Source organism: Halomonas sp. V046 (assembly GCF_052645355.1).
Genome location: NZ_JBQXYF010000004.1, coordinates 1 through 57,406, shown reverse-complemented (window position 1 = coordinate 57,406; position 57,406 = coordinate 1). Strand labels below are relative to the sequence as shown.

At 64.8% G+C, this 57,406-nt stretch carries 53 protein-coding genes (1 of these 53 cut by a window edge); 19 read left to right on the top strand and 34 right to left on the bottom strand.

Annotated features, from left to right (window positions below; all coding sequences use genetic code 11):
• The 5 genes in view from ACUN9Y_RS06305 to ACUN9Y_RS06285 are tightly spaced (at most 29 nt apart) and all read right to left on the bottom strand, a layout consistent with a single transcriptional unit that may run on beyond the window.
• Positions 1-88, bottom strand: partial view of an STAS domain-containing protein gene (locus ACUN9Y_RS06305; protein WP_445459838.1) — the beginning only. Its footprint begins 245 nt before the window's first position; the window shows 88 of its 333 coding nt (coding positions 1-88); the start codon lies at positions 86-88; its stop codon lies beyond the left edge, outside the window.
• Positions 85-741, bottom strand: a complete 657-nt coding sequence (locus ACUN9Y_RS06300; RefSeq protein ID WP_445459837.1) for an MlaC/ttg2D family ABC transporter substrate-binding protein — start codon at positions 739-741, stop codon at positions 85-87. Before ACUN9Y_RS06300 ends, ACUN9Y_RS06305 begins: the two co-directional genes overlap by 4 nt.
• Before the next feature lie 29 nt (positions 742-770).
• Entirely contained in the window at positions 771-1,235 is a 465-nt protein-coding gene (gene mlaD / locus ACUN9Y_RS06295; protein WP_445459836.1) for an outer membrane lipid asymmetry maintenance protein MlaD, read from the bottom strand.
• Between the two features lie 17 nt (positions 1,236-1,252).
• Complete coding sequence (gene mlaE / locus ACUN9Y_RS06290; protein WP_445459835.1) at positions 1,253-2,035, bottom strand: lipid asymmetry maintenance ABC transporter permease subunit MlaE; 783 nt, start codon at positions 2,033-2,035, stop codon at positions 1,253-1,255.
• Positions 2,032-2,844, bottom strand: a complete 813-nt coding sequence (locus ACUN9Y_RS06285; protein WP_445459834.1) for an ATP-binding cassette domain-containing protein — start codon at positions 2,842-2,844, stop codon at positions 2,032-2,034. Before ACUN9Y_RS06285 ends, mlaE begins: the two co-directional genes overlap by 4 nt.
• Positions 2,845-3,007: 163 nt before the next feature.
• Here ACUN9Y_RS06285 and ACUN9Y_RS06280 point away from each other — a divergent pair, with 163 nt between their 5' ends.
• The 13 genes from ACUN9Y_RS06280 to bioA all read left to right on the top strand — a co-directional run bounded on the left by ACUN9Y_RS06280 (position 3,008) and on the right by bioA (position 13,465).
• The gene (locus ACUN9Y_RS06280; protein ID WP_445459833.1) at positions 3,008-3,949 is read left to right on the top strand and encodes a calcium/sodium antiporter; all 942 of its coding nucleotides are present in this window, start codon (positions 3,008-3,010) and stop codon (positions 3,947-3,949) included.
• Positions 3,950-3,988: 39 nt separating this feature from the next.
• Positions 3,989-4,984, top strand: a complete 996-nt coding sequence (locus ACUN9Y_RS06275) for a KpsF/GutQ family sugar-phosphate isomerase (protein WP_445460079.1) — start codon at positions 3,989-3,991, stop codon at positions 4,982-4,984.
• Between the two features lie 69 nt (positions 4,985-5,053).
• The gene (locus ACUN9Y_RS06270) at positions 5,054-5,614 is read left to right on the top strand and encodes a KdsC family phosphatase (protein ID WP_445459832.1); all 561 of its coding nucleotides are present in this window, start codon (positions 5,054-5,056) and stop codon (positions 5,612-5,614) included.
• 15 nt (positions 5,615-5,629) lie between these two features.
• Positions 5,630-6,208, top strand: coding sequence for an LPS export ABC transporter periplasmic protein LptC (gene lptC / locus ACUN9Y_RS06265; RefSeq protein ID WP_445459831.1), 579 nt, complete (start codon positions 5,630-5,632; stop codon positions 6,206-6,208).
• A complete protein-coding gene (gene lptA, locus ACUN9Y_RS06260) occupies positions 6,208-6,744 on the top strand; it encodes a lipopolysaccharide transport periplasmic protein LptA (RefSeq protein WP_445460078.1) in 537 nt (178 codons plus the stop codon). The genes lptC and lptA overlap by 1 nt, the downstream gene beginning before the upstream one ends.
• Positions 6,741-7,466, top strand: a complete 726-nt coding sequence (lptB, locus tag ACUN9Y_RS06255; RefSeq protein ID WP_445459830.1) for an LPS export ABC transporter ATP-binding protein — start codon at positions 6,741-6,743, stop codon at positions 7,464-7,466. Before lptA ends, lptB begins: the two co-directional genes overlap by 4 nt.
• A 277-nt stretch (positions 7,467-7,743) precedes the next feature.
• Positions 7,744-9,162: an RNA polymerase factor sigma-54 gene (locus ACUN9Y_RS06250; protein WP_445459829.1), complete on the top strand. Its 1,419-nt coding sequence runs from the start codon at positions 7,744-7,746 to the stop codon at positions 9,160-9,162.
• 270 nt (positions 9,163-9,432) lie between these two features.
• Positions 9,433-9,741 carry a ribosome hibernation-promoting factor, HPF/YfiA family gene (gene hpf / locus ACUN9Y_RS06245; protein ID WP_445459828.1) on the top strand — a complete coding sequence of 103 codons (309 nt, stop codon included), beginning with the start codon at positions 9,433-9,435 and terminating at the stop codon, positions 9,739-9,741.
• Between the two features lie 6 nt (positions 9,742-9,747).
• Positions 9,748-10,233, top strand: coding sequence for a PTS IIA-like nitrogen regulatory protein PtsN (ptsN, locus tag ACUN9Y_RS06240; protein WP_445459827.1), 486 nt, complete (start codon positions 9,748-9,750; stop codon positions 10,231-10,233).
• Positions 10,234-10,287: 54 nt separating this feature from the next.
• Entirely contained in the window at positions 10,288-11,181 is an 894-nt protein-coding gene (rapZ, locus tag ACUN9Y_RS06235; protein ID WP_445459826.1) for an RNase adapter RapZ, read from the top strand.
• A 2-nt stretch (positions 11,182-11,183) separates the two neighbouring features.
• Positions 11,184-11,453: an HPr family phosphocarrier protein gene (locus tag ACUN9Y_RS06230; protein ID WP_445459825.1), complete on the top strand. Its 270-nt coding sequence runs from the start codon at positions 11,184-11,186 to the stop codon at positions 11,451-11,453.
• Between the two features lie 123 nt (positions 11,454-11,576).
• The gene (locus tag ACUN9Y_RS06225) at positions 11,577-12,098 is read left to right on the top strand and encodes a hypothetical protein (protein WP_445459824.1); all 522 of its coding nucleotides are present in this window, start codon (positions 11,577-11,579) and stop codon (positions 12,096-12,098) included.
• Positions 12,099-12,193: 95 nt separating this feature from the next.
• Positions 12,194-13,465, top strand: a complete 1,272-nt coding sequence (bioA, locus tag ACUN9Y_RS06220) for an adenosylmethionine--8-amino-7-oxononanoate transaminase (protein WP_445459823.1) — start codon at positions 12,194-12,196, stop codon at positions 13,463-13,465.
• A 42-nt stretch (positions 13,466-13,507) separates the two neighbouring features.
• On the opposite strand, the gene ACUN9Y_RS06215 is transcribed toward bioA, so the two are convergent.
• From ACUN9Y_RS06215 to ACUN9Y_RS06200, 4 genes are all read right to left on the bottom strand, one after another.
• Positions 13,508-14,902, bottom strand: coding sequence for a 4Fe-4S binding protein (locus tag ACUN9Y_RS06215; RefSeq protein ID WP_445459822.1), 1,395 nt, complete (start codon positions 14,900-14,902; stop codon positions 13,508-13,510).
• Positions 14,899-15,750: an FTR1 family iron permease gene (locus tag ACUN9Y_RS06210; RefSeq protein WP_445459821.1), complete on the bottom strand. Its 852-nt coding sequence runs from the start codon at positions 15,748-15,750 to the stop codon at positions 14,899-14,901. Before ACUN9Y_RS06210 ends, ACUN9Y_RS06215 begins: the two co-directional genes overlap by 4 nt.
• Entirely contained in the window at positions 15,743-16,216 is a 474-nt protein-coding gene (locus ACUN9Y_RS06205; RefSeq protein WP_445459820.1) for a cupredoxin domain-containing protein, read from the bottom strand. Before ACUN9Y_RS06205 ends, ACUN9Y_RS06210 begins: the two co-directional genes overlap by 8 nt.
• 88 nt (positions 16,217-16,304) lie before the next feature.
• Complete coding sequence (locus ACUN9Y_RS06200; protein WP_445459819.1) at positions 16,305-16,820, bottom strand: iron transporter; 516 nt, start codon at positions 16,818-16,820, stop codon at positions 16,305-16,307.
• Between the two features lie 333 nt (positions 16,821-17,153).
• Here ACUN9Y_RS06200 and ACUN9Y_RS06195 point away from each other — a divergent pair, with 333 nt between their 5' ends.
• On the top strand, positions 17,154-17,489 hold the full coding sequence (locus ACUN9Y_RS06195) for a winged helix-turn-helix domain-containing protein (protein WP_445459818.1): 336 nt from the start codon (positions 17,154-17,156) through the stop codon (positions 17,487-17,489).
• Between the two features lie 133 nt (positions 17,490-17,622).
• Here ACUN9Y_RS06195 and ACUN9Y_RS06190 read toward each other — a convergent pair whose 3' ends face one another.
• Complete coding sequence (locus ACUN9Y_RS06190; protein ID WP_445459817.1) at positions 17,623-17,967, bottom strand: hypothetical protein; 345 nt, start codon at positions 17,965-17,967, stop codon at positions 17,623-17,625.
• Positions 17,968-18,237: 270 nt separating this feature from the next.
• On the opposite strand from ACUN9Y_RS06190, the gene ACUN9Y_RS06185 reads away from it, so the two are divergent.
• On the top strand, positions 18,238-19,143 hold the full coding sequence (locus ACUN9Y_RS06185) for a cation diffusion facilitator family transporter (RefSeq protein ID WP_445459816.1): 906 nt from the start codon (positions 18,238-18,240) through the stop codon (positions 19,141-19,143).
• 36 nt (positions 19,144-19,179) lie between these two features.
• On the opposite strand, the gene ACUN9Y_RS06180 is transcribed toward ACUN9Y_RS06185, so the two are convergent.
• From ACUN9Y_RS06180 to ACUN9Y_RS06140, 9 genes are all read right to left on the bottom strand, one after another.
• Positions 19,180-19,722 carry a GNAT family N-acetyltransferase gene (locus ACUN9Y_RS06180; RefSeq protein ID WP_445459815.1) on the bottom strand — a complete coding sequence of 181 codons (543 nt, stop codon included), beginning with the start codon at positions 19,720-19,722 and terminating at the stop codon, positions 19,180-19,182.
• A 250-nt stretch (positions 19,723-19,972) separates the two neighbouring features.
• Positions 19,973-20,761: a diguanylate cyclase gene (locus ACUN9Y_RS06175; RefSeq protein WP_445459814.1), complete on the bottom strand. Its 789-nt coding sequence runs from the start codon at positions 20,759-20,761 to the stop codon at positions 19,973-19,975.
• The gene (gene siaC / locus ACUN9Y_RS06170) at positions 20,758-21,150 is read right to left on the bottom strand and encodes a biofilm regulation phosphoprotein SiaC (RefSeq protein WP_445459813.1); all 393 of its coding nucleotides are present in this window, start codon (positions 21,148-21,150) and stop codon (positions 20,758-20,760) included. The genes ACUN9Y_RS06175 and siaC overlap by 4 nt, the downstream gene beginning before the upstream one ends.
• A 16-nt stretch (positions 21,151-21,166) precedes the next feature.
• Positions 21,167-21,697, bottom strand: coding sequence for a biofilm regulation protein kinase SiaB (gene siaB, locus ACUN9Y_RS06165; protein ID WP_445459812.1), 531 nt, complete (start codon positions 21,695-21,697; stop codon positions 21,167-21,169).
• Positions 21,685-23,757 (bottom strand): biofilm regulation protein phosphatase SiaA, encoded by a 2,073-nt coding sequence (gene siaA, locus ACUN9Y_RS06160; protein ID WP_445459811.1) that lies wholly within the window; start codon positions 23,755-23,757, stop codon positions 21,685-21,687. Before siaA ends, siaB begins: the two co-directional genes overlap by 13 nt.
• Positions 23,758-24,067: 310 nt before the next feature.
• Positions 24,068-25,879: an acyl-CoA dehydrogenase C-terminal domain-containing protein gene (locus ACUN9Y_RS06155; protein WP_445459810.1), complete on the bottom strand. Its 1,812-nt coding sequence runs from the start codon at positions 25,877-25,879 to the stop codon at positions 24,068-24,070.
• Between the two features lie 479 nt (positions 25,880-26,358).
• Complete coding sequence (locus ACUN9Y_RS06150) at positions 26,359-27,126, bottom strand: SDR family NAD(P)-dependent oxidoreductase (RefSeq protein ID WP_445459809.1); 768 nt, start codon at positions 27,124-27,126, stop codon at positions 26,359-26,361.
• Positions 27,127-27,204: 78 nt separating this feature from the next.
• Positions 27,205-28,860, bottom strand: a complete 1,656-nt coding sequence (locus ACUN9Y_RS06145; RefSeq protein WP_445459808.1) for an AMP-binding protein — start codon at positions 28,858-28,860, stop codon at positions 27,205-27,207.
• A 402-nt stretch (positions 28,861-29,262) separates the two neighbouring features.
• A complete protein-coding gene (locus ACUN9Y_RS06140; protein WP_445459807.1) occupies positions 29,263-29,832 on the bottom strand; it encodes a TetR/AcrR family transcriptional regulator in 570 nt (189 codons plus the stop codon).
• Positions 29,833-30,325: 493 nt separating this feature from the next.
• Here ACUN9Y_RS06140 and ACUN9Y_RS06135 point away from each other — a divergent pair, with 493 nt between their 5' ends.
• Both ACUN9Y_RS06135 and ACUN9Y_RS06130 read left to right on the top strand, forming a co-directional pair.
• Positions 30,326-31,513: an acetyl-CoA C-acyltransferase gene (locus tag ACUN9Y_RS06135; RefSeq protein WP_445459806.1), complete on the top strand. Its 1,188-nt coding sequence runs from the start codon at positions 30,326-30,328 to the stop codon at positions 31,511-31,513.
• 188 nt (positions 31,514-31,701) lie between these two features.
• Positions 31,702-32,922: an MFS transporter gene (locus ACUN9Y_RS06130; RefSeq protein ID WP_445459805.1), complete on the top strand. Its 1,221-nt coding sequence runs from the start codon at positions 31,702-31,704 to the stop codon at positions 32,920-32,922.
• A gap of 154 nt (positions 32,923-33,076) precedes the next feature.
• Here ACUN9Y_RS06130 and pstB read toward each other — a convergent pair whose 3' ends face one another.
• The 15 genes from pstB to ACUN9Y_RS06055 all read right to left on the bottom strand — a co-directional run bounded on the left by pstB (position 33,077) and on the right by ACUN9Y_RS06055 (position 53,643).
• Positions 33,077-33,886, bottom strand: coding sequence for a phosphate ABC transporter ATP-binding protein PstB (pstB, locus tag ACUN9Y_RS06125; RefSeq protein ID WP_445460077.1), 810 nt, complete (start codon positions 33,884-33,886; stop codon positions 33,077-33,079).
• 63 nt (positions 33,887-33,949) lie between these two features.
• Entirely contained in the window at positions 33,950-35,116 is a 1,167-nt protein-coding gene (pstA, locus tag ACUN9Y_RS06120; RefSeq protein WP_445459804.1) for a phosphate ABC transporter permease PstA, read from the bottom strand.
• A 15-nt stretch (positions 35,117-35,131) separates the two neighbouring features.
• Positions 35,132-36,388 (bottom strand): phosphate ABC transporter permease subunit PstC, encoded by a 1,257-nt coding sequence (gene pstC, locus ACUN9Y_RS06115; protein ID WP_445459803.1) that lies wholly within the window; start codon positions 36,386-36,388, stop codon positions 35,132-35,134.
• 129 nt (positions 36,389-36,517) lie between these two features.
• Positions 36,518-37,531 (bottom strand): PstS family phosphate ABC transporter substrate-binding protein, encoded by a 1,014-nt coding sequence (locus tag ACUN9Y_RS06110; protein WP_445459802.1) that lies wholly within the window; start codon positions 37,529-37,531, stop codon positions 36,518-36,520.
• A 276-nt stretch (positions 37,532-37,807) separates the two neighbouring features.
• Positions 37,808-38,566, bottom strand: coding sequence for a sulfite exporter TauE/SafE family protein (locus tag ACUN9Y_RS06105; protein ID WP_445459801.1), 759 nt, complete (start codon positions 38,564-38,566; stop codon positions 37,808-37,810).
• Positions 38,559-39,776, bottom strand: coding sequence for a Bcr/CflA family multidrug efflux MFS transporter (locus tag ACUN9Y_RS06100; RefSeq protein WP_445459800.1), 1,218 nt, complete (start codon positions 39,774-39,776; stop codon positions 38,559-38,561). The genes ACUN9Y_RS06105 and ACUN9Y_RS06100 overlap by 8 nt, the downstream gene beginning before the upstream one ends.
• A gap of 658 nt (positions 39,777-40,434) precedes the next feature.
• A complete protein-coding gene (locus ACUN9Y_RS06095) occupies positions 40,435-40,950 on the bottom strand; it encodes an STAS domain-containing protein (RefSeq protein WP_445459799.1) in 516 nt (171 codons plus the stop codon).
• Positions 40,937-42,130, bottom strand: a complete 1,194-nt coding sequence (locus ACUN9Y_RS06090; protein WP_445459798.1) for a PP2C family protein-serine/threonine phosphatase — start codon at positions 42,128-42,130, stop codon at positions 40,937-40,939. The genes ACUN9Y_RS06095 and ACUN9Y_RS06090 overlap by 14 nt, the downstream gene beginning before the upstream one ends.
• 17 nt (positions 42,131-42,147) lie before the next feature.
• Entirely contained in the window at positions 42,148-42,918 is a 771-nt protein-coding gene (locus ACUN9Y_RS06085; RefSeq protein ID WP_445459797.1) for an MlaA family lipoprotein, read from the bottom strand.
• Positions 42,919-42,983: 65 nt separating this feature from the next.
• Entirely contained in the window at positions 42,984-44,102 is a 1,119-nt protein-coding gene (locus tag ACUN9Y_RS06080; protein WP_445459796.1) for a beta-ketoacyl-ACP synthase III, read from the bottom strand.
• Between the two features lie 205 nt (positions 44,103-44,307).
• Entirely contained in the window at positions 44,308-48,306 is a 3,999-nt protein-coding gene (gene hrpA / locus ACUN9Y_RS06075) for an ATP-dependent RNA helicase HrpA (RefSeq protein ID WP_445460076.1), read from the bottom strand.
• 334 nt (positions 48,307-48,640) lie between these two features.
• Positions 48,641-50,329 carry an AMP-binding protein gene (locus tag ACUN9Y_RS06070; protein ID WP_445459795.1) on the bottom strand — a complete coding sequence of 563 codons (1,689 nt, stop codon included), beginning with the start codon at positions 50,327-50,329 and terminating at the stop codon, positions 48,641-48,643.
• A gap of 160 nt (positions 50,330-50,489) precedes the next feature.
• Entirely contained in the window at positions 50,490-51,278 is a 789-nt protein-coding gene (locus tag ACUN9Y_RS06065) for a class II glutamine amidotransferase (protein ID WP_445459794.1), read from the bottom strand.
• The gene (locus ACUN9Y_RS06060) at positions 51,271-53,109 is read right to left on the bottom strand and encodes a VWA domain-containing protein (RefSeq protein ID WP_445459793.1); all 1,839 of its coding nucleotides are present in this window, start codon (positions 53,107-53,109) and stop codon (positions 51,271-51,273) included. The genes ACUN9Y_RS06065 and ACUN9Y_RS06060 overlap by 8 nt, the downstream gene beginning before the upstream one ends.
• 84 nt (positions 53,110-53,193) lie before the next feature.
• Positions 53,194-53,643: a hypothetical protein gene (locus tag ACUN9Y_RS06055; RefSeq protein WP_445459792.1), complete on the bottom strand. Its 450-nt coding sequence runs from the start codon at positions 53,641-53,643 to the stop codon at positions 53,194-53,196.
• 73 nt (positions 53,644-53,716) lie between these two features.
• On the opposite strand from ACUN9Y_RS06055, the gene ACUN9Y_RS06050 reads away from it, so the two are divergent.
• Positions 53,717-55,852 carry a S9 family peptidase gene (locus ACUN9Y_RS06050; RefSeq protein WP_445459791.1) on the top strand — a complete coding sequence of 712 codons (2,136 nt, stop codon included), beginning with the start codon at positions 53,717-53,719 and terminating at the stop codon, positions 55,850-55,852.
• Between the two features lie 347 nt (positions 55,853-56,199).
• On the top strand, positions 56,200-57,150 hold the full coding sequence (locus ACUN9Y_RS06045) for a hypothetical protein (protein ID WP_445459790.1): 951 nt from the start codon (positions 56,200-56,202) through the stop codon (positions 57,148-57,150).
• Positions 57,151-57,406: the final 256 nt, after the last annotated feature.

Genomic DNA, 57,406 nt, shown 5'->3' with positions numbered 1-57,406 from the left:
CGCCGTCGAAGTTGACCCTTCCACAGACCCGCAGAGACGTCTCACTGGCTTCCAGACGGGCATCGTCCATGCTCATCAGCACCTTCATGCGCCGCCACGCTCCAGCTCATCGACGGCGAGTTCAGGCGCCCAGCTATTGATCACGGCATCGTAGTCGCGATTGTACTGACGCATGGCCTGGTCAAACTGGTTACGGAACGTCAGGCCGAGGTTGATGCCGTTAACGATCACGTTGACGACCTTCCACTGGCCGTTGGACTGGCGCAGGGTATAGCTGACCGGATAGACCGCGCCGTCGGTACCGACAATCTCCATGTCGACGCTATCCTGGTCCTCATAGCGAGCCGCCGATTGCTGGTCGAGCACACGAATCTCGCTGTACTCGAAGGTGATCAGGCCCTTGGCGTAGGTATCGAGCAGGGTCTGCTTGAACACATCGACGAAGCGCGAGCGCTGCGCCGGGGTGGCGTTGTTGAAGTAACGCCCCATGACGCTGGCGCCGATATAGCGGAAGTCGGCGACGCCACGCAGGCTCTCATCGACCATCTGCTTAAGCTCATCCGGATGCGACATGAAGTACGACTCACGGCCGTCGATCATGCCCATCAGGTCATCGATACTCGAGCGAATCAGTTGATCGGGGGATTGCTGGGCCAAGGCGGGAACGCTCGCCAGCACCAGCAACAGTGCCATCAACATCTTGTGAAAACGGGCCATCAGAGGCTTCACGGTCGTCATCATGACTCTCCTTGGTGCCGGTGGCTGCCGGCTCAGTCTTTGACCAGATTGGACACGAACTGCTGAATGAGTTCCTCGAGTACCAGCGCCGACTGGGTATCGCGAATGGCCTCACCCTGGGCCAGCATTTCCGGGGAGCCGCCGACTGACAGACCGATGTACTGCTCGCCGAGCAGCCCCGAGGTCAGGATCGCCGCGGTGCTGTCATCCGGCAACATGCCGTCGAGCTCGCTGTCCAGCGACATGACCACCTCGGCGTCATACCATTCGGTGTTGAGGTCGATACTCTCGACCCTCCCCACCGTCACGCCGGCCATGGTGACCTTGGCGCGTGGCTTGAGACCACCGATGTTGGCAAAGTTGGCCTTCAACTCAAAGGTGTCATCGGCACGCTCAAGATCGAGGCCACTCACCTTCAACCCCAGGAACACCAGCCCGAGGATGCCTGCCAGCATGAACAGGCCTACACCAAACTCCATCGTCTTGCTGCGCTTCATCGACAGTCTCCGCAGAATCAGGAAAGCCCACCGAACATCATGGCGGTGAGCACAAAATCCAAGCCCAGCACGGCAAGGGATGAGTAGACCACAGTCCGGGTGGTTGCCCGGGAGATACCCTCCGAAGTGGGAATCAGGTCATAGCCTTGGAACACGGCAATCCAGGTGACAACCAGCGCAAACACCAGGCTCTTGACCACACCGTTGCCGATGTCCGCGACGAAAGCGACGCTGGCCTGCATGTTGCCCCAATAGGACCCCTCGAAGACGCCCAGCCACTCGACGCCCACCAGATAGCCCCCCCAGATCCCGACGACACTGAACCCGATCGTCAGCAGCGGCAGCGATAGAAACCCCGCCCACAGCCGCGGCGCCACGATCCGCCGGAGCGGATCGACGCCGATCATCTCCATGCTGGTGAGCTGCTCGGTGGCCTTCATCAGGCCGATTTCCGCGGTCAGCGCGGAGCCCGCCCGACCGGCAAACAGCAGCGCCGCCACGACCGGGGCGAGTTCACGCAACAGCGACAGCGCCACCATCTGACCCAGCGCCTGCTCCGCACCGAACCCGACCAGAATGGTATAGCCTTGCAGCGCCAGCACCATGCCGATGAACAACCCAGAGACCAGCACGATGGCCAGCGACATGACGCCGATCATGTGCATCTGGACCATCCACAGGCGCAGCCCTTCGCCCGAAGGCCGCCCGAACAGCGATTGACCGAGGAACAGGCCAGCACGGCCCACCGCCTCCAGCAGGTCGCAGCCCTTGCGCCCCAGCCGGGTGATTCGATCGATCATCGCCTGCCTCCCTGACCCAGGATGTCATCATGAAAATCGTTGGCCGGATAATGAAACGGCACCGGTCCGTCAGGCTCACCATGGACGAACTGACTGACCCGGGCATCCTGCTCGACATCCAATGATTCCGGTGTCCCATGGGCCATGACTCGGCCATCGGCAATCACGTAGACGTAATCGGCGATGGACAACGTTTCCTTGATGTCATGCGAGACGACGACCGCGGTCAAGCCCAAGGCCTGATTCAGCCGCTTTATCAACTGAACCAGCACACCCATCGAGATCGGATCCTGCCCCACGAAGGGCTCGTCGTAGAGGATCAACTCGGGGTCCAGCGCCACGGCACGCGCCAGCGCAACCCGCCGGGTCATGCCCCCCGACAGCTCGGCAGGCATCAGCGAACGGGCACCACGCAGGCCAACGGCCTCGAGCTTCATCAGGACCACGTCTCGAATCATGCTTTCCGGCAGGTCGGTATGCACACGCAACGGAAAAGCCACGTTCTCGAACACGCTAAGGTCCGAGAACAGGGCCCCGCTCTGAAACAACATGCCCATCCGTCGGCGCATGCGAAACAGCGCCTTGCGCGACAAACCATGCACATCCTGACCGGCGATCATCACCCGCCCGGAATCCGGAGTGATCTGACCGCCCATCAGCTTGAGCAGGGTCGTCTTGCCCGTGCCGCTGGGCCCCATGATAGCGGTGATCTTGCCATGGGGGATGGAGAGATCGACGCCGCGAAAAATGTCACGGTCGCCGCGGGAGAAATGCAGGTTCTCCACCTCCACCAATGAGGAAGCCATCATCGCGATCCCTTTAGGTCAAAATTGAGTAGCGAGCGAAGCCAATTATCGAACATCGTATCTTAACGCTCCTTGCCCACGCCAGCGCCACCCGTTGCGCGCTTGCGCGCAGAACGGCCAGAAGGTTCAATGGGCGCCCTTTCCGCCACCTCGACTGACGCTGTCCATGCTGGTACCCATACTCGTTGTCCTACTTGGTTTTTTCGGCCTTCTCTGGAGCGCCGATCGCTTCGTCGGCGCCGCCGCCGCCACGGCCTATCGCGCCGGAATGAGCATCATGCTGGTGGGGATGACCATCGTCTCGATCGGCACATCTGCCCCCGAGATCGTGGTCTCGATCATGGCATCGCTGGACGGGGCGCCGAACCTCGCCACCGGCAATGCGCTCGGCTCCAACATCGCCAACATCGCGCTGGTACTGGGTATCACCGCCATGGTGGTACCGGTCCCGGTACGCTTCACCATCGTGCGTCGCGAGCTGCCGCTGCTGCTCGGTGCCACCGGGCTCGCCGGCTATGCGCTGGCCGATGGGCAGCTGGGTCGCCTCGACGGACTGCTGCTGCTGGCCCTTCTGGTGCTCAGCCTGTGGTGGTTGTTTCGCGCCGACACCGCGGACACCGACCACGGCGCCGAGATACCGGGGATGGCGCTCGGCAAGGCACTGATATGGTTGGCCTTGACCCTTGTCATCATGATCGCAAGCTCGCGTGCGCTGGTGTGGGGAGCCACGCAACTAGCACGCGATCTGGGCGTCAGTGAACTGATGATAGGCCTCACGGTGGTCGCCATCGGCACTAGCCTGCCAGAACTGGCCGCTTGCATCGCCAGCGCCCTGAAACGTCACCATGACCTGGCGATCGGCAACGTCATCGGTTCCAACCTGTTCAACATGCTCGCCGTCCTGCCCATACCGGGACTGCTGGCACCGGGCGCCACCGATCCGGCCGCCGCGAGTCGCGACTATCCGGTCATGCTGATACTGACCCTTGCCCTGGCCGCGGTGCTGCTCTGGCAGCGTCGCGGACGAGTGGGACGCCTGATCGGCGCCGTCTTCACCCTGTCCTATATCGCCTACCTCGGCTGGCTCGGCACCTCGGGTGCGGCCTGACTCTTGTGGGAATCACCGCAAACGGCAACAATCATGACCATGACTGAGCATTCCTCACCGCAAACGCCAGCGCTCTCCTTGCGAGACAGCGCGCGCCGGACCCTGGAGCTCGAACAGGAAGCCATCGGCGCCCTGATCGAGCGACTCGATGACGCCTTCGATCGCGCCTGCGCGCTGATCCTGGCCTGCCGTGGACGCGTCGTGGTCACCGGCATGGGTAAATCTGGCCATATCGGCGGCAAGATCGCCGCCACCCTCGCCAGTACCGGCACGCCGGCGTTCTTCGTCCACCCGGGCGAAGCCAGCCACGGCGACCTCGGCATGATCACCCCGGGCGACCTGGTACTGGCGCTATCGAACTCCGGCGAAACCGCCGAAGTCACGGCGCTGCTCCCGCTGCTGAAGCGCATGGGCATCCCTCTGGTCAGCATGACCGGACGCCCTCAATCCACATTGGGTCGCCATTCGGAGGCGCACTTGAATGCCGCAGTCGAGCGCGAGGCCTGCCCACTGGATCTGGCACCGACGTCATCGACGACGGCGGCCCTTGCGCTCGGTGACGCCCTGGCGGTGGCCCTGCTCGAAGCGCGGGGCTTTACCGCCGAAGACTTCGCTCGCTCGCACCCCGGTGGCAGCCTAGGCAAGCGCCTGCTGCTGACCGTAGGCGATCTCATGCACCACGGCGATCGCCTGCCGACGGTGCCGGCAGGCAGCCCGCTGCGCGACGCCCTGCTCGAGATTACTCGGCAAGGACTCGGTTTCACCTGCGTGGTGGCCAGCGATGGTACCCTGTCCGGCGTCTACACCGATGGCGACCTGCGGCGCACCCTCGATCAGTATCAGGACTTCAGCGGCCTCAAGGTCGATGACGTGATGACCAGCCCCGGCCGTCGAGTCAGCCCGCAAACGCTGGCCGCGGAGGCGGTGCGCCTGATGGAGGACAACCGGATCACGGCACTGGCGGTGGTGGACGACCAGGGGTATCCGGTCGGCGCCCTGCACATGCATGATCTGCTCGCCAGCGGTGTGATCTGACCCCGCTTCGCCGCGGGGTGCACACGCACGCGCCGACGTCACTCGTTTCCCAAGCTCAAGGATAGTGCGATGCCCAACCTAGCCGCCCCTTCCCTCCCCCAGGACCTCGTCGACCCCCTGCGCCGAGTGCGACTGCTGGCACTGGACGTCGACGGCGTCATGACCGACGGCCGCCTGTATTTTCAGGCCGACGGCATCGAGACCAAGGCGTTCAACACCCTGGATGGGCACGGCCTGAAGCTGGCCAAACGCGCGGGCATCGAGGTCGCCCTGATCACCGGCCGCGAATCGCCCATGGTTACCCAGCGGGCGAAAGCGCTCGGCATCGTGCATGTCTATCAGGGCGTCGAGAAGAAGCTGCCTCAGCTCAAGGCATTGTGCGAGCGGCTTGGCATCGACCTCACTCAGGTGGCGTACTGCGGCGATGACCTGCCAGATCTGCCTTGCATCTGTGCCAGCGGCGTCGGTATCACCGTGCCCGGGGCGCCTAGCTACCTGCGTGAACATGCCCAATGGGTCACCGACGCCGGCGGCGGGCAGGGTGCCGTACGTGAGATCTGCGACCAGTTGCTGATGGCCCAGGGCCACTGGGGCAGCGTGCTCGACACCTACCTGCACGGCGGTCACTAAACGATGAATTGGCGCATGCTGCGACCGGGTTTTCGCTTCTGGCTGGTCCTCCTGCTGTTGGCCCTTGGGGCAGGCCTTGCGCTGCTCGACCCACACGATGCTTCGGTACCGAACCTGATCCCCAAGGATCAGGCGGGCGAGCCCGACTACTACCTGAAAAATGCGCGCCTGACGCGCTTCGACGCCGACGGTCAGCCCCACCAGCGCGTCGACACACCACGCCTGGTACATACCCCGCTGGATGATGTCACCCGCCTGGAGACGCCCGATATCGCCCTGATCGATGACAGCGGCAGGAACTGGCTTGCCAGCGCCGAGCAAGGCGTGCTGGGTCCGGACGGCAACCCCCTGACACTGACCGGCAATGCCCATCTGGAGGCGCCAGCCGAGCGATGGCGACTGGACACCGAAACTCTCCATTATGACAACACCGACGGTCACGCCTGGAGCGAGACCCGGGCCGTGCTGCGCCAGCCCCCACAGGAAATGGTCGGTGATCGCTTCGACGCCTGGATCCATGACAACCGCGCCCGACTGACCGACAATGTGACCGGCTACCATCCGCCCAAACCCCAAGAGGAGTCTGCTCAATGATGCGATTGCGACCCGCCCACCTGCTCTCCCTATGCCTGGGAGCAGGCCTGGCCGCCGGCCTCGCCAGCCCCTCTGTCTTCGCCCTGGAAAGTGACCGCAGCGCCCCGATTCAGGTCGAAGCCGATCGCCTCGATCTCGACGATCGTGCCGGCACGGCCGTCTATACGGGCGACGTTCGTATTGTCCAGGGCAGCATGATCCTCACCGGCAACCGGGTAGAGATCCAGCGCAACGACCAAGGACAGCTGACCCGGGCGACGGCCACCGGCCAGCGCGCCTACCTCGAACAGAAACCCTCTCCCGAAGAACCGGTGGTCAAAGGCTGGGGACGTACGGTGATCTACCACGTCGCAGAGCGGCGCATGGAGCTGATCAATGAGGCCGAGCTGCACAAGGCCAACGACACCTTCGATGGTGCCTACCTCGAGTACTTTCTCGATCGCCGTGTGGTACAGGCTCGCTCCAGCGCCGAGGGCGTCGATGGTACCCAGCGCATTCGCATGACCCTGGAGCCGGAGCAGCAAGGCAGCCAATGAAGACACTTCACGCCCGCCACCTGGCCAAGAGCTACAAGCGTCGCCGCGTGGTCCAGGACATCAGCCTGTCCATCGCCCAAGGCAGCATCGTCGGCCTGCTCGGACCCAACGGGGCCGGCAAGACGACTTCCTTCTACATGATCGTCGGCCTGGTGCGCGCCGATGCGGGCACGGTCACCATCGATGACCAGGACCTGAGCCGCGCCGCCATGCACGAACGGGCCCTTGCCGGCATCGGCTACCTGCCCCAGGAAGCCTCGATCTTTCGCAAGCTGTCGGTGGCCGACAACATCATGGCGATTCTCGAGACACGCAAGGATCTGGATCGCGGCGGCCGCGAGTCGCGCCTCGAGCAGCTGCTCGAGGATTTTCACGTGACTCACATTCGCGACAATCCAGGCATGAGCCTGTCTGGCGGTGAGCGTCGACGGGTCGAGATCGCTCGAGCGCTGGCCACGGAACCCGCCTTTATTCTGCTCGATGAACCCTTCGCCGGCGTCGACCCGATCTCGGTGGGTGAGATCAAGACCATCATTCGCCAGCTCAAGGCTCGCGACATTGGTGTCCTGATCACCGATCACAACGTCCGCGATACGCTGGACATCTGCGATCATGCCTATATCGTCGGTGACGGCCAGATCATCGCCGAAGGCGGCGCCGATGCCATTCTCGCCAACCAGAAGGTCAAGGAAGTCTACCTCGGCGAGAACTTCAGGCTCTGACAACCGCCGGGGCCGCGACGACGGTGTGGTACCAAGCGCCACGCCGGATCCTGTCGGCCGAATAACGCCTCTCCCCCGCCACGAAGCCTCCTCTGGCGCGCCTCGGCGAGGCTTTGCGAGCCCCCGCGGGAGACCGCCCGGGTGCTCCGCATTGGGCAACGTCTCTGATCTCGACCACGCACTTCCTTGCGTTAACATCTTATGTTGGCAAGAGCCTTGCATGGTCAAGCACTGGGGGCTAGGGTGGACCTTTCCGTAAGTCGAGTGGATTATCCGCATGTCCTTGAAGGCGTCGCTGCAACTGCGTGTCGGCACCCAGCTCACCATGACTCCCCAACTGCAGCAGGCGATCGCCCTGCTGCAGCTTTCCACTCTGGATCTGCGTCAGGAAATCCAGCAGGCGCTGGAGACCAACCCCATGCTCGAACTCGAGGACGAGTTCGGCGAGCAAGCGGTCAAGGAGGCGCCCGACGACGACTGGTCCGACGAGATTCCGAGCGAGTTGACCGTGGACAGTGACTGGTCGGATACCTATCAGGACCTGGGCACCTCCCCGGCCGGCAGTGGCGAGGGCCCGGATTTCGAGCGCCAGCCGGACGGCCAGTCGTTGCACGACCACCTGCTCTGGCAACTGGCGATGCTCGACATCGCGGCGCGCGACGTCCAGATCGCGGAGAGCCTGATCGACGCGACCAACGCCGATGGCTATCTCGACCAATCCCTCGAGGACATTCACGAGGGCCTCAAGCGCCAAGACCTGGGCGATCTCGAGCTGATCGAAGTGGAAGGCGTATTGACCCGCCTGCAGCGCTTCGAGCCCACCGGCGTCTTCGCCCGAGACCTTCGCGAGTGCCTGATGCTTCAGCTCGACGCCCTGCCCCGCGACACGGCCTTGCTGCCTCAGGCCGGCCGACTGGTACGCCAGTTCCTGGAGGCCCTGGCAGGCGACGACCGTCGCCTGCTCAAGCGCCGACTCGGGCTCGAGGATAGCGAGCTCGATGCGGTCATCGACCTGATCCGCAGCCTCGACCCTCGCCCCTGCAGTGGTTTCGGCGACAGCGGCTCGACCTACGTCATCCCGGATCTCGTGGTACGACACACCCGCGAGGGCTGGCAAGTCGAGCTGAATCCCGACGCCATGCCCAGGCTTCGCATCCAGCCCGACTACGCCGCCCTGATACGTCGTGCCGACAAGAGCCAGGACAACCAGTTCCTCAAGGATCATCTCCAGGAAGCCCGCTGGCTGATGAAAAGCCTGTCGAGCCGCAACGACACGCTGCTCAAGGTCGGGCGCGAGATCATGGTCCGCCAGATCGACTTCCTGGACCACGGGGAAGCCGCGATGAGACCGTTGATACTCGCCGATATCGCCGACAAGGTGGAGATGCATGAGTCGACGATCTCCCGCGTCACAACGCAGAAATTCGTGCATACCCCACGGGGCGTCTTCGAGTTGAAGTACTTTTTCTCGAGTCAGGTGGGTGGCGACGGCGGTAGCGATGCCCATTCCAGCACCGCCATCCGAGCCAGGATCAAGAAGCTCATTCACGATGAGCCTCCACGCAAGCCACTCTCCGACAGCAAGCTGGTCGACCTGCTGGCCGAAGATGGCGTCAACGTGGCACGGCGTACCGTGGCGAAGTACCGCGAAGCGATGAACATCCGCTCTTCCAGCGAGCGCAAGCGGTTGCGGTGACGGGCAGGGAAAGGCCACCCACCCCGGAAAAGATGCGCCGCCCTGACGCTTGTCGAGCGTTGCGTATCGCCCTGGACGATGCTCCCTTCCGGTACCAACCAGCGGTCAGCCAGGCACCGGCCGAGCGCCTATAGCCCACTTGCCACAAAAGCACAACCCCTTGAAAAAACGCCATTGCCGGGCAATTTTGACGAGTGGATGACAGGGGGTTTGCAGGATCGGAAAAAGGGTTACAATCGAGCCATCACCCGCAAGAGCAAGGAGCGTGTCATGCAAGTCAATATCACTGGCCATCATGTGGAACTGACCGACCCCCTGCGTGACTATGTACAGGAGAAGCTCGCTCGCGTTGAGCGTCACTACGATAATATTACCAACGTTCAGGTGACTCTCTCCGTCGAAAAAGAACGCCAGCTCGCCGCCTGCACGCTTCACGCCGCCGGCGCCGACCTGCATGCGGATGCCACGGACATTGACATGTATGCCGCCATTGACGCGCTTGCCGACAAGCTGGATCGCCAGTTGGTCAAGCATAAGGAAAAATCACAGGCCCGCGCCCAAGGCGCCGGCATTCGCTGATCCCTCATGACACTGGACGCCATTCTTCCTCCCGAGCGCACGCTCTACGATGTGCCGGGAGGCAGCAAGAAGAGGGTGCTGGAGTTTTTCAGCACCTTCATCGCGCAAAACACCCCTAGCCTGGATAGCCAGGAAGTCTTCAGCCGCTTGATTGGCCGAGAGCGCCTGGGCAGCACCGGCATCGGCAATGGCGTCGCCATTCCCCATGCCCGCAGCCCGCACTGCAAGGCGCCGATCTGCGGCTTTCTCAAGCTCGCCGAGCCCATCGACTTCGACGCCATCGACGGCGAACCCGTCGACCTGGTCTTCGTGCTGCTGGTGCCCGAGGAGGCCGACGACGCCCACCTTGCGTTGCTCGGTCAGGTCGCCGGCGTGATGAACGATGCCGAGACTCGCCAGCGCTTGCGTCACGCCAGTTCCCAACGCGAACTGCACGAGCGCTTGCAGCAAGCCATCCATCACCACGCCCCCGACAACGACGTCAGCGGCTGAGCAGGCCGCGTCGCGGCGCCCGACCGGGCCCGCTTCGACCAGGAGAAAGATGCCATGCAGCTCGTGATCATCAGCGGCCGTTCCGGCTCGGGCAAGTCGATTGCCCTGCAGGCCCTTGAGGATCTCGGCTTCTACGCCATCGACAACCTCCCGGCGATGCTACTGGGCGCACTGGTCGAGGAGTTGGAAAACGGCCATTCGCGCCGCATCGCCGTCAGTATCGACGCCCGCAACCTGCCGGAGGCGCTCAAGCGCTTTCCGGGTCTGCTGGCCGATCTTAAGCGCAGCGCCATCGACTGCCAGGTCGTCTATTTGACCAGCGATGCCCGCGTGCTCCTCGAACGCTATTCCCATACCCGGCGTCGGCACCCCTTGACGCGCAACACGCAATTGACCCTGGCCGAGGCCATCGACTCCGAAGAGCAGGCACTCACCGGCATCCGCGACCTCGCCGACCTGCTGATCGACACCACGCGATTGTCGGTCCACGAGCTGCGCGGCCGAATCGCCGATCAGGTCGCCGGACACAGCGCCGCCGAGATGACCCTGACGGTCGAATCCTTCGGCTTCAAGCGCGGCGTCCCCCCCGATGCCGATATCGTCTTCGATGCCCGCTGCCTGCCCAATCCGTACTGGGATCCCACCCTGCGTGATTCCACCGGCAGCGATGCGTCGATCATCGCGTTCCTCGAAAGCTATAGCGTGGTCGACGAGATGTACACCGACATCCTGGCCTGGGTGGAAAAGTGGCTGCCCGAGTACCAAGCCAGCCAGCGCAGCTATCTCACCGTGGCCATCGGCTGTACCGGCGGCCAGCATCGCTCGGTATATCTCGCCGAACGCCTGGGCCACGCCCTGGCCGAGAGCCACCCGCGGGTGCGGCTGCGCCATCGGGAACTCGGCCAGCAGCGACGCCTTGGCGCCGCCGTCGAGACCCCGGGAGCCTGATCGTGCCGCGGCGCCTGTTGACCCTGACCAACAAACGCGGCCTTCACGCCAGGGCCGCCACTCGCCTCGTACAGTGCTGCCAACCCTTCGCTGCCCGAGTCACGGTTCATCACGGCACGCTCAAGGGTGACGCCGCCAATATCATGTCGCTACTGATTCTCGCCGCTCCCTGCGGCACCGAGCTGGTGGTGGAAGCCGAAGGTGACGATGCCGATGCCACCCTCGACGCCGTCGAGGCGCTGTTCGACGCCCGCTTCGATGAAGACGTCTGATCGGCCCCGTCTGCCCCAGATCGGCCGCGGCGATCGCCTCACTACCATGATGCTTGTCAACCAGCCCGCACCCGCCGACGTCGGCACCCGACCACCCACGCCTTCACGACCAAGACTGCGCCCATGCAACTGATTCAGACCGGCAAGTACACCGAGGTCCACTTCGACCCGGAACAGGACGTGTTCATCAAGACGTTTTCCCCCAAGCCCTCGGATCGCTGGCGCTATCGGCTCGGCATTCGCCGCTACCCCGGCCACAACTTTCGCTATGTGGCCGCGCGCCTGGCGCGTCTCGGCATCGCCACGCCGAGAATCGTCGAGAGCCAGCGCTATCGCCTGGTCACCGCCAACATCCATGGCATGGCGCTAAAACGCCTGATCCTTGACGATCCGGGCCTGCAACAGCGCTATCTGGACATCCTCATCGCGCTCTACCATGACCGCATTCACTGCCGCGGCCTACATACCAACAACTTTCTTGTCAAGGACGGACAGATCGTCGCCATCGATCTGGACGCCTACAAGGCTCCGCGGGTCTTCACTTACCCCAAGCGTGAGTTCATCGATTGCCTTGGGCGCTCCCTGAAGGACGAGGAGGGCTTCCTGTTCGAGCGTTTCCTCGCGGCGGTGAACGCCGAGCGCTGACGTTCGGTCGCAGCACTGGTAAACTTAATCGGTGAATTTAAGTTTACCAGTGCCACCCCCTCCCTGCGGGTCGGCCACCACGCTACGGAGTCGCGATGTCCTCCCCCGTCTGGCACCCCTACGCCCACCTCAAGACCCAGACACCCGCACCCCGGGTCGTCGGCGGTCAAGGCGCGCACTTTCAGCTCGATAGCGGCGAGCGACTGCTCGATGCGACCTGCTCCTGGTGGTGCATGATCCACGGCTACGGACACCCGCGTCTGGTCAGGGCGATCCAGCAACAGGCCGATAGCCTGTGCCACGTCATGCTTGGCGGTCTGACCCACGACGCTGCCGACCAACTGGCCAGGGAACTGGTGCGCATTACCCCTGCGGGCCTCGAGCATGTCTTCTATTCCGACAGCGGCTCGGTCGGCATGGAAGTCGCGATGAAGATGGCGGTGCAGTACCACCACCTGCAGGGACGGCCCGAGAAGCACCGCATGCTGTCACTGATGAAGGCCTACCATGGCGATACCGCCGGCTGCATGGCGGTGTGTGACCCCGAGGAAGGCATGCACTCGCTGTTTGCCGGCTACCTGCCACAGCACCACTTTGCCCCGGCCCCGACAGCGCCTTACGATGCCACTCTCGAGGAAGTCGACGCCGACCTCATGGCCCTGCGCCGCGTGCTCGAGGCGCATCATCACGAGATCGCCGCGCTGCTCATGGAGCCCCTCTTGCAGGCAGCGGGGGGACTCAACATGACGTCGCCACGCTACGTGAGCGGCGCCCGGGCGCTGTGCGATGAATTCGACGTACTGCTGGTGTTCGACGAGGTGGCGACCGGCTTTGGCCGCACCGGGCGCCTGTTCGCCGCGGATCATGCCGGCGTCTGCCCCGACATCATGGTGCTGTCCAAGGGACTCACCGGAGGCTATCTCGGCCATGCGGCGACCCTCGCCACCGACCGCGTGCATGACGCCTTCATCGGCGACAGCGACCTGCACGCCTTCATGCACGGCCCCACCTTCATGGGCAACCCCCTGGCCTGTCGCGTGGCACTAGAGAGCCTCCGGGTCTTCGAGGAAGACAACTATCTCGACCGCATCGCCCGGCTCAACGCGATCCTCGTCGAGGAACTCGCCGGCGACGAGGCGCTGCGTAGCCACCCCGCGGTGGCCGATGTTCGCACCCTCGGGGCCACCGGCGTGATCGAGGTCCATGACGCCAGCGCCTTGAAAGATGCCGCCGCCATGGCCCGCCAGCGCGGCGTCTGGCTACGCTCCTTCGGTCGCTGGCTCTATACCATGCCGGCCTACATCACCCGCGACGATGAAATGCGCCAGATCATCGATGCCATGAAGGCGCCCTTCCTCACGCGCTGAGTCGATACCCTGGCCTCGGCGCGAGGCCAGGGGCTGGTAGCATCACCAGCCCCAGAACAGCAGCCACCAGGCGCCGAGCACCGGTGCCTGGCACAGCACCGTCGCGAGCCAGGCGAGTCCCCGGCGCAGTCCCGAGGCATAACGCCCGGTCACCTGCCACGCCAGATGGGCACTCCAGGCGGCGGCCAGTCCCATCAACACCACCCTGGCCTCCGCGCGCCACCACAGCGGCAGGCCCTCGGCCTTCAACAGCGCAAGCGTGGTCATCGACAAGCCCAGGAAGACGCCGACACCGGCCAATGGAATCAGGCTATAGGACAGATGGTACAGGCGCCGCCACTGCCAACGCCCCAGCACCCGGTTGGCCACGGCCAGAGCGCCCGCCACCAGGCTACCGAGCAGCGCCGCCGTGAGCGCGATATAGCCCACCAGGCAGGCGCCATCGAGCAGGGTGAAGACGTCATTGTTCGCATCGTAATGGGTCAGCAGCCACCACGGCGTCGTGGTCTCGACCCACCAGCCGCCACCATGATCGAAAAGCCATACCGCCAGGCTCTGCTTGGCGGTGACGAACCAGGGGCTCGCCGACCAGTGAAAGGCACCCACCGCCACGCCGAGCAGTCCGTAGACGATCAACACAAATTCCCACACGTTGGGGGGACGGGCGACCGGCGGTGTGACGACTTCGCTACCGAGGGGCCGCGAGGTCAAGGCAATGGCCCCTTTATAGCCACTGCAGCGCGAGCACATATGGCAGTCACTGGCACTGTCCAACTGCTTGAGCGCGATCAAGGGCGCGCAGTCGGGCGGCGGCATCCGATCCTGCTTGCCGTCGCGCCGGGCACGATTGTAGGCCTCCCACTGGACCTGGTCGGTGCGATAGCTCAAGGGCGACAGCTTGGCCAGCAGCGCGAACACGCCGCTGACCGGACACAGGTGTCGGCACCAGACCCTTTTGCCCTTGCCGTAGACGAGCCCCACCAGGACCGCGGCGACGGTGGATCCTCCCAGCACCAGGGCGGCGGCCTGGGGATATTGGTAAACGCTGACCATTTGACCGTACACCGTGGTCAGCGTGAAGCCGACGAACGGCCAGCCGCCCCAGCGCATCCAGCGGGGAATGCTGCGCCCCAGACCGACCCGACTGGCAGCCTCGGTCAAGGCACCTTCCGGGCAAAGCACACCGCACCACCAGCGCCCCGCCACCACCATGCTGAGCAGCACGAAGGGCCACCAGATGCCCCAGAAGACGAATTCGGCGAACACCGTCAGGTGATTGAAGATGCGCGACTGGGCATCCGGCAACGGTAGCAGCGGCGGTACCAATAACAGCACGGCATAGAACCCGACCACCAGCCACTGAGCCACGATGATGGCGCGGCGACGCCGCCGGAGGACCTGACCGAGAGCCGCCCAGCGCGCGGCTGGCGGCGTCACGACGACGTCGCCTCGGCCTCGGTGAGTCTGGGCCGCGCGCTTGCCCCTCTGGCCAGGAGCCAGACGATCAGCGCAACGTACAGCGCGAAGGCAATAACGACGGTCAGGCACGGCCAGGCGCGATACCCGGCGAAGCTTGCCAGTAGCCCGCCGACACCGATGCCATCATCGAGCCAGGCGCTGGTATCCCACAGCGGATCCGGACCGGTCGGCAGCAGGCCGAGGGTAATCAGGCGCTCGACCGCGGACACCCACAATGACGACGCCAGACACAGCAGCATCACCTCGGTGAGGCGGAAAAATCCTCGCCAGGTACCGAAGCGAGCCCCACATTGCAGCAGCGCGAAGCTGACGAGCCCGGCCAGCAGCCCCGCGCCGGCATACAGCATGAAGGTAGCAAGGGTCCCCTGCTGCGAGGCGGCTGTCCCGACGCCATACAGAAACACCAGCGTCTCGGCCCCCTCCCGAGCCACGGCAATACCGACCAGAACCGCGACCCCCCAGCACTCCGATCGAGACATGCGCTGACTCAGGCCATCGTGCAACCTGGCTGTCATGGCGCCACCGCTACCGCGCATCCACATCACCATGTGCACGATCAGCGCCGCCGCCACCAGCGCCATGACGGCCTGAAACAGCGTCTGGGCGTTGCCCTGAAACCAGTGGCCGACCCCCATCATGCCAAGCCCCAGCAGGCCAGCCACGCCGACCCCACCGAGCACACCGAGCCATAGCCAGCCGAGGGCGTCGCGGCGCTGGCTGCGTACCAGCCAGGCGTAGACGATGCCGACGACCAGAACGGCCTCGACACTTTCCCGCCAGACGATGAAGAACGCCTGCTCATTCATGGCCCGCGCCTCCTTCGGTAAGGCCTTGCTCAGCCTCTTCGACGGCGTCCTCGCCGCGTGGGCCGCCGCTGGCCTGTGTCGGGTCCAGAGCGATGATCACGCCCTGGGCCTCGGGCAGGTGGAACTCATCGAAGATATCGTAGCGTCCTGGGGCCAACGGGTGGACGACCACGAACGAACTGACCCCGGGACCCATTACCTTTTCCTGGCGCAGGCGGCGACTCTCGAATTCCACCGGCGTCGCACCCTCGTTATGAAGCACGATTTTAAACCTTTCGCCTGCGCGCACTCGCAGCTCAGGAGGCACGAGCCGGCCATCACGCAGGGTCAAGGTATAGGACGGCAAGTCGCCAGCCGCCGCCTGAGGGACGACAGCAAACAGGCTCATCAGCGATAGCGCCGCCAACGGCAGCAGATGCCGCCCGGCAAGGCCAGGACGGTCAGCGGTACGACAGAGCAGCAACATCTCGGTCTCCCGGGCGTTGATGGATGGGATTCTCGGCGTGCCGGCCCCGCACCGGGTGGGACCCCACTGCCATGCGTCTACGGGGGCCTCAGTAACCACCCTTCTTGCCAACACCGGCATAGACGAAGTCGTACTCGACGCTAAACGGCTCGTACCAGGGAGCGACCCCGGTTTCCTTGTCGATGTGGCGCATCAACTGGGGCGCCTGAAGGCGATAACTGAGGTGATAGCGGCCCATGCCCTGGAGCGCGACATTGGCCCCGTAGTGGGTCCCGTCGCTGGCAATCATGGGCATCAGGCGGCCCTCGATGGGCTCAGAGCCGTCGTCTTTCTCGAGGCGATAATCGATGGTCAAGAATGGCACCCAGGCACCGGGGGAAAAGCCGTTGGGGTTATCCTCCAAGGCGTGGATATCCGCCTCGAGATGAATGTCGGCATCAATCGCCGCCACCATCGACGCGGGCTCCATGGTGACCGGTTGGAGATACACCGCCGCGATCTCCATGCCGTGCTCAAGCACTGGCTCGCCGATCGGATACTCCAGTGCAAAGGCAGACGACGTCATCAACGCAAGCGGCACACAGGCCCAGGTCAGTCGGTTCACGGGGGGTTCCTTACGAGGTACGGCGCCGGCGTTCGAGGCAAGCCGCTGGCCGGCACCGACGAGCAATCAAGACAAGAACAGTAGTCGCTATGAGAAGCATTCACTGTTGATTGGACGCAGATATGGCTTTCAACGAGCCATCCCTTGCGATGGCTGTCACTATAAGGACCCGGGCTCTGTCGGCCCCTGACCTACGTCAAGCCCATGCCCGGCCCTCACCATTAAACCGCCACTATATGAACCGCCACCATTGCACCGTCACCATTGCACCGTCACCACGGCTGGCCACCCGTCACTCGACGCCCACGCCCCACCCAAGGACAGAAGGCCTGCATGACCACCTCAAACCACCCCCCTTTGAGCAAGACGCGTACCAGTTTCTATCGTCGTCTCTACGTCGCGCATCTCGTCGCCGAAGGCATCGCCAGCGTGCCAGCGATCACCGCCGCCACCGGCATGCCACGACGCACCGCCCAGGACACCCTGGCGGCACTCGAGGAGCTGGATATTCGTTGCCGATTCCACGCCGAACCCGGCCAACGACACAATATCGGCCACTATCGAATCGATGACTGGGGGCCGATCGACCCTCACTGGGTGGCACTGCATCACGACATGCTGCGCCAGGCACTGGGCTATCCAAGGCTCGATCCTGAGTTCGACGGCTAAGGCGCTGGACCTAGGCCGACCACCCGATGGCCAGGCCTGCTCGCCCACAGGCACAGACACAGACAAAGCGAGCACACGTTGCAAGTGCGGTGAAGCAGTACCACCACCGCCCGGCCGAGCGACGAAGGCGAGCTCAAGGCGCCAAACAGCCATGGCCGAAGCGTTCGCGCAGGGAAGCGCTATCGCCGCTGTCGCCTTCGTCACCGAGCACCTCCGGCCACAGCGCCTGCGGGGTTTCCACAATATCGTCCAGCGCGACCCAGATGCGCCTGGCGCAGCTGCGGCAGCGCCACGCCTGGCCTGGGCCCTGGTAATCCGCTTCCACCACCAACGCCCCGAGGCCAAAGGCCACCTGGACGTCGTCCTCGCACCACCACAGACAGCCGAGCCGGCCATCCGCGCCCAGCGGCGTACCGACCGCCAGCAGCTCAACGCTTTCGCAGTCACATCCACCCTGCCAATAGGGGCCGTTGCTCATGTCACGCTTCCTGTCATTGTCACGGCGACTGGCCACCCGCGAAGGCGACGATCGGTCCGACTCGCCAGCGGGCTCGCTCTCGATGGCTCAGTGTGACATGCCTCCACCTCGGGGGTCGCGCCCTCGGCGGTGGCGGCTGTCACCGGGAGGTGGGAGGCGGGAGGCGGGAGGTGGGAGGCGGCCATCAGGCTTCGGCTTTTTGATCGTGGCCCCATGGCACTGTGCCCAGCCGAACACGTATGATCGACGCTCTCCCCAGTCGGTGCTCCCATGCAACCTCTGCTCGAACAACGTGCCTTGAAGATCTCTATCGTCGCCACCCTGATCGTCGCCGGACTCGGGGTCGGCTTCGGCCTGGTGACAGGATCCCAGTCGATTCTGTTCGATGGCATGTTCTCGACCATCGATGCCGCCATGTCGGGACTGGCCCTGATCGTATCGCGACTGGCCGAGCGTGAAGCGACGCGTCGCTTCCAGCACGGCTTCTGGCACTTCGAGCCCATGGTGGCAGCGCTGAACGGGGCCATCCTGCTGCTGCTGTGTGTTTACGCCTTCCTCAATGCCGTACGCGGCCTGATGGCCGGTGGTCACGCGCTGGACTTTGGCCCGGCAACCCTCTACGCCCTGTTGGTGACGCTGCTGTGCGCCACCATGGCGGTCTATCTGAGTCGCATCAATCGCCACGCCGACTCCGAGTTTCTGCGCATCGATCAGAAGAACTGGTTGATGGCTGCCCTCATCACCGCCGCCCTGCTAGGCGCCTTCGCCATCGCCCTGGGGCTCGAGGGAACCGCCCTGGCCCACTGGACGCCATACGTCGATTCGGCGCTATTGGCCATACTGACCCTCGGCTTCCTGCCGATACCGATCGGCATCATTCGCCGGGCCATGAAGGAGGTGTTCTTGATCGCCCCCAGCGCCATCGACCGCGAGGTCCGTGCGGTGATGGATGGCCTGCTCACCCGCGATGGTATCGAACGCTACTACAGCCACGTCGCCAAGAGTGGGCGCGGGACCTTCATCGAGATTCATATCGTCACCTCGCCGGATTTCGCCACCGGCCGGGGCATGATCGAACTCGACGAGATTCGTGAGGAAATCGCATCCGGCCTGAGTGTGCCGCCTCAGCGACGTTGGTTTACCGTGGCGTTCACCGCCGAGGAGCGCTGGGCCTAGGGTCCCAGGCCCGGGAAAGGAGCCATGTGGTCGATATCACCCCCTTGAGGCGTCCGTGGTGAGCTGGCTGTAGACCACCTGAGACACGGCGCTGCCGTTGACCCACTCACCGTCGCGCAGCAGGCCTTCGCTGACGAAGCCCAAGCGCTCGGGGATGGCCCGGCTCGCCCAATTGTGCTCGGCACAACGGATCTCCAGCCGATGCATCGCCAGGTCGTCGAACGCGAAGGCCACCAGGCGACGGACACAAGCGATCATCGTGCCCCGCCCGGTATGCGCGTGATGCAGCCAATAGCCGACGGATGCCCAACGGTGGGCCGAGACGATACGGTTCAAGGCACATACACCAATCACTTCGGCGTCGGCCACAACGGCGAAATGCCAGGCAACACCGAGGCGCTGCTCGGCCGTGACCGCCGTGACGAAGGCTGCGGAGTCGGCCAGCGAACGCGTGCCATCGACCCAGGGCAACCAGCGTCGAAGGGACTCCCGGCTGCTGTCCACCGCGTGCCAGAGACCGGACACGTGAACAGTTGCCAGGGTCTCCATATGCAGGGTCTGCGCAATAGGAAGATTCACCCGCCACTCCTGTATCAACACCCGATGGATGGCGTCAGACGGCGTGTGGTGTGGCGTGCCGCTTCGACCGTCGCAACGGCGCCGCGATGATCGCTCAAGGCTCGCCAGCAGCGCCCGAACCAACGGTCTCCGATCGCTCTCTACACGCCCACACCTGTGCCCGTGCCCGTGCCTACACCCATGCCCATGCCCATGCCCATGCCCATGCCCATGCCACAGCGGCGTAGCAGCTATCGCCAAGGTTGCCCCGCTAGTCGGCGACCTTCCAGCGATCACGCCCCTCGCGTTTGGCCTCGTACAAGGCCGCATCCGCTCGCCGTAGCGTGGTTTCGTAGCTCTCCTGATCACGATGTTCCGTGGCACCGATGCTCACCGTCAAGGCCAGCGTCTGGCCACCCTTGGTGAACTCCAGTTCCAGTAGACGCTCACGCAGGCGGTCGAACAGCGGTGTCGCCGCCCCGATGGGCGCGCCGGGCAATGCGATCAAAAACTCCTCGCCTCCCCAGCGCCCTAGCAGGTCGCCGAGCCGCAGCGTCTGGCCCAACCCATTGGCGACGGCCACCAGTGCCTGATCGCCGACCTCATGCCCCATCGTATCGTTGAAGCGCTTGAAGTGATCAATATCCAGCATCGCCAGGGTAAAGGGACGCTGGTGGCGAATGGCAGCCGCCACCAGCCGCCGCAATTCGTCGTGCAGGCCGCGGCGGTTGGCGATCTGGGTCAGGGGGTCGCGCGTCGCCTCGCTGCTCAACGTCTGATTACGTTCCAGCAGCAGTTCCTGATAGCCATCGGCGATACGCGACAACTTGATCTGACGCCGCAGCTGCCGTTCGAGGCGACGCTGTGACGTGCCCAGGTCCTCTCTCACACCGCGCTGGAAGCCATCGGCGATCGATGCCAGCCGCTTGAGGCGCTCGTTCTGCTCGAGATGGCAGTGGTACAAGTCGTCCAGCGGCCCACGCAGGGCGTTGTCATGGTGCTCATCGCTGGCCAGTAACGCCTCGATGCGGTCCAGCAGAGCGCGTTCGCGTTCGGTCATGCCGTGATACCGCCTCCTGGCACGATATGAAAGGGAAAGCTGCAGTCTTCCTTGAACTCCTCGGCGAGCTCGGCAATGCGCTCGTTGCGCGCGTCATAGCGCCAATTGACGACGCATTCGCGCCCATCCAGATGCGCCTCTTCCAACAGGTCGAACACATCCATCACCGCCTTGACCGAGCTGGTATTGAGATAGACCAGTTCCAGCTCCACGGTCAATGGCGCCGAGGCGTCGGAGAGATACGCCTCGAGCCAGGCAATCACTCGCGAGTACAGCTCGTGGGTGTTCTCGGGATACGAATCGCCACGCATTTCCAGCAGACCAGACTGCCAGTCGGTACGAATATGGGGAGTGGATTGACTCCCTTCAATGGAGAGATCATCGATCATGAGGTTGTACATCCGATTAGATAGTAGCGGTAAGGCATAAGAAACTCTGCCCCGGCGAGAGGGGCTCCAGTTTCGCCTTGAGCGGACGCCGAGACCTGCGCGACATGTCGATCAGCCCGAGTCCTGCACCGTCAGAGGGGTGTTCACGCGGCTTTCTCAGCTGCTGCTTGTAGGCCCGCTTGAGCTCGCCGGCATCCATCCCGGCGAGGCCTTCCACCCTCTCCAGCACTGAGCGCCCATCGTCGGTCTCGACCAGATTCCCCGCCGACACCAGATAGTGGCCTTCCTCGTCCCGCGCCACCGCCACCGTCGCCGTCGCCTGCTCTTCGCTATAGCCCTTGGCGGCCGCGTATCGGCTGATGTTCTGGGTCAACTCGATGTAGGTCGAAAAGACATCCATGGTCGCCGACTGGGTGGCCGCCTGACTATTGAGGTAGTTGCGGATCGCCTGGCCGATCTCCTCGATCAGGCTATGGGAGATGGGCCCGTTGAAGCTCAGCATGATCTTTTGCTGCAAGTACTGCTCACGCAAGGTCAGGAGGTCCATGACGTATCCTCTTGGAGGCCTGAATGGGAATGCACGCCGTCATCGTCAGCGCGAACCTGGTGCGGGCCATCGGGACGAAAGCACAACAGCGTAATATCGTCTCGCTGAGGCTTGCCGCCCTGATAGGCCATAAGCTCCGCCGCAAAGGCGTCGACCTGAGCATCGGGGGCAAGGGCAGCGTGACGCTTGAGCATCGCCTCGAAGGAGCGCTCGCCGAAACCGTAGCCCGTGACGCCACCGGCCTGATCCAGGAACCCATCGCTGCTCAAGGTGTAGGTCCAGCCATCACGCAGACTCAGATGCTGGTTGACGTATGCCTCGGGGCGCTTGAAGGCCAACGCTCGCCGGCCGCCCGGGAGTCGTTCGAGTGTCTCGCCATCGGTGGCGTAGAGGGCGAGCTTGGCGCCGGCATAGACCAGCGCATCGGCGCCATGCTCGACCCAGACGAGGCCGGCATCCATGTGTGGCGTAATGGCACTGGACGCCCCTTCATGGAGCAGCACCCGGCGCACTCGGCGATCGATCTCATTGAGGACCCCGGCAGGGTCATCGCTACCCACGCGATTGACCGCATTGTCGAAGATCGCCCGCGCCAACATGGTCATCAGGGCACCGGGAATGCCGTGCCCGGCGCAATCGATCACGCCCAGCAGATAGCCGCGTTCGTCACCCCGAAAGAGGAAGATATCGCCACCGACCTGATCCCGGGGCAACCACAATACGCCATAGTGCAGACGCGGCTGTGCCTTGAGTTCGGCCTCCGGCAGAATGGCGCGTTGCAGTACGCTTGCGTAGGTCAGCGAATCCTCGATCTGGCGCCGAGCCCGTTGCATCTCGGTATTGCTGGCCTCCAGCGCCGCGGTACGCTCAAGGATACGCGACTCCAGCTCCTCGGTATGGGTGCGGACTCGACGAGCCATATAGGCAAAATTGCGGGACAGTTCACCGATCTCGTCACGCCGCGACGTCGCCAGCGGTGCATCGAACTTGCCCCGCGACAGCTCCCGGGCGGAGCGACTGAGCTGGGTCAACGGCCGCACGATCCAGCGATTCAGCGTGAAGCTGACCGCGACCAACAGCACCAGAAGACCAATCAACAGGGCCGCCGCCAGCAGCCACAGATCCTGGGAATGAAACAGCACCGCCGAGCGATGATCCAGGGTGGACACCAGCCACCAGTGGATCTGAGGCAGGTAGCCGACGGTCACCTGGCGCGACTCTCCCTCCCACTCGAGGAGCCGGGTCTGGACGACGCCCGGTCGGTTTTTCGCGCTCGCCATCATCGTCGCGAAGGCCTCGCGATCTTCACCGGGCCGGGCCAGCGCCGCCAGCCGCGTGGCCGCCATCGCCGCGGGATCGTCGAGGTCGGCACTGCGCATTTCGCCGTCGCGTGCCGTCCCCAGCAACTCACCGCTCGGGCCCACCACATAGGACACCATTTCGCTATCCGTCGACGCCACGGCGTCACGCAGCAGCGCGTCGAAATTCAACCCCGCGCCCAGCATGCCCAGCACGCGGCCCTGATCTTCGACACGAACGCTGACCCACACCCGGGTGAGACCCAATACCTGACTCTTGGCGGCCCTGACACTGTAGGGCCGCTCACTGGCGATGTTGCGGTAGTACCAGGCATCCTGGGGAGCGTCCGGTGACAGCTGATGGCGTGGTTCCCGGCGCGATGCCGCCTGGCCGTCGTCGTAGAACATCTCTTGGCTATCGTCGCGCACGACGTAATAATCGTCGCCATCGAACTGACGACGAAAGCCCTCGGCTTCCTCGAAGAAGCGCTCACGGTTGTCCGCGCCTTGCGGGGCGAGAAACCACCGGCGTGTCGCCTCCAGGTCGGCGAAGCGCTGCACCAGGGCGAGCTCGCGCGAGATCGGCGCCGACACTCGCTGCATGTGCAGCAACGCATGCTGCTCGGCATAGCCCTCGACGAAATGGGCCCGCAGACTGTCGATCGCCTTGCTACCGATAAACAGTGCCGGAATCAATGCCAGCAGAAAGGCCATGACGGGGATGATCAGAGACTTGCCACGCAAGCCCCACAGGCGGCTCATAGACGACTTCCGATGTTTGGCTTAGCAATCCCATGACGCATGTGAGATCCACCACATGCCGAATCTGGCACAAGAATGACACGAAAGTGCCGCAGCGGCTAACCCCTTTGAGGGCTTTCGTCCCCCGCATCGCCAACGCCGAGGCAACCCAAGACCAACGCTTCCTGACGCCCGATTCCACGACTCCGCCGTGGCGACGACCGCGTCACACAGCCGTCCAGTCGACGGCCAGACACGGGACAAAAAAAATGCGGCGGGCAAGGCCCGCCGCCAATCCACTGATCAGTCACCTGATCGAGAGAGAGCTCGGTTAGATCTCGAAGCCCAGACCAAAGTCCCCCGCCTCGAGGGCCATGAGCGGTCCGGCACCCGCCTGGATCATCGCGGCATGGGCACGGGTACGCGGCAACAGACGCTCGAAGTAGAAACGCGCCGTGTGGATCTTGGCGTCGTAGAATGCCGCCTCGCTGGTGCCGCCATCCAGCGCCTCCTGGGCCGTCTTGACGGCCCTGGCAAACAGATAGGCCAGCGTCACATAGCCCGCATACATCAGGTAATCGACGCTTGCCGCGCCGACTTCCTCACGATCCTGCATCGCCTTCATGCCCACGCCCATGGTCAGCTCGCCCCACTCGGCATTGAGCTTGGCCAGAGGCTCGACAAAGGCCTTGAGTCCGGCGTTGTTGGCCTCGGCCTGGCAAAACTTGTGAATTTCCTTGGTGAATAGCTTCAGGCTCTCGCCCTGGCTCATCAGCACCTTACGCCCCAGCAGGTCGAGGGCCTGAATGCCGGTGGTCCCCTCGTAAAGGCGTGTGATGCGGGCATCCCGAAGCATCTGCTCCATGCCCCATTCCTGGATGAACCCATGGCCCCCGAAGACCTGAATGCCCTCGTTGGTAGCCTCGAAGCCGGTCTCGGTGAGGAAGGCCTTGACGATGGGGGTCAGAAGCCCCAGCAACGCATCGGCGCGCTCGAGTTCCGGGCCCGGCTGGGCCCCTTCCACCACGTCGACCATCTGGGCGGTGTACAGCACCAGCATCCGGCCACCCTCGGCGAAGGCCTTCTGGGTCAACAGCATACGCCGCACGTCCGGGTGCACGATGATCGGATCGGCGGCCTTGTCGGGCGCCTTGGGGCCGGACAGCGCCCGCATCTGCAGGCGATCACGGGCATAGGCCAGGGCATTCTGGAAGCTGGCCTCGGCGAGCCCCAGGCCCTGAATGCCAACCCCGATACGGGCCGAGTTCATCATCGTGAACATGCACGCCAGCCCCTTGTTGGGCGCCCCCACCAGGAAGCCCGTGGCGCCATCGAAGTTCATGACGCAGGTGGCATTGCCATGGATGCCCATCTTGTGTTCCAGCGACCCACAGACCACGCCATTGCGATCGCCCGGGTTACCCTCGGCGTCCGGCAGGTGCTTGGGCACCACGAACAGCGAGATGCCCTTGGACCCCTCGGGGGCATCCGGGAGTTTCGCCAGCACCAGATGAACGATGTTCTCGGCCAGGTCGTGTTCCCCCGCCGAGATGAAAATCTTGGTGCCGGTGACCGAGTAGGACCCGTCGTGATTAGGCTCGGCGCGGGTCTTGATCAGGCCCAGATCGGTGCCGCAATGCGGTTCGGTCAGGCACATGGTGCCGGTCCAGACACCCTCGACCAGCTTGGTCAGGTACGCCGCTTGCTGCTCCGGCGTCCCATGGTGGCGCAGGGCCTCGACCGCCCCGTGGGAGAGCCCCGGATACATGCCCCAGGCCAGGTTGGTGGAGCAGATCATCTCGGAGAGCACCATGGCCAGAGAGTGCGGCAGGCCCTGCCCGCCGTGCTGCGCTTCTGCCGCCAGGCTCGGCCAGCCGCCCTCCACGTACTGCCGGTAAGCCTCCCGAAATCCCTTGGGCGCCTTGACGTCGCCGCCTTCGAGGCGACAGCCCTCACGATCCCCGCTCTGGTTGATCGGCAGCAGCACCTCGCGAGCGAACCGTCCGCCCTCCTCCAGGATGGCCGCGATGACGTCGGGAGACGCATCCTCGGCACACGGCAGGTCAGCATAGTGCGCCGGGTAGTCGAGCAATTCATCCATCACGAAGCGCAGATCGCGCAGGGGGGCCTGGTAGTCGGGCATGGTGCACTCCTGGATTCTGGGGCCATCGGTCGAGGGCTGGGCGAGCCGGTGTCGCTTTCGCGCCCGCTTTCAAACAATCGTTTGAAATTAGCCTCCTCGGGAGTGTCGAGTCAAGCGTTCGTTTTAATTTATCGACCGACATCGACCATGGTCGAGTGCGGCGGCCCCGCATGGCGTTGCCCCAAGAAGAGACGCCGCGCCAAGAAGAGACGCCGCCCCAAGAAGAGACGCAGCCCCAAGGAGACGCCGCCCCACGAAGAGACGCCGCCCCAAGAAGAGACGCCGTCCCAAGAAGAGACGCCGCCCCAAGAAGAGACGCCGCCCCACGAAGAGACGCCGCCCCAAGAAGAGACGCCGCCCCACGAAGAGACGCCGCCCCACGAAGAGACGCCGCCCCAGGAAGGCGCCTGACCCGATGCCTTCGCCGACCGACGCCGAGCCCGCCCTTCCCGACCGACGCCGGCACACGTAACGCGGGGTTACTGCATGCGGATCCCGCCGTCCAGACGAATGACTTCGCCGTTGAGCATGGTATTGCCGATGATCTGTTCGGCCAGGCGAGCGAACTCGTCGGGCTTGCCGAGGCGCTTTGGAAAGGGCACCGCCTGGGACAGCGCTTCGACGGCCTTGTCGGGGATGCCGCTCATCATCGGCGTCTCGAACACGCCAGGGGCGATCGCCATGACCCGCACACCGTGACGCGACAGCTCCCTGGCGGCGGGCAGGCTCATCCCTACCACACCCGCCTTGGAGGCACTGTAGGCGCACTGGCCGACCTGGCCATCGAAAGCCGCCACCGAGGCGGTATTGATGATGACGCCGCGCTCTCCATCCGGCCCCGGCGCGTTCTTGGCCATGGCAGCCGCGGCCAGGCGCAGTACGTTGAAGGTGCCGACCAGGTTGATCTGGACGGTCCGGGCATAGGCCTCGAGATCGGCGGGATTTCCCTCGCGATCGAGCACTTTGCCCACGCTGACCACCCCGGCGCAATGAATGACGCCGGCCAGCCCACGCTCGCCGCCATGCGCCACGGCGGCGTCGATGACGGCGGCCATCTGGTCGGCCGAGGTCACGTCCCCGCGCACGGCCAGGGCGGCCTCGCCCAGCGTCTGGGCATGACGATCCACCGCCTCGCTGAGATCACACAGCACCACCCGGGCTCCGGCGGCGACCAGGCGCTCGGCGCTGGCGGCTCCCAGACCGGAAGCGGCACCGGTGATCAGAAAGGTGTTGTCCTCGAGTTCCATCGGTTGTCTCCACAGCAACAGGGCCCCGGGCGGTGCGTACCGCCTCGGGGCAACGGCGAGGCAAGCCTCGCCCATGAATCAGGCCTTCTCGGCGGCGTCTGCGCGCAGCTTGAAACGCTGGATCTTGCCACTCGGCGTCTTTGGCAGCGCGTCGACGAACTCGATGATCCGCGGGAAGGCATGAGTAGACAGGCGCTCACGCACCCGTTGACGAATCTCATCGGCCAGCGCATCGCTGGCCTCGTAGCCGTCGCGCAGGACGACGTAGGACTTGATGATCTCACCGCGAATCTCATCCGGCTGGCCCACCGCCGCCGACTCCGCCACGGCGGGATGGGTCATCACCGAGTTCTCGACGTCGGTGGGACCGACCCGGTAGCCGGCGGTGGTGATGATGTCGTCATCGCGACCGGCAAACTGGAAGGTGCCGTCGTCGTTGCGGATCACCACATCCCCGGTCAAGTAGTAGCCATCGACGAACGGATCCTTCTCCTTCCAGGTGTAGCCGGGGAAGAAGAACGCCGGGGACTTGGCGATATCCACCGCCAGCACGCCCGGCTCGCCGGGAGGCAGTTCGTTGTACTCCGCATCCAGAATCGCCAGCCGGTGGCCCGGCATCGGCACACCCATGCCGCCCACGTGCTTGGGGTGGTTGAGGGCATGATGATTGTTGCAGGTCATGCCGGTCTCGGTCTGTCCATAGTGGTCCATGACCGGACAGCCGAGAGACGCCTCAACCCAGCCAACGACTTCGGTGTTGAGAGGCTCACCGGCGGAACTGGCCGCGCGCAGCGACAACCTCTGGTGAGCATCGTCGAACAGCCCCGAGGCCTTCATCAGTCGATAGGCCGTGGGTGCCGCGGCAAAATTGGTGATGGTGTGCCGCTGCATGAAGGCCAAGGCGCCTTCGGCGCTGAAACCGGCCTCGCAGAAGTGTGTCGTCGCCCCCAGCAACAGAGGTCCGGCGATGGCGTAGTAGAGGCCATAAGCCCAACCCGGATCCGCCATGTTCCAGAAACGATCGTCGCGACGCAGATCCACCGCCAACTCCATGTAAGTGGCGAAGGCGACCATCGCGGACAGCGGCACCGCCACCCCCTTGGGCTTGCCCACGGTGCCGGAAGTGAACATCTGCAAGAACGGGGCATCGCCGGACAAGCGGGGCGAAGGTGTCGTCATCGGCGCGCTGGCGAGCGCCTGCTGCCAGTCGAGATCGGCGCCATGCTCGGCGTCCGGTCCGCCCACGGCCAGCACCTCGGGGCAGCTGTCGAGGCCATCGAACTTGGCGCGATTGTCGCCATCGGTGATCACCAGACGGGTCGCCGCGCGCCCCAGGCGATAATCCACCGCGTCCGGGCCGAACGCGGTGAACAACGGCTGATAGACAGCCCCCAGACGCCAAGCGGCGAGCACGGCCACGAGAAGTTCAGGAGAGCGCGGCAGCATGCAGGCAATGCGGTCGCCTTCGCCGAGCCCACGCGCCGCCATCCAGGCGGCGAGACGCGCACTGCGCTCATCGAGTTCGGCATAGCTTAGCCGGTTGACCTCGCCGTCGACGCCCTCGTGCACCAGCGCCAACACCTCGCCGCGCCCTTCCCGGACATGACGACCGCAGCAGGCCTCGTAGGCATTGAACTTGCCGTCACGATGATCGTCGAGACGATCGATCACGTCCTGAACGCTGTAGCGGGCGAAAAAATCGGCGTACTCGGATGGCGTGGCGTGGTTGCTCATGATCTGGCCTCGTGCATTGTGCTTGTTGGGAGGACCCAAGGACCTTGGCAGGCGCGTCGACGCAATGCTCAGCGCGGAATCGGGGTTTGATCACCCTTCTACGTTATTCCGTTTACGTAAGCGTCAACCTACCAAGCGCTCGGTAAGAAGCTAGTGGGTTAGGTCTTCCCAGGCAACCCCGAACCACGCTAGACCATGGTCTAGCATCCCCCGCCGAGAACCGCCACACGCCGTCCCTCGTCGCGGGATGAAGCAAGGAGCAAGGAGGAAAGCCGATCGGGCGAAGGCGCCAGGACACCGAGCCAAGCGGGCCTAGCCGGCTACCGACACGGCCGCTGCCGGTGCCCTTGACCCACGCGAAAGCGGTGAGAGTGAGCGACGCCCATTCGTCCCCGCGGGTACTCAGCTCTCCCGATGGGTAATCATTGCCACCAGTTCATCGGCCAGGTGCTGTGGCGTCAACGGTCCCTCGGGGTCGTACCACCGCACGGTCCAGTTGAGCGATCCGAGCACGAAGCGCGACACCAGCGCCAGGTCGCCCTTGACCAGGCCGACGCCGTGAGCCTCCTCGATCACCTCCTTCCACAGCGCCTCATAGGCATCACGCAGGTGGATCAGGTGGTCCCGGGCGGCGCTATCCAGGCGACGCCATTCGTAGAGCGCCACCACATGGGCATTACGGTCGGTCAGCAGGGTTTCCAGATGCGCCCGGGCGATCGCATGCAGACGCGACAGGGGGTCATCCTCGCACTGCCTGAGCGCCTGACGGGCCAGGGTCAAGGCATTCTGCGTCCCCTCTTCAATGACCGCCGCGAGGATTTCCTGCTTGTCGCGGAAGTGGTGAAACAGGCTGCCCGACTTGATGCCCATTTCCTGAGCCAGCATGCGCACCGTGGTGCGATCGAAGCCCTCCTGGACGAACAACTGAGCGGCCAGACGAGTGAGTTCCTTGCGACGCGGCGAGTCATTCATTACATTCATCGGTAGTCACACTAGCGCTTGCTTGGTTGCCTTGAGAAAAGCACAGCCGGGCGCGGGGGTCAACGCAAGGCAAGACCCAGGAAGCGGCAGCGAAAGCGCATGGAGCACGGTGAAGCGAGCCCAGGCGTCGGTCCCGTGGGCCCCCGCCGTGCCGCAGCGCAGCGCCCGGTACCCTCGCGCCCTCGCTGTTGAATTCAGCAGCGAATCCGCCAGCGAACATGGCGCGAGCCCAGCGAGGAAGCACGATTCCATCGCCTGATCCACACTTGGGTTCATCGGCGCCATGAACCATGACACCAGGCGCAACAGCAGGCGCGACGATGGCCGGCATCGCCACGAGCGCCAGGCCGCGTCGCACACGACCATCGACACCCGATCCGTCGGTGCACCGCCACGCCACACGCCATCATCCCGAGGCGCCCGCGCTGCCCAGGTCCACAGCACCGGCACCGCCGCGCCCGCCCTCAATGTCGGAGAGCACACCATGAGCCAGTCCCACGATATCGTCTTTCTCGCCGCCGCCCGCACCCCCATGGGGGGCATGCTCGGCGCATTGTCCAGCCTGACCGCTCCGGAGCTCGCCGCCGCCGCGATCCGTGCCGCCATCGAGCGCGCCGCCATCGCCCCGGATGCCATCGACGAGGGCATCATGGGCTGTGTACTGCCGGCGGGTGTCAAGCAAGGCCCCGCCCGTCAGGCCATGCGCCAGGCCGGCATTCCCGACGCCATCGGCGCTACCACCGTCAACAAGCTGTGCGGCTCGGGAATGAAGGCCACCATGCTGGCCCACGACCTGATCCGCGCCGGCAGCGCCGAGGTCATGCTCGCCGGTGGCATGGAATCCATGTCCAATGCCCCCCACATCCTGACCAAGGCCCGCAGCGGGTACCGCCTGGGCCACGGCGAGATCAAGGACCACATGTTCCTCGACGGCCTCGAGGACGCCGAGACCGGCAAGCTGATGGGTGGCTTCGCCCAGAGCGTGGCCGACGATCGCGGCTACAGTCGCGAGCGCATGGATGACTTCGCTATCGCCTCTCTCGAACGTGCCATGACCGCGACCGAGGCCGGATACCTCCAGGCCGAGATGGCGCCGGTCACCGTCACCACTCGACAGGGCGAGACCCTCGTCGAGCACGACGAGCAGCCCTTTCAGGCCAAACTCGACAAGATTCGCGGCCTGCGTCCGGCCTTTTCCCGCGATGGCACCATCACCGCGGCCAATGCCAGCTCCATCTCCGACGGTGGCTCGGCGCTGATTCTGGCCTCCCGGTCCGCCGCCGAGCGCCTCGGCGCCAAGCCGCTGGCGCGCATGGTCGGCCACAGCACCCACTCCCGCCATCCCAGCGAATTCACCATCGCCCCGGTCGGCGCCATCGAGAAGCTGCTCGCCAAGCTCGGCTGGACGGTGTCCGACGTGGACCTGTTCGAGGTCAACGAGGCCTTCGCGGTGGTCACGCTGATGGCCATGGACGACCTCGGGCTGCCCCACGACAAGGTCAACGTCTTCGGCGGTGCCTGTGCCCAGGGCCACCCCATCGGCTCCACCGGCTCACGCATCATCGCCACCCTGATTCATGCCCTGCGCACGACGGGCGGCAAGCGTGGTATCGCCAGCCTGTGCATCGGCGGCGGCGAAGCGACCGCGGTGGCGGTGGAGTTGATCGACTGATCAGGCGCGCACTGTGATCGTCGGCGCTCATCGGCAAGGTCACTCGCCCTGGCCCTGTGGCCAGGTTCGTGGCGCCCACAGGGCCAGGCTGACTCGGTGCCTGCCCGCCGGCTCGTGATACGTTGGAACCTGACTCATGCCGGCAGGCGTCCTCACGCCTGCCCCAGGACCCAAGGAGCTCGGCGACGATGACCGATCGACACCGCCTATCCCGGCGACAGCTTGCCCTGCCTCTGATCGTCCTTGCTCAGTGGTGCGGCACCTCGCTGTGGTTCAGCATCAACGGCGTTGCCGCAAGCCTCCACCAGGACCTCGGCCTCGCCGAAGCGGCGCTTGGCCAACTGACCCTGGCCGTCCAGCTAGGCTTCATCGTCGGCACCCTGACCATCGCGACCACCGGGCTCGCCGACCGCTACCGCGCCAGCCGGCTATTCTTCGCGGCAAGCCTCATCGGCGCCGGCCTCAATCTCGCCTTCATCGAGTACGCCGATCACCCCGTGATGGCGCTCGTGCTGCGTTTCCTGACCGGTGTCAGCCTGGCCGGCATCTATCCCCTCGGCATGAAACTCGTCATCGGCTGGACCCCGAACAACACCGGGGCCGCCCTGGCCTGGCTGGTCGGCATGCTGACGCTGGGTACCGCCATGCCGCATCTACTGCGCGGGGCGACGCTGGGCCTGCCCTGGGCGTGGACCCTCGGCCTATCGTCGCTGCTCGCCGTTGCCGGAGGCTTCGCCGTCCGCGGGCTCGGCGATGGCCCCCACCTGCCCGCATCGTCGAAGCGCGTGCGCCTCGGCGAAGGCCTTGCGGCCTTCGGCCTCAAGCGCTTTCGTGGCATCGCCGGCGGCTACTTCGGTCACTGCTGGGAGCTCTACGCTTTCTGGTTGCTGGTGCCGTTTCTGGTGGCACGGGAGGTCACGCGCCTTCAGGCAGCACCGGCCTGGGTGCCGTGGCTGTCCTTTGCCGTCATCGCCGTTGGGGCGCTGGGCGCGATACTGGCGGGACGCCTGAGCCGGCGCTTCGGCAGCCGGCGCCTGGCCATCTGGGCCCTGGCGACCTCCGGCGGCCTGTGTCTGGTCTATCCGCTGCTCGGCGGATTGCCACCATGGCTGCTGTTGGCGCTGCTGCTGGTGTGGGGCTTCAGCGTGATCGCCGACTCCGCTCAGTTCTCGTCGCTGGCCGCCGACAGCGCCCCCCGTGAGCGCATTGGCGCAACGCTCGCGGTAATGAACGCCATCGGCTTCGCCTTGACCCTGCCCGGCATCTGGCTCGGCAGCGCTCTCTGGGCCGATGCCGGGCTCTCGGTGCTATGGCTGCTGCTCCCGGGGCCGGTGCTGGGCCTATGGGCCATGCGCGGCGTGACCGACACCGCCGCGTTCAGCGCATCGAGCTCGGCCACCCCCCGGTGATGGAGCCCCGACACAGGCGGCGCGCCAAGGCGCACAAGCACGCAGGGAGGCCCAATGGCCTCCCTGCGTGCTTGTGCTATTGCGACATCGCGCCAGAAACGACCGGCGCGAAGCTCATCGCCACGGGCAGCGCATCGCCCACGGCCTCGCCCCACTAACCGTAACGGCCGGTAATATAGTCTTCCGCCTTCTTGGTATGCGGGTTCGAGAACATGGTCTTGGTATCGTTGTATTCGATCACTTCGCCAAGGTGGAAGAATGCCGTGTAATCCGCCACCCGCGCGGCCTGCTGCATGTTGTGGGTCACCGTGATGATGGTGAACTGCTGCTTGAGCTTGTCCATCAGGTCTTCGATGGTCGCGGTCGAGATCGGGTCCAGCGCCGAGGTCGGTTCATCCATCAGAATGACATCCGGTTGTATCGCGATGGCCCTTGCGATGCACAGGCGCTGCTGCTGACCACCGGAGAGTGAGGTCCCCGGCTGGTGCAGCTTGTCCTTGACCTCTTCCCACAGCCCCGCGTCACGCAGGGCGCGCTCGACCAACTCGTCCTGGTCCGCCTTGCGACTGACCAGGTCATGCATCCTCGGCGCATAGACGATGTTGTCGTAGATCGACTTGGGAAAGGGATTGGGCTTCTGAAACACCATCCCGACCCGCCGGCGCAGCGCCACCTCATCCATCTTGGCCTCGTTGACATCGCGACCGTCCATCTCGACCAGCCCCTTGAGCCGGACACTTGGGATCAGATCGTTCATCCGATTCAGACAGCGCAGGAAGGTCGACTTGCCGCACCCCGACGGGCCGATCAACGCGGTGACGTTGTTCTCATACAGGTCCATGTCGATGGACTTCAGCGCGTGAAAGTCCCCGTACCACAGGTCCAGATCGCGCACGCGGATGCTGAGCTCGTGATTAGCATCGTCATTGCGCCTGACCGGCTGACCGGGCTGATCCTGCTTCATCACGCTCTCTCCACGCTGTGCAACTTTGATATTCATGGCAACGTATCCTGTCTGGGGGCGGGCTTACCAGCGCCGCTCGAATCTTTTGCGCAGCACCACGGCCGAGGCATTCAGGCTGATCAACACCGCCAGCAGCACCAGGATGCCGCCGGAGGTCTTCTCGATGAAGGCTCGATCGGGCTCGCCGGCCCAGGTGAAGATCTGCGCCGGAAGCACCGTGGCAGCATCGGAAATCGAGGTCGAAACGTCCGGGATAAAGGCCACCATGCCGATGATGATCAATGGGGCGGTTTCGCCCATGGCCTGGGCCAGACCGATGATCGAGCCGGTCATGATGCCGGGCATGGCGATCGGCAGAACGTGGTCCCGCACCATCTGCCAGCGCGAACAACCGACGCCAAAGGCGGCATGGCGAATGGAGTCCGGCACGCTTCGTAGCGCGGTGCGCGTCGAAATGATGATGACCGGCAGCGTCATCAAGGCCAGGGTCAGGCCCCCGACTATCGGCGTCGAACGCGGCACGCCGAAGAAATTGATGAAGATGGCGAGCCCGAGCAGGCCGAACAGGATCGAGGGGATCGCCGCCAGGTTGTTGATGTTGATCTCGATCAGCTGCGTAAAGCGGTTGTCCGGCGCGAACTCTTCCAGGTAGACCGCCGTCATCACCCCGATCGGAAAGGCCACCGCCAGGGTCACCATCAGCGTCAGGACCGTGCCCATCGCCGCCGAGGCGATACCGGCAAGCTCCGGCATCTTGGAATCGCCGCTGGTGAAGAAACGGGTATTGAAACGCAGCTCCGCCCTGCCCTCCTGCTCGAGCCGGTCGACGACGGCCTTCTGCCGATCGTTGAGCTTGGAGTGATGACCCTTCAAGTACTGATCGACCTGGCCATCGGCCAGGACCCACTCCATCGACGTGGCGCCGAGCAGGTCCGGGTTATCACGCATTCGGCCAGGAATCAGGCGCAGATAGCCGCGGCTGACCAACTGACGCACGTCTTCATTGACCGCGGCCAGGGGGAGTTGGCTAGCTTGCTCGGTGTAGCTGACCTCGACCTCGATCTGAGCCTGCTGAAAGGCCGGGGTGCCCTTGATCAACATGTCGGCAAAGAACAGCACCAAAAACAGCGCGGCAAGGCCAAGGGCGCCCATCGAGGTCCACTTGAGCCGCGCCGACTTGCGGTGGCGAGCGCGGAGCTGAGCGCTGATGTCATCGAAAGATTGTTTCATGGAGGTAGCTCCGGCTTACAGGTTGTTGACGCGATACTTCTCGCGGAAGCGACGAATCATCATCACCGACACCAGGTTCAGCGCCAGGGTCACCACGAACAGCACAAGGCCAAGGGCGAAGGCGGACAGGGTCTCGGCGCTGGCAAACTCCTGATCACCGGTCAGCGAGGCGACAATACGCACCGTAACGGTGGTCATGTCTTCCAGCGGGTTGGCCGTCAGGTTAGGACGCATGCCGGCGGCCATGACCACGATCATGGTCTCGCCAAGCGCTCGCGACACGGCCAGCAGCGAGGCAGAAATGATGCCCGGCATGGCCGCCGGCACGACGATGTCGCGAATCATTTCGCCCTTGGTCAGGCCCAGGGCCAACGACCCCTGGCGCATGCTGTCCGGCACCGAGTTGATGACGTCATCGGACAGCGAGGAGATGAACGGGATGATCATGATGCCCATGACAATGCCGGGAGCGAGGGCGTTGTTGAACGAGGCCTCGAAACCGAAGAACCCGGCAACGCTGACGATGATCGGTGCCACGGTGATGGCGGCGAAGAAGCCATACACCACGGTGGGGATGCCGGCCAGCACCTCGAGCACGGGCTTGGCCACGGTCCGCACCTTCGCCGGGGCGTACTCCGCCATGTAGATCGCCGCCAGCAAGCCGATGGGGATCGCCACCAGCATCGCGATGAAGGTGATCATGAAGGTGCCGGCAAACAGCGGCACCGAACCGAACTGGGCAGCACTTGTGCCCTCATCGGCACGACCGGCGGCGGCCAGAAAGCTGGCCCCGGGGTTCCAGGTGGTCCCGGTGATGAAGTCCCAGAAGCTCTGCATCTGGAAGAAACGCACCGCCTCGAAGACGATGGACAGCAGAATGCCCAGGGTCGTGAAGATGGAGATCATCGCGGCGCCGGCCAGGATGAAGCGGATCACCCGCTCGATGGCCTGACGGGCATGGAACTCGGGGCGGACCCGCGCCATGGCAAAGGCGAGTCCGGCACAGGCGACGACCAGGCTGCCTGCGAGCAGGTACAGCGGAGGAATCTCGGCCCCCAGCAGCAGCATGACAAAGGCACCCACGGCGCTTACCGCGAGGGCTGGTCCGGCGGTGGACATTACCGCGAACCAGGCGTACTGATCCGGCTGCGCGTACATGGACGTGCCCGAGGCGCGCACTCGCGCCGCCTTGGAGCGTCCCAGGAAATAGGCGATCAGACCAAGCAGCAGCAACGTGCCGCAAAACATTGCCAGGAGTTGAGGGGTCTGCATGGGCGTCTCTCGAAGATCGATGTGCCAGAGGGGTTAGTGACGGTCGAGGCAAATGCGCCGCCTTCCTCTTGAACGTGTACCGGCCGACACTCTTCACGAATGCCGGCCGGCGTGACGGGCCAGTGGCGGTTAGTTCAGGTCGCCAAGCTCGAGAGCAACGTGATCTTCGACAGCGCTGCGGGCGTCGGCGCGCTTGTCTTGCGGTGCCGGAATCAGGCCGATGCCCTTCAGGTAGCCGATGTCGCCGATCATCTGCTCGCTCATGAAGGTGTTGGCATAAGCGGTCATGGCCGGAACGTCATCGGCATGCTGGTTCTTGACGTAGAAGAACAACGAGCGTGAGACGGGATATTCACCGCTGCCGATGGCATCGGGCGTCGGCGCCACGCCGTCGACGTTGGAGCCGATCAGGCTATCGCCGTTCTCTTCGAGGAAGGAGTAGCCGAAGATGCCGAAGGCTGCGGTGTTCTCGGCCAGGCGTTGAACGATCAGGTTGTCGTTTTCGCCGGCATCGATGAAGGCGCCATCGGCACGGATATCGGTGTAGCCCTCACCGCCATAGGCGTCCATGTCCTCGGAGGCCGCTTCCATGACCAGCTCGGCGAAGGCATCACGGGTACCGGACGTGGTAGGCGGACCGTACACGGCAATCTCGCGATCCGGCAGCGAAGCGTCGATGTCGCTCCACTTGGTGTAGGGGTTGTCGACCAGTTCGCCATCGACCGGCACCTTGGCCGCCAGCGCCATGAACAGTTGTTCACGAGTCACGTCCATCGCCTCGTTGGCGGACGACTGGGCAAAGGCGATGCCGTCATAACCGATGAAGGCTTCGGTGATATCGGTCACCCCGTTGGCTTCACAGGTCTCGAATTCGGAAGGCTTCATGCGACGAGAAGCGTTGGTGATGTCAGGAGTATCATCGCCGACGCCGGAACAGAACAGTTTCAGGCCACCACCGGAACCGGTCGACTCGATCACCGGGGTCGGATAGTCGGTGGTGGCACCGAACTCCTCGGCCACATAACTGGCGAACGGGTACACGGTGCTGGAGCCGACGATGCGCACCTGATCGCGGGCCTGGGCAACACCCACCACGCCCATAACGGCTGCAGCAATGGCGGTGGTCTTGAGAATACGATTCATGGAGAAGTCTCCTGGTCATGAAGTGGTCAACCTTCGCGAAACACACAATGACGCACGAAAATGACAACTTCATGACAGCGACGCCTACCTCTCGCGTCCCCTCTCGAGCACGGCCCTGGGCCGCGCTGTGAAGCGGCCCGCTGTGGCCTGCCCGCCAGCGTTCAGGCAGCACGAGCCCGCGGTGGCCGCTTGCCTTCGTTCGGCCTCGCCAGGTCAGGCGACGAACAGACGCTTTCCGGTCAAGGCCAGTCCCCACCCGCGCAGTCCATCAGCCCATCAGCCAAGCAACAGGCCCAGCGCCGCCATGGCGCAGAGCGTCAACGACACCCCCTGCAATAGCCGACGCGGTAGCCGCGGCGCGAGGAGCGCACCGAGGGCATGGCCCATCACCACCAACGGCAGAAAGCTGAGGCTAACGCCGAGCAGCCACCAGGACACCTTGCCGACAACGGCGAGGCTCGCCAGGGTCATCAACGAGGAAATCAGGAAGAAGGCCGCCAGATTGCCGCGCAGCCGCTCCATGGGCATACCATGCATCAACAGCACGATGGGCGGCCCCCCGATGGCGGCCACGGCACCGAAGACACCCGACAGGAATCCGGCGCCGAACAGGCTCGACGCACTCACCGGCAGACGCAGGCGAAACAGCGTCACCACGACGGCGAACAGGACGATCGAGGCGATCAGGACCTCGAGGGTGGCCATTGGGGCGACCAGCAGCAACCAGACCCCGACCAGGGTACCGGGCACCTTGCCGATCAGCGCCATGGAGATATCGGCCATGGCCACCTCGCGATGATAACGACGGACCACCAGGCACGAGACCAGAAAACCGTAAACCACCAACACCACCGGCACCAGGGAAGGCGCCAGCATCAAGATCAGGGGCGCGCCGACCACCGCCATGCCGAAGCCGGTAGTGCGCTGAACGAAGGCACCGAGGGCCAGGACCAGCCCCACCCCCAGCCAGGTAAGCGGACTCAGCTCGCTCCAGGCCCACCATGTCTGCCAACCATCCACTAGCGCCTCACCCATGCTCGCCTCGCGCTTCCGGCTCGCCTGGTGCTTCGGGCTCGTCGCGGGCCAGCAACCGCAACCCCACATTGCCAAGCACCGCCACGGTCAACATGGCGATCACCATGGGCCAGGCCGAATCGATCTCGAAGCCGGTGACCAGCGCCCCCGACAGCGCCGCACAACTGAATTGAATGCTGCCCAACAGCGCCGTGGCGGTAGCACTCATGTGACCGAAGCGTTCGAGCAACGCGGAGATGGCGTTGGGCGAAATCAGGCCGACCACCCCCAGGAACATCATGATCAGTGGCACCACGCTATAAAGCGAGTCGAGCCCTGTGGCCACCAGCACCACCAGCCCAACCGCGGCAACCAACTGGATGGCGAGCCCCAGACGCAGATTCTGCTGGGGAGTGCGTTTTCTCAGCAGGCGGATATTGATCCGATTGGATGAGGCCATCACCACCACGTTGGCACCGAACACAAACGGGTAGACCGCCGGCGACAGACCATAGTGCTGCATGTACAGAAACGGTGACGATGTCACGAAGGCGAAGATCCCGGCAAACGACATCGCCACCGCCAGGATATAGCCCATGGCATGCCGATCGGCGAACACGCTGGCGTAGTTGCGCAAGACCTGGCGCGGCGACGCCACCGGGGAGTCCTTCGGCCGTGTTTCGGGCAGGTAGACACTCAACAACCACATCAGAAAGGCCGCGTAGACAGCCAGGAAGACGAAGATCAGCCACCAGTCGGCGACATACAGCAGCACGCTGCCGACCATCGGAGCGGCCAGGGGCGCCAGCATCAGAATCATGGCCATGGTCGACATCACCTTGGCCGCCTCTCGCCCACTGAAGCAGTCACGCACGATGGCCGCGGAGTTGACCACGCAAGCACCGCCCCCCAGGGCCTGGACGAAGCGCCACACCAGCAGCTCCGACAGCGAGTCCACGGCAATAATGGCGAGGCTCGCCAGGAGGAATACGATCTGGCCAGTCAACAGCACCGGCTTACGCCCAACCCGATCGGACAGTGGGCCACAGAGCAACTGACCGACCGCGAAGCCGACCAGAAACACACTCAACGACAGTTCGGTGCGGTGCACACTGGCGCCAACTGTCTCGGCAAGGGCCGGCATCGCGGGCAAGTAGGCGTCGATGGCAAAAGGCGCCAGGGCCGTGTTGGCCGCCACCAACAAGGCGACGCGCCGGGCATTCAGGGTCACAGGCACTCCGTGAGAAAACGAATAGAAAGCTAATGATACCGCAATTGACCCGGCGCAGGAGGCGACCGGTGGCGAGCCGCCGAACCTCGTGAGAAGGAGCGACGGCCCACCGAGAAGGGGTTCTCCCGAGGCTAGCGACTCGCTGGCACCGGGAACGAGGATGATCAGCGTCGTCGCCGACACCAGTGAGAGACGGTTCCATCGCGGCGAAGGGGCCGCCTGCGCCCTGTATCCTTCATCGGCTTTTTAGACCGCCCCACGGCTTCAGCAGCCTGGGCTCAGGCTGAGCCAGATCGCCGCGACCCGAGAAGGCCCGTAGCGTCGCCGACACGGGGACGCGTCGTCGCAATAGCGACGACATCATGACCCTGGCAGGCGGCGACCGGCCGATCATTTGCCCCGCCCCGGTTCATCGACCGAGACGGCGTCAAGTTAATGCGCGGCGAGGGCCATACGCCGGAGAGGCGCTGGCGCCAGCGATCGAACCTTGGTGGGGCTGGCTGGTGTGCTTGGCTGGTGTCGCTGGCCGGCTGTTTTCACTACCGGCGCTCGTGCTACCCGGCGCCTTTGTACCGGGCCGGCGCCTTTGCACCGGGCCGGCGCCTTTGCACTGGGCCGGCGCCGTGGCGCGCGTCGCTGTTAGGGCTGCGCAGGCCGGTCAACCACCGTTCTTCCGGTTGCCGGCCTGCTGAGCCTCGAGCATTTCCACCAAGGGTTGAAACTGCTCGCGATTATGATCGTTCATGCGCATCAGAATGCGATGGGCTTCGAGGATCCGCTCACGCATGCCTTCCTCGTCGGCGGGCAACTCGGGCAAGGCGGTCAGGGCCTTGGGCTCGGCAATGGGCTGATCCACCAGAGTGAAGAACTGACCGAACCCCATCACCTCGAGCATGCGTTTGACATCGGCGTTATCGGCCACGATGGTCGGCAACTGCTCGAGGCGCCCCTTCAGTGCCATGGCCACCTTGGCCAGAAACCCCAGCGCGGTGGAGTCGACGTTGCTGGCCTCGCGCAGATCGATAATCACCGCCTTCAGGCCCGGCGTATCGGCCAGTTGCTGGGCCTGCTGGTCCAGGGTCGCGCACAGTGTCAGGCGCACGTCCCCACATAACTTGAGGACGAACACGCCGGAGTCGAACGCCGCCTTCAAGCGGCCCTCATGCATTCTCATCGCGAAATCCGCTCACCATCATGATCGTCAGGTCGTCGGGCAGCTCATCGCGCCCCGTGGTGGGGTCGGCAAGCGCCTCTTCATCGCTTGGCAAAATGCCCAAGGCCAGGCTCTGGCGCATATCGTCCAGGGTCTCACTGCTCTCGACCCGGCGGGTCAATTCGTCGAGTCGAGCCTCTAGCGTCTCACCCGGCAAGCATTCCAGAATGCCGTCGGAGCACAGCCATAGCGAAAACTCATCCGGCAAGGCGCAGCCTAGCTGCGGGTAGCTGACCTCGGGAAAGAGGCCCACCGGCATCCCCTCACCAGCGAGTACGCTCACCCCCTGTGCCGTCTTCAACATCGGCATGGGCAGCTGAGCGCCGAGCGAATAGTGCAGATAGCGGCGCCGATGGTCAATGACCCCAACGAACAAGGTGGCGTGCTTGCCGATCCCGGTATCGAGCAACTCCCGATTCAATTGGGCCAGCCAGCGCGGCGCCAGTTGCTCGGGCGACCGGCCATCCCACTCGCTCTGCCAACGATTGGACAGATACTTCAGCAGCACCGTCACGAAAGCCGACGATGCGCCATGGCCGGATACATCGGCAAAGTAGAACAGGGTATAGCGATCGCTATAGGCCTGGATATCGAGAAAATCACCGGACAGGTACAGCGACGGCGCCAACCAGTAGTCGCAACGTATCCCGTTGAAGTCCTGGGGGCGCTCGGGTAACAGGCGACGCTGAATCTGACCACCGGCCTGCTGGTCGAGGCGCAGCATGGCCAGGTGGGTCTCGAGGCTTTCGTTAAGCTCGGCCAGGCGCTGGCGGTCCGCCTCGCGTTCGGCGGCCAGGCGGTTCACCTCGACGACCCGGCGAATCATCCGGCGCAACAAGTGGGCGTGGCGCAACGGATCGACCACGTAATCGACCAGCCCCACGTCCACGGCCTTGAGGAGATCCTCATCGCGGCGATCCGCACTCACCACCAGGGTCGGCCAGCGCTCCGCCAGGGCCGCCCAGGCAGCGCCCGGGACCGCCCGGGAGTGAGCCACCACCAAGGCGATACCTTCGGGCAATTCCTCGACCTGCTCGACGGCAAACACCGCCAGACCGTCACGGGCTATCGCGTCTACCAGAGCATCGCGATGCTCTCCCGGCGAATCGATGACGCCGATCAGTGGCTTGGCAGGATGCATGGCGTCATGGCGTTTTGTCACTCCTCGAAGGCGTCTTCGTCGAAGTCGAAGTCGTCATTGATGAAGGTATCTTCCCCAGCATCCCCGTCATTCACCTCGAAGCGACGGCGTTGTATCCAGGCGTCACGAATGAAGCTATAGCGATCGCCGCGGATCAGATCTTCCTGATCGAGCAGGCTCGCCCTGGCGTCGAGAATCTCCAGGCCACGCAGGGAATAGCGGACCGTGTCGTCTTCGACATACGTCAGCGGATAGGTGTACCAGTCTACCGGCAAGCCGGCGGTGTCGCGCACGGTGCTCGGTCCGAGCAGCGGCAGCACCACGAAGGGCCCCTCGCCCACGCCCCACACCGCGAGGGTCTGACCGAAGTCTTCCCTGTCGGCGAGGAAGCCGGCATGGGTAGCCGGGTCCAGCAGACCGCCGAGACCGAAGGTCGTGTTCATCAAAAAGCGCGTCGAGGCGAGACCGGCGTTGCCCGGCTTGCCCTGCAGCAGACTGTTGAACGCGGTACGAATCTCGCCGAGGTTATCGAAGAAGTTGCTGACGCCCTTCTCCAACGGATCCGGCGTGACGTAACGGTAGCCCTGGGCCGCCGGCTTCAACGCGTATCGATCCAGCACATCATTGAAGGCGAACACGCGGCGGTTGAATCCCTCCCAGGGATCCGCCGGGTTCGGCTCTGTGGCGACTGAGCTACTGGCACAGCCGCCGAGTCCCACCACCACCGCCAGGGCCACTGCACCGCCCCAGAGCCCCTTGCGAGCACTGATCAACCCTTGTGGATTCATCGTTCGACTGCCTCCCTTGCCTTTCCTTGTCACGATCGTTTTGTGGGTACCCAAGCGTTCGGCCCTCAACAGCGACGCACCACCACGCAGCCGGCACTGTATCCCGCACCAAACGAACACACCACCCCCACCGCCTTGGCGGGCATATCCTGGTGGTGCAGGTGGAAGGCGATGATAGAGCCCGCCGAGCTGGTATTCGCGTAACGATCCAGGATGATCGGGGCTTGATCTGGAGCAGGATCCTGGCCAAGCACTCGCCGAGCGATCAGGTCGTTCATGTGGCGATTGGCCTGGTGTAGCCACAGCCGAGCCACGGCCGAAGGGGCGAGGTCCAGGCTATCCAAGTGGTCACGAATCAACTGCGCGACCATCGGACAAACCTCCTTGAACACCCGCCGCCCCTCCTGGACGAACAGTTTGTCCAGGGCCTGCGGGTCGGCGTCGGTGACCCGATTGAGAAAGCCCGAGTTGTTGCGAATGGCGTTGGAAAACTGGGTCACGAGGCGCGTTCCCAGCACTTCAAAGCGCGTCTCGCTCACCGCCACGTCATCGGCTTCCAGCACCAAAGCGGTACAGGCGTCACCGAAGATGAAGTGACTATCACGATCTCGGAAATTGAGGTGCGCCGAACATATCTCGGGATTGACCACCAGCGCTCGTCGGGCAGAGCCTGCCCGGATAGCATTGGCGGCGGTTTCGATGGCGAAGGTCGCCGAACTGCAGGCAACGTTCATGTCGAAGGCGTAGCCGCCGGCGCCGAGCCGCTGCTGAAGTTCCACCGCCACCGCCGGATACGGTCGTTCGAGGTTGGAACAGGCGACGATGACAAGATCGATACCCGCCGCCTCGACGCCAGCATGCTCGAGCGCCTCGCGAGCCGCTACCAGGCCCATCTCGCACTGAATACCGGGGGCCTCATTGTCCCGCTCGTCCAGACGGGGGCGCATGCGTTCGATATCGAGAATGCCTTCGGCATCAAGCACGTAACGACTCTCAATCCCCGAGGCCTTGACGATAAACTCGCTGCTCGAATGGGCCAGCGGCGCCAGCTCACCGGCCTCGATCGCCTCGCTGTTGCGAGTATTCTCGGCATCGACGAAGGCGTTGTAGGAAGCCACCAAGGTGTCGTTATCGATGGCATTCGGGGGGGTGTACAGGCCACTGCCGGTGATCACCACTGTCATGCTGTTCTCCTCTAGGCGACGCAACCAGGTGCCCCAACCTCTCATTCCGGCGCCGTGTCAAGGCGCCCTGTTACAGCGTCAGATTCAACCGCTGTGGCCACTCGCCACGCCGGCTGCTGCTCCGCTCGTCACGCCCTCGGGGGGCGCCGGGTCCTGGCGATGATCGCCCGGGACGATAGATGCTGCTTATTCTACGACGTGTCGCCTACCCCCGCCCGGTCAATTCGGCCCAGCGCTTCTCCAGTCGCTTCTCCGAGACCGGCATTGCCGTACCCAACTGCTGCGCAAACAGCGACACCCGCAGTTCCTCGATCCACCAACCGAACTCGACCAGGGCGGGATCTTCCACCCCGCCGCGGCGTTCGGCCTCGCGCCGAGCGGCCAGCCGTGCTTCCAGGTGCTGCACCGTCTGCATGTGCATCTGATCGCGCATACGCTCTCGCGGGGCCTTCTCCAGGCGCACCAACGCGGCCTCCATATAGCGCGGATAGGCCTGTAGCCACTGGCCTGCCTCGGTGACGAAGCCCGGGTGGACCAGGCGCTGCATCTGGGCCTTGAGATCACTGTATACCAAGGCCAGGGACAGGCTGAGATTGCCCTTCAACGCCTTGGTCACCGCCAGATGCCCTTCGAGTGCTCGCTTGAGAACGTCCGTCAACGCCTCGGCGTGGGGCAGCAGCTCACCGGCCACCGCCTCGAGCCGCTCGCTCAGGGCGTCACTCGAGCGCGGCAAGGGATCCACCGCCACCACCTGCGTGAACACCGCCTTGACCACATCATCGGTCAGCGACCGCTTGCTGCCTACCTTGGCGAACAGAAGTGCACAGGTCGACAGCCCCTTTAACCGTTCGATGGCCTTGACCTGATCCGGCAGACGCACCATGGCGGCCTTCACCACACCGCCACGATGCCCCTCGCGTGCCTTGTCAGGATGATCGAACAGCTCGAGGCGCAAGGCGCCGCCGTCTGCAACCAGCGCCGGATACGCTTCGACGCGAATGCCCGCCTGGGTGGTGACCCGGGACTCGGCCAGGGCCTCCCGCGGGAAGTCCTCGACGCTGTCGGCCTGCTCTACCGAGCGGGCCAGTGCCCGAGCCCCTTCTCCGGCGGCGGCTTCAAAGCGCCGCTCGAGCTCCCGGGGATCGCGCCCCTGCCCCAGCACCTTGCCGTCATGGTCGACCACCTTGAGGTTCATGATCAAATGCGGCTCGAGCTGGTCCAGGCGCCAATCATCCGGATGCAGACGCACCCCGGTCTTGATGCGCAGGAACTCACCGAGGGCCTCGGTCAGACCGCCTTCCCCCGGCACCAGCGCATCGAGAGCGGCATCGACCCAGTCCGGGATCGGCACCACCTGGCGTCGAATGGGCTTCGGCAGCGACTTCAGCAGCGCAATGCACTTGTCACGCAACAGCCCCGGCACCAGCCACTCCAGCCGCGCGGCGGAAAGCTGCGGCAGCATCGCCGCCGGCACCGTCATGGTCACGCCGTCGTCGTCGGCACCGGGGGCAAAATGGTAAGCCAGCGGAAAACGCACGCCGCCGAGGTGGAGTTCGTCCGGATACTGGTTCCCGGTGACGTCCTCGGTACCACGCGCCAGCAACGCCTGGCGGTCGAATTGAAGCAACGTCGGGTCGTCCTGCTCGGCCTTGCGCCGCCAGGCCTCGAACCCCTTGCCGTTGATGATGCCGTCCGGCACCCGGGCGTCATAGAAATCGAACAATGCCTCCTCGTCGACCAGGATATCGCGCCGCCGGGCGCGATCCTCCAGGTCGACGACCTCGTCCACCAGGGCGCGGTTGTGGGCGAAGAACTCCCCCCGGGTGCGAAACTCGCCTTCGACCAAGGCCCGACGGATAAACAGCTCCCGCGACTCCTGTGGCGCGATCGGGCCATAGTGGACCTTGCGCCGCGTCACGATGGGCAAGCCAAACAGCGTGACCTGCTCGAAGGCCACCACCTGGGCCCGCTTCATTTCCCAATGCGGCTCGCTATAGGCTCGCTTGACCAGGTGACCGGCCAGCGGCTCGATCCATTGCGGGTCGATGCGAGCCGCCGTACGCGCAAACAGCCGTGACGTCTCGACAAGCTCCACCGCCATCAGCCACTTGGGGGATTTCTTGGAAAGCCCCGAGGCGGGGTGCACCATGAACTTGCGATTGCGCGCGCCGAGGTACTCGCGATTCTCGGTCAGAGTACCGAGATGCGACAACAGCCCCGTCAACAGGGCCTGATGCAGTAGCGCCGTGCTCTTGCGCCGGGCCTCGCGATCGGCATCACCTTCGTGCTTGCCCTGCTGCCCGCCAGTCGTTGCGCCGGAGGCAGAAAGCGTTGCGCCGAAGGCAGAAGGCTCGGCACCCTCCTCGCGGGGCGCCGGCGGTGGCACCTCGATATCCATGTCGCGCAACACCTGGCGCAGCTGGCGGAAGGTATCGTGCCATTCGCGCAGGCGCACATAGTTCAAGTAGTGGTCGCGACACCAGCGCCGAATGCGGTTGCCGGAAAGTTCGTCTCGGGCGGCCTCGAAGCCATGCCACAGGTTCAAGAGCGCAACGAAATCGGAGTCCGGGTCCTGCCAGCGGCGATGGGCCTGATCGGCCGCCTCGCGTTTATCCGCGGGCCGGTCCCTGGGGTCCTGTACGGCCAGCGCCGAGACGACGATCAATACCTCGCGCAGGGCGCCGAACTCTTCGCCCGCCAGCACCATGCGAGCGAGCCTGGGATCGATCGGCATTCGTGCCAGGCGACGGCCCGATGCCGTGATGCGGCTGGCGTCATCGACGGCGCCAAGCTCGTACAACAGCCGAAAGCCATCGGTGACGAAACGCGAATCGGGTGGGTCGACGAAGGGGAAGGCTTCGATGTCGCCAAGCTTCAACGACAGCATCGACAGGATCACCGAAGCCAGGTTGGTGCGGCGGATCTCGGGGTCGGTGAACTCGGGGCGCGAGAGGTAATCGTCTTCATCATACAGACGAATGCACACCCCCTCGGCGACACGACCGCAGCGGCCCTTGCGTTGATTGGCACTGGCCTGGCTGATCGCCTCGACCGGCAGGCGCTGGATCTTGGCCCGGTAGCTGTAGCGGCTGATGCGCACCAAGCCGGGATCGATGACGTAGCGGATACCCGGCACCGTCAGCGAGGTCTCGGCGACGTTGGTCGACAACACGATGCGACGGCCACTGTGGGAGGCGAAGACGCGATTCTGCTCGGCGTTGGAGAGACGCGCGTATAGCGGCAGAATTTCGGTGCTTTTCAAATCGGCGCGGCGTAGAACATCCGCGGTTTCGCGAATCTCACGCTCACCGGGCAGGAACACCAGAATATCCCGCGGACCATGGAACCAGCGCTTCTCGCGCTCGATGGACTCGATCTCCTCCACCGCATGGAGAATGCCCTCGGACAGCGTGCGGTCGTCTTCGTCCTCGGCTTCACGCATCAGCGGGCGGTAGCGCACGTCGACCGGATAGGTACGCCCGGACACTTCCACCACCGGCGCGGGACGACGCTCACCGTCACTGCCCGCCAAGGCAAAGTGCTGACTGAAACGTTCGACGTCGATGGTCGCCGAGGTGATGATGACCTTAAGGTCGTCGCGACGATCGAGCAGGCGCTTGAGATAACCGAGCAGAAAATCGATGTTCAGGCTGCGCTCATGGGCCTCGTCGATGATCAGGGTATCGTAGCGTCGCAAGTCCGGATCGTGGCGCGTCTCGGCCAGCAGGATGCCGTCCGTCATCAGCTTGACCAGGGTGGTATCGTTGGTCTGGTCGCTGAAACGCACCTGATACCCGACCTGCTCACCGAGGCTGACCTGCATCTCTTCGGCCAGGCGCGAGGCCACGGATCGCGCGGCCAGGCGCCGTGGTTGCGTGTGGCCGATCAGGCCGCGCCGTCCGAGCCCCATCTCCAGGCACAGCTTGGGTAGCTGGGTCGTCTTGCCCGAGCCGGTCTCGCCGGCCACGACCACCACCTGGTGGGACTCCAGTGCCTTCAGGATGTCGTCGCGCCGAGCCGCCACCGGCAGCGCCTCGGGGTACTCCAGATGGACGCGAGAGCCGCGCCGACGCTCGGCGAGGTCGAAAGACCGGTGTACCTGGCCCTGTAGCTCTTTCAGCCCCCGGTCCACCGGCTTGCCGTCCCGGGCGCGCCGGACGAGCCCCGCCACGCGCTTGGCCAGGGTAGGACGATCGCGCAGCATGACCCGATCGAGCTGTGCATCGAGCTCGCGCAGGGTCGCAAGGTCGTCTGGGCGTGTCGGGATCGAAGTCGGAGAGGTATCGGTGCTCACGTCGGAAACTGGGGCTCCAGAAGGGGAATGCCGCGCCCGCCGAAAGTGGCGCGCGCATAAACGATGACGATCCGCATCGTCACGATACGGATCGTCCATTGTAACGCTCGGCGGCGGGTCTCGGCCAATTGGCACCGGCCCCGGCAATGCCCGCACCGGACGCCGGGATGTCCAGGCACTAACGCCTCGGCCCAAGCCCAGTCACGATAGCCCCGTCACGCAGCGATAGCCCAGCGCCCGCCCGTCAGTCCTGGGCCTTGGCCGTCGACGCCTGTGCCGATTCGTCGCGCAACTGGCGACGCAACACCTTGCCCACGTTCGTCTTCGGCAACTCATCCCGGAACTCGATCACTTTCGGCACCTTGTAGGCCGTCAACTCCTTCTTGCACCAGGTACGCAGCGCCTCCGCCGTCAACTCCGGATCCTTGGACACCACGAACAGCTTGATCACCTCGCCACTGGCCTCATCGGCAACGCCGACCGCACAGGACTCGGTGACATCAGGATGGGTCGCGACCACATCCTCGATCTCGTTGGGATACACGTTGAAGCCCGACACCAGGATCATGTCCTTCTTGCGATCGACGATGCGCACGTAGCCATCGTCCTGAATCACGGCGATGTCTCCGGTGTGGAAGAAGCCATCGGCATCGATCACCTTGGCCGTCTCGTCGTCCTTGTTCCAGTAACCCTTCATCACCTGGGGGCCGCTGACGCACAGCTCGCCAGGCTCACCGACCGGCGCCTCGGAGCCGTCGGCGTCGGTCACCTTGAGCTCGGTGCCGGCGACGGGACGACCGATGGTGCCAAGCTGAATCGCATCGACCGGATTGAAACTGACGATAGGGGACGTCTCGGTCAGGCCATAACCCTCGGCCACCGGGCACCCGGTCACTTCCTCCCAGCGATTGGCGACCGCCCGGGTCAGCGCCATGCCTCCGGAGATGGTCAAGTGCAGGCGAGAAAAGTCCAGATCGCGGAAATCCTCACGATTGCACAGCGCATTGAACAACGTATTGAGGCCGACGAAGCCGGAGAACGGCGTCGCCTTGAGCTCCTTGACGAAGGCGTCCAGATCGCGTGGATTGGTGATCAACACCGAGTGATTGCCGACGTCGAGCATGAACAGGCAATTCACCGTGAAGGTATAGATGTGATAGACCGGCAGCGGCGCGATCACGACCTCGCGGCCCTCGTCCAAGCCCGCGCCAATCGCCCTCTTGGCCTGCAGCATGTTGGCAACCAGGTTGCGATGGGTCAGCATCGTGCCCTTGGCAAGGCCGGTGGTGCCCCCGGTGTACTGCAGCACGGCCAGGTCGTCGGGCTTGCCATCGACATCCTGGTGGGACAGCCCGCCGCCCTTGGCGAGGGCCGCGCGAAACGCCACCGCCCGAGGCAGCGAGTAGCGGGGCACCATCTTCTTGACGTACTTGACGACGAAGTTGATCAACGGACGCTTGGGGAAGCCGTGCAAGTCGCCGATCTGAGTGACCAGCACATGCTCGATATCGGTCTTGTCGAGAATCCGCTCGAGCTTGTCGGCCATGTTGGCCAGGATCAGCACCGCCTTGGCCCCGGAGTCCTTGAACTGGTGGGTCATCTCCCGCTCGGTGTAGAGCGGATTGGTATTGACCACTACCAGCCCGGCGCGGATGGCGCCGAAGACCGCCACCGGGTACTGCAACAGGTTAGGTAGCTGAATGGCGATGCGATCGCCGGGTTCCAGGGAGGTCTCATGCTGAAGCCAGGCCGCGAAGTCGCCGGAAAGGCGATCCAGGTCGGCATACGTCAGCGATTGCCCCATGCACGAGAAAGCGATGTTCGACGCGAAACGCTCCACCGAGGAGCGAAAGATGTCCATCACCGAGTGGTAATCATCCAAGCCCTCCAAGGGCGGTCCCTGGATCCGATTCTCGCTGGCGTGCGCACTCATGGGCGTTCTCCGTCATCTGCGGCGACCTCAGGCCACCCTCGTTATTGTCCCTGGCTACCATAGCCTAGCCGCGCCAAGACTGTAATACGCGTGATTTAAACTTTCGTTTCAAACCGCACACTCCCAAGCGCTGGACCCCGACCACACCACTGCCAGGGCGCTACTCGTCGGCGGCCAGAAAACGGGCCTCGATGGCACCGTCACGCCACACCAGAAGCTCCCCGGGCACCATCTTCACCCAACGTTCGTTGTCGGTGAGTGGCGCCGTGGCCAACACCGAGACCACGTCGTTCGGCGTCGTATGCTCGACGAAGTTGACCACCATCTCGGCGTCAGACAGGTTGGCTTCGCCGAAGGGCGCGCAGCGAGTGATATGGGCGAGCTTGGTTGAGCAATAGGTATACAGATACTCGCCATCGGCCAGCAGCAGGTTGAAGACGCCAAGCCCGCGCAAACGCTCACACAGCTCATGCAGGGTCTGCCACATCGCCTGACGGTCCGCCGGGGGCTCGGGATAGTGGCGACGCAGCTCGCCGAGCAACCAGCAGAAGGCATGCTCACTGTCGGTAGTCCCGACCGGGCGATAGGTCGACAGTGGCAAGGCCTCCCAGCCCTCGAGCTGACCGTTGTGGGCATAGCACCAGGGCTGCCCCCACATTTCTCGAGTGAAGGGGTGGGTATTGGCCAGTCGAACGCCGCCGACATTGGCCTGACGGATGTGGCTGATGACGATATGCGACTTGATCGGGTACTCGCAGATCAAGCGTGCGATACGCGAGTTGACCGACGGGTGTGGATCACGAAAGTCGCGGTAACCGCCTTCTTCATAGAAGGCGATCCCCCAGCCATCGCGATGCGGACCGGTGCCGCCGCCACGGTGCAGGAAGCCGGTGAAGCTGAAGCAGATATCGGTAGGCACATTGGCGCTCATGCCTAAAAGCTCACACATGCGGTTCCTCCCGTACCTCGGACGCACCACGCCGGCGACGCCACACCATCACCACCACGAGCAGCATCAGCACCGCGCCTATCGCCAGCCACACCCGCGGGTCGCGCTTAGCCGCCGCGGTGGCCTCGGAGAGCCCCGGACGCCCCGCCTGCCACCACTCGATGACCTTTTCGGGCCCTTCGTTGACCAACGCCACGAAGCGATCGGCCAGCGCGTCACCGGTATCGGTCTCGACCTCGTCGCCAGCGTCGGCCTCACCGAATCGCTCGCCGGTCAGGGTCGGCCCCGCGGCGGCGCGATCGATGCCCACGCTGCCATCGGCATTGAGCCATACGGTGGGCAGCGAGAAGCGCTGCTCGACGCCATCCAGGGTCGCCACGGCGCTGATTTCCAGGGGCTGGCGGACCTCCTTGTCCAGTGCCGGGATCACGACCTCCCAGCGCTGGCGACCGGTGGCGTCGACGCTCACCGCCTGACCCAGGAGGTCGGCCTCGAGGCGAGTGTTTTCCTGATTCAGCCGCGGATGCTCGGCGGCCAGCAGAACCCGGTTGCCATCGTCGCTCAACGCCGTGCCGATGGAGGGCAGGATATTGACGGCCTGAACCCGCTGGCGATGGAACCCCTCGCCCTGGGCATCGATGACCAGGCGCGCGTTTCCGGTGGCCGCCGGCGCCGGCAACCGGCCACGAAAACGCTCTCCGTCGGCGCTCAAGGTGGTGGTAACGGGGGTCGATAGCTCGTCCCCATCGAGGGTGGCCGTGATGCTGAGCCGCTCAGGCAGGGCCGGGGCCGGCGATGACTCGTCGCCCTCGCTGGTGATCCAGGCCTCCAGCGGCACCTCGAAGCCGGTATACAGCGTCGTGGGCAGCGCCCCGGTGTCCAGACGCCGGGCGCCGGAGACGGTGATGCGGCTGTTGGACCCGACCGGCCCCTCGATACGCCACTCACCCGAGGCGGGGTCGGGCACGCGAATCAAGTCAAAGCGCGGCTCATGACGCCAACTGACCTCGGGGGGCGCCGTCTCGGCGCTATAGCGCGTGCCATCCGGGGCAATCAGGGTCACTTCCCCCTGGTCGGGTTCATGGAAGACCAACGCCGAGAAGCCGTCGACGCTGTCGTCGATGGAGAAAGCGCCGTCGTCCAACGGCACCTGGTCGGCGGGGAAGATGCGCTCGACGATGTCGAGGAAGGCCCCCAGCAGCGCCTCTGGCGATTCGACCACCGCAGCCAGGCCGCCGGTCTGCTGTGCCAGGCTCTCGACCAGCGCTACGTCGGCGTCTTCGGAGAAGGCGATGGCATGAATGGCTACGCCCTGATTGGCCAGGTCCGGGACCATGGCGTCCAGCAGGCGCTCACGGGACGCCACATCGATCGCCGGCTTGTCACCGCGCGATGGCGACAGGTCCACCACGCCATCGGTCACCAAGACCAGATGGCGCCAGCCATCGGCGTTGGCGGCGACGGCCTGCCTCAGCGCCGCCTCGATATCGGTATACTGCTGGTAGTCCTCAAGCGCCGGCGGCAGGGCCAGCGCCTGTTCGCGCCAGCGGGCGTCCACCGACGCCAACGGCAGCGGGTTATCGACGCTCTCGCCGAAGGTCCAGATACCGGCATTGACCCCTTGTGGCAACAGGGCCACCAGCATGTCGAGCGCGCTACCCGCCAGGCGATTGGGATCGTTGGCCTTCATGCTACCGGAGACATCGACCACGACCCGAACGTCGGGGTTCTCGCTGAAGGTGCCGTCAACGCCGGAGCCGGCACTGCCAGACGCAGCGGGCTGCGCCGACTGTTGCGCCTGGACAGCGGGCAGCGACAGAAGCAGCAACACGGCCAGGCCTACCCGCAGCCCCAGTCTCGCTCCCCTCCGCCGCCACCGCCGTCTTGTCGCCTGATCATCGCCCATGGGGGCTCCTTAGCCGAGCACCGGTTCGCGGCGTTTATCGCCATTCCGGGGCTTGGGTGCCTGTTCGTCCTCACGACGAGCCTCGCGACGAGCCTCCTCGGCCTTGCGCACACGGCGGCGATGGCCGAGCCACCACAGCAGCAGCCCAAAGCCTGCGCCGAGACCGGCGCCGAGAGCCGCCAGGGTAGCCGCCGGCACCAGCACGCCGGTGCTGCCGTCGAGCAGGGCCACCCCAGCCACCAACACCGCGGGCGCTTGCCCGTGGTAGACCTGGCCCTCCTCCACCAGCGGCAATTCGAACGCCGAAGGCATCCACATCAATCCGGCCACCGCCCAGGTCAGCACCAAACGAGGGAGACGGGGCAAAAAGGCCAGCCCAAGGTAGCCAGTCACCAGTACCACCAGCGACAATACGCCGTAGACTGTCCACAGCAATGACATTGAATCCGAGATCAGCATCGGTTCCTCACTTGATGGTGCATCCAGAGACGCACATGACGATAATTTTCCAGAGTATGGTACATCTCGCACCATGAAAGCACAGCCGCCAAATCACGCCCAAAGCACGCAGCGCCATCAGCCAGGCCTGTCGACCCCGTCGGACTTCCGCCGCCCAGAGGATCCCGAGTGGCATTGGCTCGAGGATCGCGACGACGGCCGGGTCCAGGAGTTTCTCCACGCGGCCAACGCCTCTTCGGATGCCTGGTTCTCCCCGCTGGAGCCTTTGGCCGAGGCACTCTATCAAGGGCATCTGGCCCGCCGAGAGCTCGCGGTCAAGGGCCTGGCGACGCGTCTTGACCATTTCACCGTGTGGAGCGAAACCGCCGCCGACGCCGACTATCCACAGTGGTGGCGCCACCCCAACGACGCCGCCGAGGCCAGCGAGTGCTTTCTCGACCTGGAGGCCAGGGCTCGTGCCCAGGCCTTCCTCGAGCTCGGCGACATGGCCCTCTCGCCCGACGAGCAGTGGCTGGCCTGGACCGAAGACACCCAGGGCGATGAGACCTACACCCTGCACCTGAAGCGGCTCCCCGACGGAGAGCCGCTGGCGCTGCTCGACCAGCTTGGTGCCGAATTGTGCTGGGCAGAAGACGGCACCACGCTGCTGTTCACCCGCTATGACGCCACCCAACGCCCGGACAGCGCCTGGCGCCTGCCGCTGAGCCTCGCGCCCGACGGTGGCTGCCGTGCCGGAGACCCCGTGCTGGTCTGGCGCGAAGCCGATCCCGAGTTCTGGATCGGTCTCGGCAAGACCCGCTCACGCCAGTGGCTGCTGATCGAGTCCGCCTCCAAGGACACCAGCGAGAGCCATCTGGTTCCCGCCGATCGCCCCGCCACCCCGCCACGCTGCTTTCAGCCGCGCAGCGCCGGCGTGGAATACGCCCTCGATCATCGTCCGGGGCACTTCTACATCCTGCATAACCAGGATGCCGTTCACTTCCAGCTCGACGTCGTCGCCGAAGGCGGCCTCGGTGGCGAGGGGCAGCGCAAGACATTGGTCCCGCATCGCGAAGAGGTCACCCTGGAGGGCGTTGACGCCTATGCCTGGGGCCTCGTCGTCGGCGAGCGCGATCATGGGGAAGCCCAGGTCTCGCTGCGCCGGGTGGAGTTCGATGCCGCGGGCGACATCATCACCGACGACACGCTGCCCACGTCCGCGGGGCCGCTCTCCGTCGGCCTTGGCGACACACCGCACTTCGACGCTCGGGTGCTGCGCCTGCGCGAAGAATCCTTCACCACACCGGCCAGCTGGTGGTCGCTAGACCTCGACAGCGGTGACCGCAAGCTGCTCAAGCAGGCCCCGCTGCATGGCGACCTTGGCCCCGCTGACCTGGCCTGCGACCGCCTCTGGGCTATCGCCCACGATGGCGAGCGGGTGCCGGTCTCGGTCGTGCGCCGCGCCGACCTGGTCGGCCAGGCACTGCCGACGCTGCTCTATGGTTACGGCGCCTACGGCGAGGCACTGGATCCATGGTTCTCGGCGGCGCGCCTGGAACTGCTGGCCCGCGGAGTCGCCTTCGCCGTGGCCCACGTCCGTGGTGGTGGCGAGCGCGGCGAGCCCTGGTACCTGGCCGGCAAGCTCGAACACAAGCCCAACAGCTTCCACGACTTCCTCGCCGCACGAGACACCCTGGTCGACCAGGGACTGGCAGACGCGGAGCGCATCGTCGCCTACGGGGCGAGTGCCGGCGGCCTGCTGGTCGGCGCCAGTCTCAACCTGGCTCCGACGGCCTTCTGTGCCGCGGTGCTCGACGTGCCCTTCGTCGATGTGTTGCGCACCATGGAGAACCCGGATCTACCGCTGACCACCGCCGAATACACCGAATGGGGCAACCCCGAGGATCCTCGTGATGCGCGGCGGATCCGTGACTACTCGCCGCTGGACAATCTCGCCGCCCGCGACTGGCCGACGGTGTTCCTGCAGGGCAGCTGGCACGACACCCGTGTGCCCTACTGGGAGCCGGCCAAACTCTACGCACGGTTGGCGCAGGCGAACGCCGAGACGCCCTCACTGTCCAATCGCCCAGTGCTGTTGCGCACGGACATGGAATCGGGTCATGGCGGTGCGTCCGGGCGCTTCAAGGCCTGGCGCGACGGCGCTCGCCAGGACGCCTTCATTCTCTGGGCCCTGGGCTTGAGTGACGGCGCCGGGCCGCCCCGGACCTAACCGGGCCTGGGGTTGCACGAACGGGGCTTGAACAGACTGGCCTGACCACCATCAACCAGTCGCTACCTCGCGCGCGACCCGGCAAGACCCGGCGATTGCCATGCCCAGGCGCGGCGTTACCGGGACGAACAAGGGCCAAGGCGTGATTTAGGGCATGCTAAAATAAGCCAGCCCGGTCCACTGCCCTCCCGCTCCGTGGTGTCGGCACACCCTGCCAACGGAACCCCGCGGCGGGGGGCAGCAGCGGACTCGCCATGGCCCCCGGATTCAGCACCGCCGCCGACCTTAAAGCGGCGGCAAGACGCAAGATGCAAGACACACAGCGCCGCCTACCCAAAGGAGTTTTGATGAACGCCAAGCCCATGCTCGCCCTGACCGCCGCCCTGTGGCTCGGTACCAGTCTCAGCGCTTGCTCCGACGGCGACGACGACAGCCAGGAAGCCGCCGCCAATAGCGGCCAGTCCCAGTCCCAGAGCGCCGAGGACAGCGGCCAGCCAGCCCAGGTGGACGCCGCCGTCGCCACCGACCCCGACGCGAAGGCCGAGCCCGCGGAGGAACCTGATGCGGACGCCGATGCCGAGAACCGAGCGGAGGATTCCACCGAAGAGCCCACAGAAGACGCTCCCGCCCAGGCGTCAGATGAGCGCACCAAGGCACTGGAAGACGCGCTGCGCACCAACTTCGATCCGCAACTCGGCGAAGTGCGCTACCTGCTTGGCTGGGCGGACCTCAACGACGACGCCAGCGACGAGGCCATCGTCCACGTGGTCGGACCGATGGTCTGCGGCACCGGTGGCTGCGATACCCTGGTCCTGCAGGCCCAGGATGACACCTATCGGGTCATCAGCGCCCTCGCCACCACCGAGCCGCCGATTCATCTCGGCAGCGAATCCCACAACGGCTGGCAGGACCTGCTCGTCACCCGCCGTGGCGACGATACGGCTCGGGAAGACGTCGTGGTTCGCTTCGACGGCGATGCTTACGTCGAAAGCGACGCGAGCGCCGGTGCCGAAGGCCAGCGGTTGATCGCTCCTTTCGAGAGCATGGAAGACGCGACGCCGCTGTTTACCGGCGCCGGTGATGGCACCACGCCCGGTTCGTCCGAGGCGCCTGATGAGGAAGAAGGCAGCACGGCAGAGCCCACCGAGACGCCAGACGAGGCGAGCGCAGGCGACGAGGCCGCCCTGGCCTCCGACGCCGAGCGTACCGCCCCAGGCGAGCAGGACGACGACGCGGCAACCCCTGACGCCGATCGCGAGCAAGCGACCGAAGGCGACGACCCCCAAACGGGCTCCTGATCGCCACCCGGTGCGCGCCGCCGGAAGGCCTGCACCGTCGCGGCTCGCAGGCCCCGGTACGCTCCGAGGGCGCTCATCGTCCGCTCAAGCACAGGGCCGCGCCAGTCGAGGCGCGGCCCTGTCGAGGTCGAGTACAGCGGGGGTCGAGCGCAGCGGGGGTCGAGTGCAGCGGGGGGCGAGTGCAGCGGGGGTCGAGTGCAGCGGGGGGCGAGTGCAGCGGGGTGGTACTGGCGTCTCGACGCTCTCTCACCCCCCC

Coding starts and splice junctions, on each gene's coding strand:
- ACUN9Y_RS06300 (WP_445459837.1), bottom strand. CDS start 741: ATGATGACGACCGTGAAGCCTCTGATGGCCCGTTTTCACAAGATGTTG.
- mlaD (WP_445459836.1), bottom strand. CDS start 1,235: ATGAAGCGCAGCAAGACGATGGAGTTTGGTGTAGGCCTGTTCATGCTG.
- mlaE (WP_445459835.1), bottom strand. CDS start 2,035: ATGATCGATCGAATCACCCGGCTGGGGCGCAAGGGCTGCGACCTGCTG.
- ACUN9Y_RS06285 (WP_445459834.1), bottom strand. CDS start 2,844: ATGATGGCTTCCTCATTGGTGGAGGTGGAGAACCTGCATTTCTCCCGC.
- ACUN9Y_RS06280 (WP_445459833.1), top strand. CDS start 3,008: ATGCTGGTACCCATACTCGTTGTCCTACTTGGTTTTTTCGGCCTTCTC.
- ACUN9Y_RS06275 (WP_445460079.1), top strand. CDS start 3,989: ATGACTGAGCATTCCTCACCGCAAACGCCAGCGCTCTCCTTGCGAGAC.
- ACUN9Y_RS06270 (WP_445459832.1), top strand. CDS start 5,054: ATGCCCAACCTAGCCGCCCCTTCCCTCCCCCAGGACCTCGTCGACCCC.
- lptC (WP_445459831.1), top strand. CDS start 5,630: ATGCTGCGACCGGGTTTTCGCTTCTGGCTGGTCCTCCTGCTGTTGGCC.
- lptA (WP_445460078.1), top strand. CDS start 6,208: ATGCGATTGCGACCCGCCCACCTGCTCTCCCTATGCCTGGGAGCAGGC.
- lptB (WP_445459830.1), top strand. CDS start 6,741: ATGAAGACACTTCACGCCCGCCACCTGGCCAAGAGCTACAAGCGTCGC.
- ACUN9Y_RS06250 (WP_445459829.1), top strand. CDS start 7,744: ATGTCCTTGAAGGCGTCGCTGCAACTGCGTGTCGGCACCCAGCTCACC.
- hpf (WP_445459828.1), top strand. CDS start 9,433: ATGCAAGTCAATATCACTGGCCATCATGTGGAACTGACCGACCCCCTG.
- ptsN (WP_445459827.1), top strand. CDS start 9,748: ATGACACTGGACGCCATTCTTCCTCCCGAGCGCACGCTCTACGATGTG.
- rapZ (WP_445459826.1), top strand. CDS start 10,288: ATGCAGCTCGTGATCATCAGCGGCCGTTCCGGCTCGGGCAAGTCGATT.
- ACUN9Y_RS06225 (WP_445459824.1), top strand. CDS start 11,577: ATGCAACTGATTCAGACCGGCAAGTACACCGAGGTCCACTTCGACCCG.
- bioA (WP_445459823.1), top strand. CDS start 12,194: ATGTCCTCCCCCGTCTGGCACCCCTACGCCCACCTCAAGACCCAGACA.
- ACUN9Y_RS06210 (WP_445459821.1), bottom strand. CDS start 15,750: ATGAATGAGCAGGCGTTCTTCATCGTCTGGCGGGAAAGTGTCGAGGCC.
- ACUN9Y_RS06205 (WP_445459820.1), bottom strand. CDS start 16,216: ATGTTGCTGCTCTGTCGTACCGCTGACCGTCCTGGCCTTGCCGGGCGG.
- ACUN9Y_RS06195 (WP_445459818.1), top strand. CDS start 17,154: ATGACCACCTCAAACCACCCCCCTTTGAGCAAGACGCGTACCAGTTTC.
- ACUN9Y_RS06190 (WP_445459817.1), bottom strand. CDS start 17,967: ATGAGCAACGGCCCCTATTGGCAGGGTGGATGTGACTGCGAAAGCGTT.
- ACUN9Y_RS06185 (WP_445459816.1), top strand. CDS start 18,238: ATGCAACCTCTGCTCGAACAACGTGCCTTGAAGATCTCTATCGTCGCC.
- ACUN9Y_RS06175 (WP_445459814.1), bottom strand. CDS start 20,761: ATGACCGAACGCGAACGCGCTCTGCTGGACCGCATCGAGGCGTTACTG.
- siaC (WP_445459813.1), bottom strand. CDS start 21,150: ATGATCGATGATCTCTCCATTGAAGGGAGTCAATCCACTCCCCATATT.
- siaB (WP_445459812.1), bottom strand. CDS start 21,697: ATGGACCTCCTGACCTTGCGTGAGCAGTACTTGCAGCAAAAGATCATG.
- siaA (WP_445459811.1), bottom strand. CDS start 23,757: ATGAGCCGCCTGTGGGGCTTGCGTGGCAAGTCTCTGATCATCCCCGTC.
- ACUN9Y_RS06155 (WP_445459810.1), bottom strand. CDS start 25,879: ATGCCCGACTACCAGGCCCCCCTGCGCGATCTGCGCTTCGTGATGGAT.
- ACUN9Y_RS06150 (WP_445459809.1), bottom strand. CDS start 27,126: ATGGAACTCGAGGACAACACCTTTCTGATCACCGGTGCCGCTTCCGGT.
- ACUN9Y_RS06145 (WP_445459808.1), bottom strand. CDS start 28,860: ATGAGCAACCACGCCACGCCATCCGAGTACGCCGATTTTTTCGCCCGC.
- ACUN9Y_RS06140 (WP_445459807.1), bottom strand. CDS start 29,832: ATGAATGACTCGCCGCGTCGCAAGGAACTCACTCGTCTGGCCGCTCAG.
- ACUN9Y_RS06135 (WP_445459806.1), top strand. CDS start 30,326: ATGAGCCAGTCCCACGATATCGTCTTTCTCGCCGCCGCCCGCACCCCC.
- ACUN9Y_RS06130 (WP_445459805.1), top strand. CDS start 31,702: ATGACCGATCGACACCGCCTATCCCGGCGACAGCTTGCCCTGCCTCTG.
- pstB (WP_445460077.1), bottom strand. CDS start 33,886: ATGAAGCAGGATCAGCCCGGTCAGCCGGTCAGGCGCAATGACGATGCT.
- pstA (WP_445459804.1), bottom strand. CDS start 35,116: ATGAAACAATCTTTCGATGACATCAGCGCTCAGCTCCGCGCTCGCCAC.
- pstC (WP_445459803.1), bottom strand. CDS start 36,388: ATGCAGACCCCTCAACTCCTGGCAATGTTTTGCGGCACGTTGCTGCTG.
- ACUN9Y_RS06110 (WP_445459802.1), bottom strand. CDS start 37,531: ATGAATCGTATTCTCAAGACCACCGCCATTGCTGCAGCCGTTATGGGC.
- ACUN9Y_RS06105 (WP_445459801.1), bottom strand. CDS start 38,566: ATGGGTGAGGCGCTAGTGGATGGTTGGCAGACATGGTGGGCCTGGAGC.
- ACUN9Y_RS06095 (WP_445459799.1), bottom strand. CDS start 40,950: ATGAGAATGCATGAGGGCCGCTTGAAGGCGGCGTTCGACTCCGGCGTG.
- ACUN9Y_RS06090 (WP_445459798.1), bottom strand. CDS start 42,130: ATGCATCCTGCCAAGCCACTGATCGGCGTCATCGATTCGCCGGGAGAG.
- ACUN9Y_RS06085 (WP_445459797.1), bottom strand. CDS start 42,918: ATGAATCCACAAGGGTTGATCAGTGCTCGCAAGGGGCTCTGGGGCGGT.
- ACUN9Y_RS06080 (WP_445459796.1), bottom strand. CDS start 44,102: ATGACAGTGGTGATCACCGGCAGTGGCCTGTACACCCCCCCGAATGCC.
- hrpA (WP_445460076.1), bottom strand. CDS start 48,306: ATGCTGCGCGATCGTCCTACCCTGGCCAAGCGCGTGGCGGGGCTCGTC.
- ACUN9Y_RS06070 (WP_445459795.1), bottom strand. CDS start 50,329: ATGAGTGCGCACGCCAGCGAGAATCGGATCCAGGGACCGCCCTTGGAG.
- ACUN9Y_RS06065 (WP_445459794.1), bottom strand. CDS start 51,278: ATGTGTGAGCTTTTAGGCATGAGCGCCAATGTGCCTACCGATATCTGC.
- ACUN9Y_RS06055 (WP_445459792.1), bottom strand. CDS start 53,643: ATGCTGATCTCGGATTCAATGTCATTGCTGTGGACAGTCTACGGCGTA.
- ACUN9Y_RS06050 (WP_445459791.1), top strand. CDS start 53,717: ATGAAAGCACAGCCGCCAAATCACGCCCAAAGCACGCAGCGCCATCAG.
- ACUN9Y_RS06045 (WP_445459790.1), top strand. CDS start 56,200: ATGAACGCCAAGCCCATGCTCGCCCTGACCGCCGCCCTGTGGCTCGGT.